The 57,671-nt window shown below is 67.4% G+C and carries 46 protein-coding genes, 2 tRNA genes and 1 pseudogene (2 of these 49 only partly in view); 16 read left to right on the top strand and 33 right to left on the bottom strand.

Annotation, left to right across the window (positions count from 1 at the left end; all coding sequences use genetic code 11):
• Positions 1 to 749, top strand: the 3' portion of a protein-coding gene (istB, locus tag AB0K12_RS15595) for an IS21-like element helper ATPase IstB (protein WP_364560591.1). 40 nt of this gene lie to the left of the window's left edge; the window shows 749 of its 789 coding nt (coding positions 41-789); the start codon falls outside the window, past its left edge; its stop codon occupies positions 747 to 749.
• 22 nt (positions 750 to 771) lie between these two features.
• Here istB and AB0K12_RS15590 read toward each other — a convergent pair whose 3' ends face one another.
• The 10 genes from AB0K12_RS15590 to topA all read right to left on the bottom strand — a co-directional run bounded on the left by AB0K12_RS15590 (position 772) and on the right by topA (position 12,344).
• Positions 772 to 1,197, bottom strand: coding sequence for a hypothetical protein (locus tag AB0K12_RS15590; protein WP_364560588.1), 426 nt, complete (start codon positions 1,195 to 1,197; stop codon positions 772 to 774).
• 118 nt (positions 1,198 to 1,315) lie between these two features.
• Positions 1,316 to 1,389 (bottom strand) — tRNA-Thr (locus tag AB0K12_RS15585).
• Between the two features lie 187 nt (positions 1,390 to 1,576).
• The gene (gene ricT / locus AB0K12_RS15580) at positions 1,577 to 2,413 is read right to left on the bottom strand and encodes a regulatory iron-sulfur-containing complex subunit RicT (protein WP_364561421.1); all 837 of its coding nucleotides are present in this window, start codon (positions 2,411 to 2,413) and stop codon (positions 1,577 to 1,579) included.
• 241 nt (positions 2,414 to 2,654) lie between these two features.
• Positions 2,655 to 3,677, bottom strand: coding sequence for a permease-like cell division protein FtsX (locus AB0K12_RS15575; protein WP_364560586.1), 1,023 nt, complete (start codon positions 3,675 to 3,677; stop codon positions 2,655 to 2,657).
• Entirely contained in the window at positions 3,674 to 4,201 is a 528-nt protein-coding gene (locus AB0K12_RS15570) for a SigE family RNA polymerase sigma factor (RefSeq protein WP_364560583.1), read from the bottom strand. Before AB0K12_RS15570 ends, AB0K12_RS15575 begins: the two co-directional genes overlap by 4 nt.
• Positions 4,202 to 4,254: 53 nt before the next feature.
• Entirely contained in the window at positions 4,255 to 5,427 is a 1,173-nt protein-coding gene (locus AB0K12_RS15565) for a DNA polymerase III subunit delta' (protein ID WP_355412760.1), read from the bottom strand.
• Positions 5,428 to 5,486: 59 nt separating this feature from the next.
• Positions 5,487 to 7,529 carry a dTMP kinase gene (gene tmk, locus AB0K12_RS15560; RefSeq protein ID WP_364560580.1) on the bottom strand — a complete coding sequence of 681 codons (2,043 nt, stop codon included), beginning with the start codon at positions 7,527 to 7,529 and terminating at the stop codon, positions 5,487 to 5,489.
• Positions 7,530 to 7,667: 138 nt separating this feature from the next.
• A complete protein-coding gene (locus AB0K12_RS15555) occupies positions 7,668 to 8,228 on the bottom strand; it encodes a helix-turn-helix transcriptional regulator (RefSeq protein WP_364560577.1) in 561 nt (186 codons plus the stop codon).
• Positions 8,229 to 8,302: 74 nt separating this feature from the next.
• A complete protein-coding gene (locus tag AB0K12_RS15550) occupies positions 8,303 to 9,598 on the bottom strand; it encodes a metallophosphoesterase (RefSeq protein ID WP_364560573.1) in 1,296 nt (431 codons plus the stop codon).
• Positions 9,599 to 9,653: 55 nt separating this feature from the next.
• Positions 9,654 to 12,344 carry a type I DNA topoisomerase gene (topA, locus tag AB0K12_RS15545; RefSeq protein WP_364560570.1) on the bottom strand — a complete coding sequence of 897 codons (2,691 nt, stop codon included), beginning with the start codon at positions 12,342 to 12,344 and terminating at the stop codon, positions 9,654 to 9,656.
• 189 nt (positions 12,345 to 12,533) lie between these two features.
• Between topA and AB0K12_RS15540 the strand changes: the two genes are divergently transcribed.
• Positions 12,534 to 12,719 (top strand): DUF5703 family protein, encoded by a 186-nt coding sequence (locus AB0K12_RS15540; RefSeq protein WP_103957247.1) that lies wholly within the window; start codon positions 12,534 to 12,536, stop codon positions 12,717 to 12,719.
• A 107-nt stretch (positions 12,720 to 12,826) separates the two neighbouring features.
• Here the strand turns inward: AB0K12_RS15540 and AB0K12_RS15535 are convergent, their stop codons facing one another.
• On the bottom strand, positions 12,827 to 14,905 hold the full coding sequence (locus tag AB0K12_RS15535; protein WP_364560566.1) for a chaplin family protein: 2,079 nt from the start codon (positions 14,903 to 14,905) through the stop codon (positions 12,827 to 12,829).
• A gap of 346 nt (positions 14,906 to 15,251) precedes the next feature.
• Positions 15,252 to 15,875 carry a hypothetical protein gene (locus AB0K12_RS15530; protein WP_364560563.1) on the bottom strand — a complete coding sequence of 208 codons (624 nt, stop codon included), beginning with the start codon at positions 15,873 to 15,875 and terminating at the stop codon, positions 15,252 to 15,254.
• Between the two features lie 330 nt (positions 15,876 to 16,205).
• On the opposite strand from AB0K12_RS15530, the gene AB0K12_RS15525 reads away from it, so the two are divergent.
• A tRNA-Leu gene (locus AB0K12_RS15525) sits at positions 16,206 to 16,291 on the top strand.
• Here AB0K12_RS15525 and AB0K12_RS15520 read toward each other — a convergent pair.
• The 5 genes and pseudogenes from AB0K12_RS15520 to AB0K12_RS15500 form a co-directional block, all read right to left on the bottom strand.
• Positions 16,273 to 17,931 (bottom strand): recombinase family protein, encoded by a 1,659-nt coding sequence (locus AB0K12_RS15520; RefSeq protein WP_364560561.1) that lies wholly within the window; start codon positions 17,929 to 17,931, stop codon positions 16,273 to 16,275. The two genes, AB0K12_RS15525 and AB0K12_RS15520, sit on opposite strands and share 19 nt — an antisense overlap.
• Positions 17,928 to 18,080 (bottom strand): hypothetical protein, encoded by a 153-nt coding sequence (locus AB0K12_RS15515; RefSeq protein WP_364560559.1) that lies wholly within the window; start codon positions 18,078 to 18,080, stop codon positions 17,928 to 17,930. Before AB0K12_RS15515 ends, AB0K12_RS15520 begins: the two co-directional genes overlap by 4 nt.
• 205 nt (positions 18,081 to 18,285) lie before the next feature.
• Complete coding sequence (locus AB0K12_RS15510; protein WP_364561443.1) at positions 18,286 to 18,681, bottom strand: hypothetical protein; 396 nt, start codon at positions 18,679 to 18,681, stop codon at positions 18,286 to 18,288.
• A 45-nt stretch (positions 18,682 to 18,726) separates the two neighbouring features.
• Positions 18,727 to 19,053 (bottom strand): annotated as a pseudogene (locus tag AB0K12_RS15505) (DNA methyltransferase); the annotation flags it as partial.
• Between the two features lie 83 nt (positions 19,054 to 19,136).
• A complete protein-coding gene (locus AB0K12_RS15500) occupies positions 19,137 to 20,006 on the bottom strand; it encodes a DNA methyltransferase (RefSeq protein WP_364560557.1) in 870 nt (289 codons plus the stop codon).
• 692 nt (positions 20,007 to 20,698) lie between these two features.
• Between AB0K12_RS15500 and AB0K12_RS15495 the strand changes: the two genes are divergently transcribed.
• The 9 genes from AB0K12_RS15495 to AB0K12_RS15455 all read left to right on the top strand — a co-directional run bounded on the left by AB0K12_RS15495 (position 20,699) and on the right by AB0K12_RS15455 (position 31,218).
• Positions 20,699 to 21,244 (top strand): hypothetical protein, encoded by a 546-nt coding sequence (locus AB0K12_RS15495; protein ID WP_364560554.1) that lies wholly within the window; start codon positions 20,699 to 20,701, stop codon positions 21,242 to 21,244.
• 238 nt (positions 21,245 to 21,482) lie between these two features.
• Positions 21,483 to 22,256, top strand: coding sequence for a hypothetical protein (locus AB0K12_RS15490; RefSeq protein ID WP_364560551.1), 774 nt, complete (start codon positions 21,483 to 21,485; stop codon positions 22,254 to 22,256).
• A 291-nt stretch (positions 22,257 to 22,547) separates the two neighbouring features.
• Positions 22,548 to 22,832: a pilin gene (locus AB0K12_RS15485; protein WP_364560548.1), complete on the top strand. Its 285-nt coding sequence runs from the start codon at positions 22,548 to 22,550 to the stop codon at positions 22,830 to 22,832.
• Position 22,833: 1 nt separating this feature from the next.
• The gene (locus tag AB0K12_RS15480; protein ID WP_364560545.1) at positions 22,834 to 24,357 is read left to right on the top strand and encodes a hypothetical protein; all 1,524 of its coding nucleotides are present in this window, start codon (positions 22,834 to 22,836) and stop codon (positions 24,355 to 24,357) included.
• Positions 24,341 to 25,318: a PrgI family mobile element protein gene (locus AB0K12_RS15475; RefSeq protein ID WP_364560542.1), complete on the top strand. Its 978-nt coding sequence runs from the start codon at positions 24,341 to 24,343 to the stop codon at positions 25,316 to 25,318. The genes AB0K12_RS15480 and AB0K12_RS15475 overlap by 17 nt, the downstream gene beginning before the upstream one ends.
• On the top strand, positions 25,315 to 27,036 hold the full coding sequence (locus tag AB0K12_RS15470) for an ATP-binding protein (RefSeq protein WP_364560540.1): 1,722 nt from the start codon (positions 25,315 to 25,317) through the stop codon (positions 27,034 to 27,036). The genes AB0K12_RS15475 and AB0K12_RS15470 overlap by 4 nt, the downstream gene beginning before the upstream one ends.
• Complete coding sequence (locus AB0K12_RS15465; protein ID WP_364560537.1) at positions 27,033 to 29,378, top strand: DUF87 domain-containing protein; 2,346 nt, start codon at positions 27,033 to 27,035, stop codon at positions 29,376 to 29,378. Before AB0K12_RS15470 ends, AB0K12_RS15465 begins: the two co-directional genes overlap by 4 nt.
• The gene (locus AB0K12_RS15460) at positions 29,375 to 30,274 is read left to right on the top strand and encodes a replication-relaxation family protein (RefSeq protein WP_364383569.1); all 900 of its coding nucleotides are present in this window, start codon (positions 29,375 to 29,377) and stop codon (positions 30,272 to 30,274) included. Before AB0K12_RS15465 ends, AB0K12_RS15460 begins: the two co-directional genes overlap by 4 nt.
• The gene (locus AB0K12_RS15455) at positions 30,274 to 31,218 is read left to right on the top strand and encodes a bifunctional lytic transglycosylase/C40 family peptidase (protein ID WP_364560533.1); all 945 of its coding nucleotides are present in this window, start codon (positions 30,274 to 30,276) and stop codon (positions 31,216 to 31,218) included. The genes AB0K12_RS15460 and AB0K12_RS15455 overlap by 1 nt, the downstream gene beginning before the upstream one ends.
• A gap of 152 nt (positions 31,219 to 31,370) precedes the next feature.
• Here the strand turns inward: AB0K12_RS15455 and AB0K12_RS15450 are convergent, their stop codons facing one another.
• From AB0K12_RS15450 to AB0K12_RS15440, 3 genes are all read right to left on the bottom strand, one after another.
• On the bottom strand, positions 31,371 to 31,709 hold the full coding sequence (locus AB0K12_RS15450; protein WP_364560530.1) for a hypothetical protein: 339 nt from the start codon (positions 31,707 to 31,709) through the stop codon (positions 31,371 to 31,373).
• Positions 31,710 to 31,738: 29 nt separating this feature from the next.
• Positions 31,739 to 32,701, bottom strand: a complete 963-nt coding sequence (locus tag AB0K12_RS15445; RefSeq protein WP_364560527.1) for a hypothetical protein — start codon at positions 32,699 to 32,701, stop codon at positions 31,739 to 31,741.
• 791 nt (positions 32,702 to 33,492) lie between these two features.
• On the bottom strand, positions 33,493 to 34,467 hold the full coding sequence (locus AB0K12_RS15440; RefSeq protein WP_364560524.1) for a bacterial transcriptional activator domain-containing protein: 975 nt from the start codon (positions 34,465 to 34,467) through the stop codon (positions 33,493 to 33,495).
• Positions 34,468 to 34,733: 266 nt separating this feature from the next.
• Between AB0K12_RS15440 and AB0K12_RS15435 the strand changes: the two genes are divergently transcribed.
• Positions 34,734 to 35,735, top strand: coding sequence for a helix-turn-helix transcriptional regulator (locus AB0K12_RS15435; RefSeq protein ID WP_364560522.1), 1,002 nt, complete (start codon positions 34,734 to 34,736; stop codon positions 35,733 to 35,735).
• Between the two features lie 16 nt (positions 35,736 to 35,751).
• Positions 35,752 to 37,584 (top strand): S9 family peptidase, encoded by a 1,833-nt coding sequence (locus AB0K12_RS15430; protein ID WP_364560519.1) that lies wholly within the window; start codon positions 35,752 to 35,754, stop codon positions 37,582 to 37,584.
• 84 nt (positions 37,585 to 37,668) lie between these two features.
• Here AB0K12_RS15430 and AB0K12_RS15425 read toward each other — a convergent pair whose 3' ends face one another.
• From AB0K12_RS15425 to AB0K12_RS15390, 8 genes are all read right to left on the bottom strand, one after another.
• Positions 37,669 to 38,142: an ATP-binding protein gene (locus AB0K12_RS15425; RefSeq protein WP_364560516.1), complete on the bottom strand. Its 474-nt coding sequence runs from the start codon at positions 38,140 to 38,142 to the stop codon at positions 37,669 to 37,671.
• A 113-nt stretch (positions 38,143 to 38,255) separates the two neighbouring features.
• Positions 38,256 to 39,290: a hypothetical protein gene (locus AB0K12_RS15420; protein ID WP_364560513.1), complete on the bottom strand. Its 1,035-nt coding sequence runs from the start codon at positions 39,288 to 39,290 to the stop codon at positions 38,256 to 38,258.
• 90 nt (positions 39,291 to 39,380) lie between these two features.
• On the bottom strand, positions 39,381 to 40,337 hold the full coding sequence (locus AB0K12_RS15415; RefSeq protein WP_364560511.1) for a thiopeptide-type bacteriocin biosynthesis protein: 957 nt from the start codon (positions 40,335 to 40,337) through the stop codon (positions 39,381 to 39,383).
• The gene (locus AB0K12_RS15410) at positions 40,319 to 41,461 is read right to left on the bottom strand and encodes a lanthionine synthetase C family protein (protein ID WP_364560508.1); all 1,143 of its coding nucleotides are present in this window, start codon (positions 41,459 to 41,461) and stop codon (positions 40,319 to 40,321) included. Before AB0K12_RS15410 ends, AB0K12_RS15415 begins: the two co-directional genes overlap by 19 nt.
• An 11-nt stretch (positions 41,462 to 41,472) precedes the next feature.
• Complete coding sequence (locus AB0K12_RS15405) at positions 41,473 to 44,511, bottom strand: lantibiotic dehydratase (protein WP_364560505.1); 3,039 nt, start codon at positions 44,509 to 44,511, stop codon at positions 41,473 to 41,475.
• 79 nt (positions 44,512 to 44,590) lie between these two features.
• Positions 44,591 to 44,782 (bottom strand): FxLD family lanthipeptide, encoded by a 192-nt coding sequence (locus AB0K12_RS15400; protein WP_364383615.1) that lies wholly within the window; start codon positions 44,780 to 44,782, stop codon positions 44,591 to 44,593.
• A gap of 53 nt (positions 44,783 to 44,835) precedes the next feature.
• Positions 44,836 to 46,071: a methyltransferase, FxLD system gene (fxlM, locus tag AB0K12_RS15395; RefSeq protein WP_364560501.1), complete on the bottom strand. Its 1,236-nt coding sequence runs from the start codon at positions 46,069 to 46,071 to the stop codon at positions 44,836 to 44,838.
• A gap of 133 nt (positions 46,072 to 46,204) precedes the next feature.
• The gene (locus tag AB0K12_RS15390) at positions 46,205 to 46,345 is read right to left on the bottom strand and encodes a hypothetical protein (RefSeq protein WP_364560498.1); all 141 of its coding nucleotides are present in this window, start codon (positions 46,343 to 46,345) and stop codon (positions 46,205 to 46,207) included.
• Between the two features lie 505 nt (positions 46,346 to 46,850).
• Here AB0K12_RS15390 and AB0K12_RS15385 point away from each other — a divergent pair.
• Together AB0K12_RS15385 and AB0K12_RS15380 are read left to right on the top strand one after the other, a co-directional pair.
• Complete coding sequence (locus AB0K12_RS15385; protein ID WP_364560496.1) at positions 46,851 to 48,146, top strand: XRE family transcriptional regulator; 1,296 nt, start codon at positions 46,851 to 46,853, stop codon at positions 48,144 to 48,146.
• Positions 48,147 to 48,157: 11 nt separating this feature from the next.
• Positions 48,158 to 49,063, top strand: coding sequence for a phosphotransferase (locus AB0K12_RS15380; protein WP_364560493.1), 906 nt, complete (start codon positions 48,158 to 48,160; stop codon positions 49,061 to 49,063).
• A 92-nt stretch (positions 49,064 to 49,155) separates the two neighbouring features.
• Here AB0K12_RS15380 and AB0K12_RS15375 read toward each other — a convergent pair whose 3' ends face one another.
• The 5 genes from AB0K12_RS15375 to AB0K12_RS15355 all read right to left on the bottom strand — a co-directional run.
• The gene (locus AB0K12_RS15375) at positions 49,156 to 50,724 is read right to left on the bottom strand and encodes a serine/threonine-protein kinase (protein WP_364560490.1); all 1,569 of its coding nucleotides are present in this window, start codon (positions 50,722 to 50,724) and stop codon (positions 49,156 to 49,158) included.
• An 81-nt stretch (positions 50,725 to 50,805) separates the two neighbouring features.
• The gene (locus AB0K12_RS15370; protein ID WP_364560487.1) at positions 50,806 to 53,949 is read right to left on the bottom strand and encodes a type I restriction endonuclease; all 3,144 of its coding nucleotides are present in this window, start codon (positions 53,947 to 53,949) and stop codon (positions 50,806 to 50,808) included.
• A complete protein-coding gene (locus tag AB0K12_RS15365) occupies positions 53,949 to 55,211 on the bottom strand; it encodes a restriction endonuclease subunit S (RefSeq protein WP_364560485.1) in 1,263 nt (420 codons plus the stop codon). Before AB0K12_RS15365 ends, AB0K12_RS15370 begins: the two co-directional genes overlap by 1 nt.
• The gene (locus AB0K12_RS15360) at positions 55,208 to 57,181 is read right to left on the bottom strand and encodes a class I SAM-dependent DNA methyltransferase (RefSeq protein ID WP_364560483.1); all 1,974 of its coding nucleotides are present in this window, start codon (positions 57,179 to 57,181) and stop codon (positions 55,208 to 55,210) included. Before AB0K12_RS15360 ends, AB0K12_RS15365 begins: the two co-directional genes overlap by 4 nt.
• Positions 57,182 to 57,255: 74 nt before the next feature.
• On the bottom strand, positions 57,256 to 57,671 hold the end of the coding sequence (locus tag AB0K12_RS15355; protein WP_364560481.1) for an N-6 DNA methylase. The gene runs 1,513 nt beyond the window's last position; only the last 416 of its 1,929 coding nucleotides appear in the window; its start codon lies off the right edge, out of view; it ends in the stop codon at positions 57,256 to 57,258.

The following is a 57,671-nucleotide window of genomic DNA, read 5'->3' as shown; positions in this document are numbered from 1 at the left end:
TGGCCTACCTGACCCGGGCACTGAAGGCACCCTCGCTGGCCGCCGCGATCGAGCGGCTGGCCGAACGGGCCCGCGCCGAGGAATGGACACATGAGGAGTTCCTCGCCGCCTGCCTGCAACGCGAGGTCGCCGCCCGCGAGGCGCACGGCGGGGAAGGCCGCATCCGCCAGGCCCGCTTTCCCGCCCGCAAGTCCCTGGAGGAGTTCGACTACGACCACCAGCGCTCCTTGAAGCGTGACACCATCACCCATCTGGGCACGCTCGACTTCGTCACCGCCAAGGACAACGTCGTCTTCCTCGGCCCGCCCGGCACTGGCAAGACCCACCTGTCCATCGGGCTGGGCATCCGCGCCTGCCAAGCCGGCCACCGCGTCCTGTTCGCCACCGCCGCCGAATGGGTCGGACGTCTCGCCGACGCCCACCACGCGGGCCGGCTGCAGGAAGAACTCATCCGCCTGGGCCGCATCCCGCTGCTGATCATCGACGAGGTCGGCTACATCCCGTTCGAGGCCGAGGCCGCCAACCTGTTCTTCCAGCTCGTCTCCAGCCGCTACGAACGAGCCAGCCTGATCGTCACCAGCAACAAACCCTTCGGCCGCTGGGGCGAGGTCTTCGGCGACGACGTCGTCGCCGCCGCGATGATCGACCGGCTCGTCCACCACGCCGAAGTCATCTCGATGAAGGGAGACAGCTACCGCCTCAAAGACCGCGACCTCGGCCGCATCCCACCGGCCAAGACCAACGAGTGAAGACCATCAGACGGGTCCGTTTTCACGCGTCGCTGCTGGGTCCGTTTTCAGACGCCGTTGACACGTGGGTCATCTGCAAGTCGCCTCCCCAACTTCGGGCGATGACAGCTCCATCCTCGAACTCGAAGGCCATGCGCATGCGTTGGCCGGACAAGTCATCGAACTCCTCGACCAAGCGCCGCAACCGCTGACCGATGTACCTCACGAAGGGAACTTCATCGGGAGCGGCGATCACATCCACGCGACTGCCCAACTCCTCCATCACGTAGCCCTCCCTCGGCTCCTCGGAGTCGATCCTGAGTTCCCAGTCAGCGGCAACACCTAGGTTGACAGTCAACGTCTCGAATCTGAGCCAGACCTCGCCTATGACCGGGGCTTCAGATCGATGTGTGAACTGACTTGCTACCACGCCCGCCAAGCGCAGATTCTCCAGGGCAGTCACATCCACCGGATCAGCCTAGTCCTAGCCCATCGATGAGCATCGGCTGCAGGGGTTGCTGTATGGCGCTGCTGTACGGAGATCAAAAAGGCCCTCCCGGATCATCCGGGAGGGCCTTTGAGCTGGGAGCCGCCTTGGGGATTCGAACCCCAGACCCCTTCATTACGAGTGAAGTGCTCTGGCCGACTGAGCTAAGGCGGCATCTGCCGTGCAGCGTGAAAGAGTCTACAGGAGCCCGAGGGGTTCTCGCTCCCATCGGTCCGCCGATGTCAGGAAAGCCCCCTGCGACGGACCGGCCACGCCCGTGGCCTCACGGCTCCGCCCATAGCCTCACCGCCCTACGACGTGCCGCCGGCTTCCCCGCCGCCCCTATGGCTTCCCGCCGCCCCTATGACGTGCCGTCCCCGCCGCCCCCGTACGTGGAGTCGTACGCCTTCCGAGGCCCGCACACGCTGGCCCGGGAGCACGAGCACCGTCGGCCCCCGTCATTGAGGCGAACGACGACGGAGTCGGACGGCACGTTGTGCCCCACCACCGTGCCCGGGCCCTCGGGCGTCTCCACGCTGGTGCCCGTGCGCGGGGCTGAGGCGCGGAACTCCTGATACAGCGGGTGTTCGTACTTGAGGCAGCACATCAGCCGGCCGCATGCCCCCGCGATGCGCAGCGGGTTGACCGGGAGGTCCTGGTCCTTGGCCATGCGTACGGAGACCGGCTCGAAGTCCTTGAGGAAGGTCGCGCAGCACAGGTCGCGGCCGCAGGGGCCGATGCCGCCCTGGAGGCGGGCCTCGTCGCGCGGGCCGATCTGGCGTAGCTCGACCCGGGCTCTGAGGTTGCGGGCCAGGTCGCGGACGAGGGCGCGGAAGTCGACCCGGTGCGGGGCGGAGAAGTAGACGGTGTAGACGTTGTCCTGGTCGAGGTAGTCGATGCCGACGACCTTCATCGGCAGCGAATGCCGTTTGATCAGCCGCTTCGAGACGCTGCGGGCCTCGGCGCGGCGGCGCTTGTTCGACTCGTCACGTGACAGGTGTTCGTCACCGGCCGGGCCGGCGCATACGGGCAGCCCTTCGACGTCTTCGCTCGTGTACTGCGGCGCCCAGACGCACTCCGCCACCTCAGGTCCCGAATCCGTTGGTACGAGCACTTTGTCGCCCACCTTGTAGGTGTGCTCGCCGGGATCGAGGTAGTAGAGCCTCCCGTAACGGGTGAAGCTCACGGCCATGATCATTCCCATGGGCTCGAGCTCGCCTCCTGACGGCCTAGGGGTCATTTACCGTCTTCCCTGCCACATTACGTGGGCATGGCCACAGTGGTGAGGGCTGGCGGCTGCCGATCTTCGGCCGGGGCCACCGACGACGGTGACCCCATGTCGCACAATCAGCCAGCCGCCGTAGCCCCGTCCGTACGATGAGCGGCCGTAGCGCCTCCCACCTACGATCAGCGGACGCAGTGGCCGTCCGGTCGCAACGTCAGCCGGTGCCAGGGCACATCGGCGAGGCGGGCAGATCCAGGCCGAAGTCGATGAACAGCGCTTGCCGCGCGGGCACGCACGTCTGATAGACCACCACCGCGACCCCCGGCTGCCGCTTCAACCGCTCGACCACCTCGCCCCCCTCCATCTCGTTCTTCAGCGCGATCTTGAAGCCCTCCGGCAGGTCCCCCGCCCTGGTCGCATCGACGAGCGCCGGATTGCTCTCCTGGAACGACTCCTTGAAGTGCTCGTAAGACACCTCCTGGCTCTCGAAGACGTGCTCCGCCACCTGCGGCGACGTGTCGATCAGCTTGTCGATCGCGCGCTTCTGCGCGGCCGTCGCGGCCTTCCCCTCCTTGCGGCCGGCACCGCACGTGGGCATGCGTGTGCCTTCCTTGCACAGGAAGACGCTGATGTGCCACTTGAGATCAGCAGCGGTCGGCATCTCGGTGATGTCGGGAGAAGCCCGGTCGACGATCGTCTGGAGCCCCTCCAGCCCGAAGAGGGCTTGGTTCACCTGCTCGCGATCCCCACCCCTTTTGATCTTCAAGTGGAACGAGGACGGCAGATCAGCCGGCTTGACCGCGTCGAGCATGGCGGTGTTGCCCGCGTAGCTCCTCCTGAACCGCTCGTAGGCCGCTGCCTGGTCCTCGAAGGACACCTCGTTGACCTGAGGAAGCCCGCGCAACACCGCTTCGATGGCCTCGGCCTGCCGAGGGGTGGCGTCTCGGCCGTTGCAGGGCGCCTTCGTCGCCGACTTCGCGCACAGGAAGACGGCCATCTCGGCTGCCTCGCTCTGCGCCGGCTCGACCGCCGCCACGTGATCCTGACCGCCGGTGCCCAGGGCCACGGCGGTCGCCGCCCCCGCGAGCACCACCACCGCCGCCGCCACGCTCAGCAGCCGGTAGTCCACCCGCCACCGCCGCTCGGGTGCGCGCAGGGGACGCAAAGTGGCGGGATCCAGCGAGGCTCCGGCCTCGGCCAGAGCTTCGCGCAGCCGGTCTTCCACGGGACTGCTCATGAATCCTCCCCAAGGGCCCGGCCGAGCGCCGCCAGCCCACGCGTGACCGTGGAGCGTACGGTGCTCGCATTGATCTTCATCGTCTCGGCGATCTCCTGGTCGGTGAGATCGAAGTAGTAGCGCAGCGTCAGCGCCTCGCGCTGCCTGCCGGGCAGCTCGCGCAGCGCGAGCAGGACCTCCCTGCGCTCCTCTCCCAGCAGCGCGGCGCTCTCGGCCGACCAGACGGGCGGCTCGTACGGCGGCGCCTTCCGGAACACCGTCGCCCGCCGCCGCAGGACCGACCGGCACCCGTTGAGCACCGCGGAACGCACGTAGGACAGCAGCTTGTCGGCGTCGCGCAACCGGACCCGGCCCGCGCACGTGCGCTCGAACGCCTCCTGCACGACGTCTTCGGCGCTCGCCTGGTCACCGACCATGATGAGGGCCAGCCGGACGAGCCCGACGTGGTGCTCGGCGAAGATCGACGCCACGTCGACCCGGCGCCGCGCCAGATCCTCTTGCTGGGTGAGTAGTTCGGTTTCCACGCAACAGAGACGCCTCGCGGGCTCATCTGCTGCTTCGGTTCGCCAACTGTTCTTCAGCGCAGGGCCAGCATCATCGCCTCGACGGCCATCTGCGGGTTGACGCTGGCCGCGAGGCGTTCGCGGCACTGCATGATCGCGTCGATGCGCCGCAACGTCTCCTCCGGCGTCGTCGACTTGGCGAGCTGGTCGAGGTCGAAGCGCAGGTCGTCGTTCGCCAGCTCGACCCCCTCCGCCCCGAACTGCATGGTCAGCACGTCGCGGTAGAACGACACCAGCTCCAGCAGGGCGCTGTCGAGCGAGTCGCGCTTGATGCGGGTGGCGCGCGACTTCTGCCGGTCCTCCAGCTCCTTGAGCGCCCCCGCACCGCCCCTGACCAGGCCCCGGTTGAGCCCCTTGCCGGTGGACCCCTCGCCGTACAGCTTGCGCAGCTCCGCCGTCTCGTTCTCGTTGAGCGCGGCCGTGGCGGCGGCGGCCTCCTCCTCGGCGGTCTTCACCAGGCGTTCGGCCGCGGCGATGCACTCGCCGACGCCGGTCAGCGCGCGCGGGATGCCCAGCACGGCCTCTCGCCGCCGCCTGACGCCCTCGTCGAGTGCCAGTGCACGCGCGCGGCTGATGTGCCCCTGCGCGGCCCTGGCGGCGAATCTGGCGGTCTCCCAGGGCACGCTGTCGCGGGTGGCCAGCACGTGGGCGACGGCCTCGGTGGCGGGCGTGGTGAGGGTGACCTGGCGGCAGCGGGACCTGATGGTGATCATCAGGTCGTCGGGTGCGGGGGCGCAGAGCAGCCACACCGTACGCGGCGGCGGCTCCTCGATGGCCTTGAGCAGGGCGTTGGCGGCCGACTCCGTGGCCCGGTCGGCGTCCTCGAACAGGATGACCCGCCACCGCCCCTGCGTCGGCGCCCCGGCCGCGCGCAGGATCAGCTCGCGGGTCTGCTTGACGCTGTAGGACAGCCCCTCGGGACGTACGGACTCCAGGTCGGGGTGCGAGCCGATGAGCACCTGGTGGCACTGGTCGCAGTGGCCGCAGCCGCCGTCGGGGCAGAGCAGTGCGGCGGCGAAGGCGCGTGCGGCGTCTTCGCGCCCGGCGCCCGGCGGGCCGGTGAACAGCCAGGCGTGCGTCATGCCGGCGCCGCGCCCGCCCGAGACGACCTCCCCGGCCGCCGCCGCGGCCCGCGACAGCACGGCGATCGCCTGGTCCTGCCCCACGAGGTCATCGAAAACCGTCACGGGGACAAGGCTAACCGCGCCCGCCACCCCGGAGTACGCCTAACGTCAGGGATCAGGCGTCAGTCTCGGATGGCGGGCATGGTGCCCGTGGCGTCTTCGGACTCGCGCGGCACCGGGTCGGGCAGGATCTCGCGGACCCGGTCATGGATCTGCCGGGTGATCGTCTCCTGCGGCAGCGTGCCGTCGACCACGAGGTAACGCTCGGGCGCCGCAGCCGCCAGCGCGCGGAACTCCTTGCGCACGCGATGGTGGAACTCGAGCGGCTCGGACTCGATGCGGTCGGCGGCCCCGCCTAGCCGGGTCAGGCCCACCTCTGGCGGCGTGTCGATGAGCACGGTCAGGTGAGGCACCAGCCCGCCGGTCGCCCACGCGTTGACCTTGGAGACGTCTTCCGGGTCGAGGACGCGCCCGGCCCCCTGGTAGGCCAGCGAGGAGTCGACGTAGCGGTCGGTCACCACGATCGAGCCCCGGTAGAGGGCCGGCCTGATCACCTTCTCGACGTGCTCGGCCCGGTCGGCGGCGTAGAGCAGCGCCTCGGACCGCGCCGACAGGCCCCGCTCGGCGGCGTCGAGCAGGATGGCCCGCAGCCGCATGCCGACCTTGGTGGCGCCGGGCTCGCGCGTCTGCACGACGTCGTAGCCCTGGTCGCGCAGCCAGATGGCGAGCAGCCGCGACTGGGTGGTCTTGCCCGACCCCTCGCCGCCCTCGAACGCCACGAACAGCCCTGGCACGTGCTCGGCGGCCCCCGTGGGGAACCGCTCGCCGCGCACCGCCGCGATCAGGTCGGCGGCCAGCGGCACGCCCTTCCTGTCGTCCATGTGGCGCAGCGCCAGCAGGCCGACGACGATGGCCAGCGCCCCGCCGATCACCAGCACGAGGTTGGTGCCGTCGAAGCGGTAGCTGATCTGCCCCATGCCGAGGACGTGGACCCCGAACAACGCCGCGAGCGGGTTGGCCACGGCCACCACGAGCAGCAGCGTCACCCGGGCCGTGGACTGCAGGAACGCGAACGTACGGCCGCGCAGCGCGTCTTCGACCTCGAGCCCGATCAGCGTGTAGCCGATGATCCAGGCGATGCCCGCGCACGCCCCCAGCAGCACGGTCAGCATGACCACGATGACGAGGTTGTGCACCAGCGCGATCGCGATCAGCACGAGCCCGGCGACGGTGATGGCCAGCCCGAACAGCCGCCGCCGCGACAGCTCGCGCAGCAGCCTGAGCCCGAAGAACATGCCGAGCGCCATGCCGACGAAGACCGCCCCGAACACCACGCCGTAGGCCGCGTCGCCGCCGCCCAGCGCCTCGACGTAGATCTTGGCCACGCCCACCACGGCGCCGCCGGCCGCGAAGGCGCCGAGCATGCCGATGATCAGGCCGCGCACCAGGCGGTTGCCGCCCACGAACCGCCAGCCTTCGATGACCTGCTTGAGCACGGACGGCGTGGAGATCGCCCCGTCGCGCTTGGGGATGTCGCGCAGGGTGAAGATGAGGACGGCCGAGACGAGGTAGGCGCAGGCGTTGACGATCAGCGCCAGGCCGGTCGCGCCGTGGCCGGTGAGGAACGGCACCGCCCCGCCGATCAGGTCGCCCGCCACCGACAGCGCCGCGAAGAGCATGGCGGCGACCGGCGCGGTGCCGTAGGTGACCAGCAGGTTGAGCCGGTTGGCCGACTCGAGCTGCGCCTTGGGCACCAGGTTGGGCACCGTGGCGTCCTTGGCCGGGACCCAGAACAGGTTGACGCACTCGACCAGGATGGTCGCGACGATGACCCACTGGTAGCTGTTGACGAACGGGATGGACAGCACGACCGCGAACCTGGCCAGGTCGGCCGCGAACATGGTCAGCCGCCGGTCGAACCGGTCGGCGAAGACCCCGGCGAGCGGCCCGAGCAGCACCGCGGGCAGCATCTTGGCGACGAACACGCCGCCGACGGCCAGCGACTGCACGCGGTAGTCGCCCTCGGTGAGGTTGCCCGCGAGGGCGGTCAGTGCCAGCAGGTTGAGCCAGTCGCCCAGGCTGCACACCGACATGGCCGTCCAGAGCCGTCGAAACGGCGCATTGGCCAGCACGTGGGCCGGGCGACTCCGGCCAGGGGCAGTCATGATTTCAGCGTATCCAGGTGTCGACCGGAAGGGGGTGGTCAAGAGACGGCCCGGATATTCCCGGTCGTCCGTGGCTGAGGGTATTACGACAACAGAGTCGGGCGCAGGTTACACACCTCGAATAGGCCCGCGAAAACCTCATTGATGTGTCACTCCGGCCTCTTGCCGCGCCGTTTCCACCAGGGGCCGCCACGCCGCCGCGATCTCGTCGGGCAGGGCGAGCTCACTCCACAGGTCGATGAGCAGCACCGCGTCGATGTGGGCGAGCAGCTCGTCGGGCCCGCCGCCGCACAGCAGCGCGGTGTAGGCGGCCCGCCGCTCGTCGCGGTCGGCCAGCTCGTACGTGCGCCCGCCCACCCGCGCGACCCCCAGCGCCGCCGAGACCGGCAGCCGCCGCAACCGGCTGGGCACGTGGAACGTGTGCCCGTCACCCGTCGTGCGGGCGACGCATTCGACCTTGGCCTCCAGCACCAGCTCGAACCCGGCCGCGTCGAGGATGCGCCCGGCGGTCTCCAGCGTCGGCGACTTCCTGCCGTGCTCGTAGGCCGACAACGTGGTGCGCGACGTGCCGCTCACGCTGGCCAGCGCCTTCTGGTTGAGATCTGCCGCCCGTCTGGCCTGACGGAACAGCAACCCGCCGCGCCGGGCCCAGGACGCGACCTCCTGTCCGAACGCCCGCTCCACCGGGGAAGAAGCCATGACCGCCCTCCGAGAGTATCCGCGCGGATACTCTACGCCATCAGAGCGTCACGTGACCACTTCATTACCCCAAGTCAGCTCCGCAACTCCACCAGACTGATCTCGGGCGGCGCCCCCACGCGTACGGGCGGCCCCCAGAACCCGGCGCCCCTGGTGACGTAGACCTGCACGCCGTCCACCGTGGCGAGCCCCGACACGACCGGCTGCTGCAACCCCACGACCAGGTTGAACGGCGCGATCTGCCCGCCGTGCGTGTGACCGGACAGCTGCAGGTCGACGCCGTGCCGGGCGGCCTCGCTCACCTGGATCGGCTGGTGGGCGAGCAGCACCGTGGACCGGCCTTCCGCGCGTCCGCCGAGCGCCTTGGCGAAGTCGGGGCCGTCGCCGCTCGACGCGCCGCCGACGTCGTTGACGCCGGCCAGGTCGAGCACGGCTCCCTGGTGCGCGATCTCGACCCGCTCGTTTCGCAGCGAGCGTACGCCCAGCTCGCCCAGCTCCTCGACCCACTCCTCAGGGCCTTCCGGCGAGAAGTATTCGTGGTTGCCGGTCACGAAATAGGCCCCGTAACGGGACTCCAGGCCCTTGAGCGGCCGCGCCAGCGAGCCGAGCTGTGCCACCGAGCCGTCGACCAGGTCGCCCACGATGGCCACCACGTCGGCCTCGAGCCCGTTGATCATGCGGACGATGCGCTGGGTGTGACCGATGCCGGTGAGCGGGCCGAGGTGGATGTCGCTGACCACCGCGAACCGCAGGCCGTTGAGACGCGGGTCGAGCTTGGGCAGCCTGACCGTGACCGGCTCGATCACGGGGTCACCCAGGGCGCTCGACATGCCGTACGCGACCGTGCCGACCGCGCTGACCCCGGCGATCGCCGCGGTGGCCCGCCCGAGAAAGAGCCGCCTGCTCATGTCACCGCCGGCCGGTCCCGTGCCGGCCGGCACGGGACCGGCCGGCACAGAACCAGCGGGCACGGAACCAGGGGCTGGGGATCCGGCCGGGTCCCCGGTCAAGGTCGCCGTGCCACCGCCCGCCTCACTGGCGAAAACCGGCTCAGGCGCCGCAACCGGCTGAGGAGCCGAAGCCCGCCTGCGCAGCACCGCCCCCACGACCGCCCGCGGAATCTCCAGCACCGCCAGGATGATCACCAGGTAGAACATCACCGCCAGCCAGACATAGCCCGCCCAGGCGATCCAGCTCTCCAGCCCCAGCCGCGACCCGATGAACGTCCCCATGAGGACCGCGAGCAGCAGCACCAGCGCCAGGGTCAGCGACACGCGCACCCGGCCGGGCCCGGTGGTGCCGCGCACCAGCCGGCGCCACAGGTAGTAATGCGCGAGCAGCACGCCGCCGGCGAAGATCAGGACGAACACAGTGACGATGCTACGTCCGGCGGCCACCAGGTGATGACCGCCGAATCCGACGAAGCTATGACTTGGTCGCGGGCTTCTTCGCCGCGGGCTTCTTGGCCGCCGTCTTGCGCGTGGTCTTCTTCGGCGCGGGCGCCCGCTCCCGCCGCTCTGCCAGCAGCTCGGCGGCCCGCTCGATGGTGATGTCCTCGACGGTGTCGCCCTTGCGCAGGGACGCGTTGGTCTCGCCGTCGGTCACGTAAGGGCCGAACCGCCCCTCCTTGACCACCACCGGCTTCTTCGAGTTGGGGTCGTCGCCCAGCTCGCGCAGCGGCGCCGCCGCCGCTGCCCGCCCCCTGCCGCGCTGCTTGGGCTGCGCGAACAGCTCCTTGGCCTGCTCGATCGTGACCGTCAGCAGGGCCTCTTCCGAGGAGAGCGAGCGGGAGTCGCCGCCCTTCTTCAGGTAGGGGCCGAACTTCCCGTTGTGCGCCACGACCTCCTCGCCCTCCAGCTCGCCGACGACCCGCGGGATCGACAGCAGCTTGAGCGCGTCTTCGAGGGTGATCGTGTCGAGGGACATCGTCTTGAACAGCGAGCTCGTACGCGGCTTCGGCGCGTCGGCCTTCTTCGTCCGCTTCTTCGGCGCGTCCTCGTCGGCGGCCGGCTCCGGCAGGACCTCCGTCACATAAGGCCCGTAACGCCCGTCCTTGGCCACGATCATGTGCCCGGTCACCGGATCGTGACCAAGCTCACGGTCACCGGTCGGCCGCGAGAACAGCTCCTCGGCCTTCTCCGCCGTCAGCTCGTCGGGCGTCATGTCCTCGGGGACGTTGACGCGAGCGCCGTCGCGGTCGAGGTAGGGGCCGTAGCGCCCGACCCGCAGCACGATGTCGGTGCCCTTGACCGGGAACGAGCTGATCTCCTTGGCGTCGATGTCGCCGAGGTCGGTGACCATCTCCTTCAGGCCCTCGTCGCCGTCGGCGCCGTAGTAGAACCGCCGCAGCTCCGGCTCCCGCTCGGCCCGGTCGTTGGCGATGTCGTCGAGCACCTTCTCCATATCGGCGGTGAAGTCGTAGTCGACGAGGTTGCCGAAGTGCTGCTCCAGCAGGTTGACCACGGCGAACGCCAGGAACGAAGGCACCAGCGCCGTGCCCTTCTTGAACACGTAGCCCCGGTCGAGGATGGTGCCGATGATCGAGGCGTAGGTGGACGGCCGCCCGATCTCGCGATCCTCCAGCTCCTTGACCAGCGACGCCTCGGTGTAACGCGCGGGCGGCTTGGTGGAGTGGCCGGCCACGTCGAGGCGCGACACGCTGAGCGCGTCGCCCTCCACGAGGTTGGGCAGCCGCTTCTCGGAGTCGTCGCGGTCGGTGGACGGGTCGTCGGCCCCCTCGACGTACGCCTTGAGGAAGCCGTAGAACGTGATCGTCCGGCCGGACGCGCTGAACTCGACGTCCTCGCCGGCCGACGACCTGCCGCCGACCTTCACGGTGATCGACTCGCCGACCGCGTCCTTCATCTGGGACGAGACCGTACGCTGCCAGATCAGCTCGTACAGCCGGAACATGTCGCCGGAAAGGCCGGTCTCGCCCGGCGTGCGGAACTCCTCGCCCGACGGCCTGATCGCCTCGTGCGCCTCCTGGGCGCTCTTGACCTTGCTGGAGTAGACGCGCGGCTTGTCGGGCACGTACGCGGAGCCGTACAGCTTGATCGCCTGCGAGCGCGCCGCGGCCACCGCCGTCTCCGACAGCGTGATGCTGTCGGTACGCATGTAGGTGATGAACCCGTTCTCGTACAGCCGCTGCGCCACCTGCATCGTGTACTTCGCGGAGAACCCCAGCTTGCGGCTGGCCTCCTGCTGCAACGTGGTCGTCCGGAAAGGCGCGTACGGCTTGCGCGTGTACGGCTTGCGCTCCACCGACTTGACCGCGAACGAGACGCCCGCCAGCCGCCCGGCCAGCTCGCCCGCCGCCGCCTCCGACAGGTGCAGCACGTCGGCGCCGCTCTTGAGCTGCCCGGTGCTGGCGAAGTCGCGTCCCTGGGCCACCCGCTTGCCGTCGACCGAGGTCAGCGTGCCGGTGAAGTCGCGCGGCCGCTCCTCGGCCTTGCCGGTGTCGAACAGCGCCTGCAAGTCCCAGTAGTGGGCCGGCGTGAACGCGATGCGGTCGCGCTCGCGCTCCACCACCAGCCGCGTCGCCACCGACTGCACCCGGCCCGCCGACAGCTTCGGCTTGACCTTCTTCCACAGCACGGGGCTGACCTCGTAACCGTAGAGGCGGTCGAGGATGCGGCGCGTCTCCTGGGCGTCGACCAGGCGGAGGTTGAGGTCGCGCGGGTTGGCCACGGCGTCGCGGATCGCCTGCGGGGTGATCTCGTGGAAGACCATGCGGTGCACGGGGACCTTCGGCTTGAGCACCTCGCGCAGGTGCCAGGCGATGGCCTCGCCCTCGCGGTCCTCGTCAGTGGCGAGATAGAGCTCGTCGGCGTCTTTGAGCAGCTGCCGCAGCTTGGCCACCTGGGAACGCTTGTCGGGGTTGACGACGTACAGCGGCTCGAACCCGTGCTCGACGTTCACACCGAGACGTGCCCAAGGCGCCCCCTTGAACTTCTCGGGGATGTCGTCGGCCTTCTCCGGCAGGTCGCGGATGTGACCGATGCTCGATTCGACGATGTAGCCGCGCCCCAGGTACCCGGCGATCGTCTTCGCCTTGGCGGGCGACTCGACGATCACCAGGCGTGTTCCGCCGGCGCTGCCGTTCTTGGCTGGCACGCTGCTTCCTACCTCGCTGTTCGCTTGCAAATCCCCCTGCCGGGAGTCGGCACAGACTGAAAGGTAACCCGACTCGCGGAATTTTCCTTCCCCCGGGCTACCCACTAGCTTCCGGGTCCACCCACAAGCACGCAGAATAAGGCTCATCGAGCGGCAAGGCGCCCTGACCCACCCTGGAGACTAATCGTTGTGCTCGACTACTCCTACATGGATATCTTCATTCCGCGCGACCTCACTCGCGAAGCAGCACGTCAGCTGCTGACCGAACACGCAGAGTACGGACAGTGGGAGCTGGCGCGCGTGCGGGTGCACCCCGACGGCAGCCGTCACGTACGCCTGCGCAGAAAGATCATGCGAGTTCGCCGCACCCTGTGACCACCGGGCATGACTTTGCCCGTCCCGGGCCGCGCCCCCGGAACGGGCAAAGTTCAACCAGGTAGTGGATGAACGTAGAGGTACCTCAGATAAGTACCTCCTTGCTGCTACTTACGGCCGAGCCGGAACCGGCGAGCAGAGGCGAACAGCGTCGCGGAAGCGGCCAGCATGCCGCCGAACACGAGGGCGATCAGAGATCCGCCGTTCATCCCGGTGACGCCCGCCGGCTGCTCGGCGCTCATGAGACCGATGCCACCGATCGGCAGGCTGCGGGTGGCCGAGGCGATGGTGCTGCCGGCCGGGGTGGAGGCGACCAGGTCGGTCGCCGGGGAGAGCGCCGAAATGGGGCTGGACGGAGCGGTGCGGCGCTTGTGGTCGGCGGGGGCGGCGGCGTGCTTGCGCTTCGGCGTGGCCGGAGCCTGGGTCAGGCCGGGCAGCTCGGGGAGCGGGGGCAGGCCGAGGGTCTTGGAGACGTCCTCGACGACGGGGATCTGCGGGGTCGCGGCGGGCTTGGTGGCCTCCTTGACGTTGCCGACGCCTTCGAGCCCGCGGGTGACGCCGCTCAGGTCGCCGGCGCCGGGCAGGTGCTTGGTGACCTCGGTGGCGGGCAGCCCCTGGGCGAGGCCGGCCGCCGCGGCGCCGACCTCCTGACCGCCGCCGCCCAGCACCGGCAGGGCGGGCGCGATGGGCAGCAGGCCGCCCTTGGCCGCCGCGAACTTGGTCGTGGTACGGGCGAAGCGGTCGAACCTGCTCGGCCCTTGGTGGCCCGGCTTGCCGACCCGGGCGCCGCCGAGGCAGCCGGCCGCCGCGTCACCGAGGACCGCCGCCGCGTTGCCGCAGACGTTGACCGGCGCGGTGATCGGCGCCACCACCTGGTTACCGCTCAGCACGCCGCCCGCGCCCGAGGTGCGGTTGTTGCCGCCGCCGACCCCGTGCTGCGGGTGGACGCCCGCACCGCCGTGGCACTGGGCCCGCGAGAGGCCGAGCACGGCGGCCGCGTTGCCGCAGGCGTTGACGGGGGCCGTGATCGGCGCGACCGCCTGGTTGCCGGCCAGCACGCCGCCGGCGCCCGACGTGCGGTTGCCGCCCGCGCCCCGCGCCGGGTTCTTCACCGTGGCGCCGCCCTTGCACCCGGCGAACGCGTGCCCGACCAACGCCACCGCGTTGCCGCAGACGTTGACCGGCGCGGTGATCGGCGCCACGACCTGGTTACCGCTCAGGACACCGCCCGCACCCGAGGTGCGGTTGCCACCGGCGCCCGACTGCCCCGACTGCTCCACCTTCGACCCGCCGCGGCACCCGGCCGAGGCGTTGCCCACGGCGTTGCCGCAGACGTCGATCGGCACGCTGATCGGCGCGATGACCTGGTTGCCGCTCCCGACGCCGAAGCGCCCGTCGGTGTCGTTGCCCCTGGACCCCGGCGCCTGGTGGCGGGTGTGGTAGCGGTTGCCCGGCCCGCCGTTGTTGGTGACCGACGAGCCGCCCTGGCAGCCGGAGAACGCCCGGCCCACCACGGCGACCGAGTTGCCGCAGATGTTGATCGGCACACTGACCGGCGCCACCACCTGGTTGCCGCCGAGGACGCTGCCGTTGCCGGACGTACGGTTGCCGCCCGCGCCCTTGCCGGTGTTGTGCACCGTCGCGCCGCCCTTGCAGCCCGCGGTCGCGTCGCCGAAGATGGCCACCGCGTTGCCGCAGGCGTTGATCGGGGCCGAGATGGGCGCGGTGATCTGGTTGCCGCCGAGCACGCTGCCGTCACCCGACGTGCGGTTGCCGCCGGCCCCGCCCTTGCCGTGGGTGCGGACGGTCGAGCCGCCCTTGCAGCCCGCGTCGGACTTGCCGATCAGGGAGACGGCGTTGCCGCACGCGTTGACCGGGACGCTGATGGGCGCGTTGACCTGGTTGCCGCCTAGCACGCTGCCGTTGCCCGACGTCTTGTTGGGGATGCCGTTACGGCCGGTGCTGACGACTTCCGCGCCGCCCTGCGAGGTCGCCTCCGACTTGCCGACGGCGGCGATCGCGTTGCCGCTGATGTCGATCGGCAGCGAGATCGGCAGGTCGACCTGGTTGCCGCCGCCGACGGACCCGTTGCCGGAGGTGTCGGCGAGCGCGGTGCCGCCGCCGAACGACATGACGGCCACGGCCAGCAGAGCAGCAGGGCTCGATGCCTTCGCCCACGTACGCATGATGGATGCTCCTAGTGGTTCTGGGGGGATGATGTGAATCGGTCTCGCGCGCCTTGCCCGGGGCACGGCTGTTGGGACGCCGTACGTTCCACGCGTTGTCACCGCGTGCAGCGGGAGACCCAGGGGATGCGCGAACCGCGTGAACTGACGTTGGTTTCACCCGCGGGCGGCGAGCTGCGGTGGCGCCTTGATGCGCCTGCGCTGCCGGTGAACCGGCACGCTTCGCCGCCGCGTTCGTACTGGGAAGCAGCGCTCGCTCCGGAGAGCTCGATCCGGGAAGCCGCGCTCTTCGCGGTCCGGTGGGCGGCCGGGCTGTGGCCGGCCCGCGCCCCGGACCTTCGCGGGATCAGTCAGGTGAGAAAGAGGGGTCGTCCGCCGCTGTGCGGACGACGGGGGGAAGCAGGCGCGCCAGAGGGGCGCGACCGGCCTCGAGCCGCGGGTCGAAAGCGGACCTCGCGACGTCCCCCGCAACGGGCCCGAACGGCCCGCTGCCACCGCCGTTGGGCACCAAACCGTTGGTGTCCAGGATCTTTCCGGCGCTGGACGGTGACGGCAGGCCAGGATCCTGCTGGCTGTTGAGGCCGTCGACCGTGCGCCCCGCCATGGCTTCGGCGTTGACTGACGCCGTCACGGGGCTGGTGAGTGAACGATGAGCCTGGGACGCGGTCTCATCAAGAGAGCCGGCCTCCGAAGCCTGGGATCCGGTCTCTGCCGCCGCCCCTGTCGCCGCGGTGGAGTCCGCGGCCGCCGGAGCGGCGGTGAGCATGCCGAACAGAACAGCGAGCAGCCACCCTGCGGCCACGAGGACCCCGGTGGCGGCTGCACGAAGGATGACTCGCCGGGCGCCGGCCGCGAACCGCGCCATCCGGTCCGCCCGGTCGATGGTCACGCCCTGCGCTGAGATGGCGACACGCGGGCGGCGAGCAGCCGGGGCCGAAGCCCGCACCTGCCTGTCCGCCTCGCGCGTCATGTGCCCTCCAAAGCTCCAGAACCGGCCTCACGATGTGAGGCCGGTCCGTGGACTCACCCCTCAACGATCCGTAACCGTAGCAGCACCCAAAGTTGCCGCAAGCCCTTTTCAGCCGACGGCCAGAAATTCCCCAACTCCCCAGTACGCAGACCCACCCCAACCCACCCATCCCCCTCCCCCGAGCCCCACGGAACCCCCATCCCGAGCCCCCGTTCCCCCCATCCCGCCCCCTCGGCGAACCGGCCCCGGTTTCTCGGTATGACTCAGTGCTCAGAGTTTGCTAACCTTACGGAGCCGACGCGGGATGACGGTCCCACGTGCAGGCACCAAGTCCGGGTGGCGGAATAGGCAGACGCGCTAGCTTGAGGTGCTAGTGCCCAGTGATGGGCATGGGGGTTCAAGTCCCCCCTCGGACACACACTGAACGCACATGTGGGGGTTCCGGATTGATCCGGGCCTCCACATACTGCTTTTCCGGGTAGTACGTGAGCTTCAGGCCCAGCTGGCTGTAGAGCTTGGCCTTGTCATTCGGATCAGTTTCCCCGATGAGCCGCACCAGATCCCCGACCTCTCCGATCATCGACCTGATCTCGGCGACGGTGATGCGCTGCGCGGCCGGGACCGCCTTCAGCTCCCCCTCCAGCCGAGCACGCTCGTTCTTGGTCTCGTTGATCCAGGAGGAGATTCCGATCGGGTCACCTCCCGCGTCGAGCGCGGAGCGGTACTGATTGAGCTTCCGATCACACTTCGCCAGCCGTTTGCGCAGATCGATCAGCGCGGCCTCGTTCGGATCGATCGCCTGCTCGGCCATCGCCGCGATCACGTGTTCCAGCCTGTCGGAACCGAACTCGGTCCCCAGCCAGCCATCCACCTCATCCAGGATCTCCGCCTCCCGCAGGTACACGACCTTCGGATGGTCCAGCTCGTTGGTGATGGCGTACTGGGCAGGAAAGCGGCACCGGTAGTACGCCTGCCGGTTGTTCCAACTGCCCTGCATCCGACGCTCGCAGTACCCACAGAACAGCACGCCCCGGAAGGCGTACGGGCGACGAGTCGGATGGGGACGGTGGCTGAACCGGCCACGCGCCCGCTCGGCGAGAATCTCCTGGACGCGCTGATACACCTCGACGCTCACGATCGCGTCGTGCACGGGATGCTCTGACCAGATCCACTGATCCTTGGCATTCCACCTCTGCTTGGTCGTCGTCCCCAACGCGACGTTCTCCACGTCCAGCAGGACCTCGTCCTTGCGCTGCTTGTTCCATACCTGGTGGCCGGTGTAGCGCGGGTTGGTGAGGATCACGCGGACGGCGTACTTCGACCAGGCCCTTTGGTCCCGGTGCTTGTTTCTGCCCGGGTCGCTGGCCGACGGCGACAAGACGCCCTGCAATGTCAGGTCCTCGGCGATGTCCAGGTAGCCCCGTCCCTTGAGAAACTCGCTGTAGATCCACCGCACCACTCGCGACGTGACCGGATCAGCCACCAGCCGTCGCAGCCTCCGGCCGTCAGCCGCCTTACCCGGATTCGGATGCGGACCGGCGTCCTGAAGGGTGTAGCCGTAGGGCGGCCGCCCACCCAGGAACCTGCCTTCCGTGGCCGTGATAGCCGCCATCGCAGCCCGTACCCGAATCTTGATCCGGTTCCGCTCGCCCTTCGACAACCCGCCGAAGACACCCATGATCATGTCGTGGGCCTCGTTCGCCGGATCGATCGGCCCGCCGACCTCGGGCACCCACAGCGGCACTCCGAAGTGCTCGAACAACGGGAAGGTCAGGCTGTACTGGTTGCCGTAGAACGCCCTCTGCGGCTCCCCGATCACCACCGCATCGAAGCCCCGCCGCGGATCCTTCAACTCCTCGATCAGCGCCGCCGCGTGCGGCCGAAGCTGCCAGGGAATCGAACGGGACTTGTCGACGTCGAAGAACTCGGCGACGATCTCCCCGCCCCGGCTGTCAATCAGCGCCCGCGCCCGATGCAACTGCCAAGCCCGTGACGCCTCCGGATCCTGGTTGTCCTCCGTTGACACCCGACCGTAGAAGCCAAACCTGATCGTCACTTCTCCTGCCCTTTCCTCTCGGCCTGCGACTGCTTCGCACGGGCGGCGGCTTTGAGCAGGATCCGCAGCAGCACCCCGGCAGCGCCGGGGGTGAGCTTCAGCTCCTCCCCCGGCACCACCACACGCAGCCGGCCACCTGCGCCGCTCACAGCCCGCCCCGGCTCGGAACGAGTCCCCGAGCCCACCGCCGACCGGATCGGGCCCTACGGGCCCGCCCGCCCCCGACAGCGATACATGACCGCTCGCCTCGACGACGGATGTCAATCACCGCCTGGACACGACTCTCCACTCGTCCGGCGACTGGCGGTTGCACACAGCCTGTGGACATCGCCGTGCTGCCGGAGAAGGCGGCCCTCACCGCTGGTTCCCCTCCTTGCGCAGAATGAGAAGATCCTCATGAGCGGCAGCGCACACCGGCTGCCCTTTCTCCCGGCCCCTCCAGGTCTCCAGCATCTGGAAGAACGACGCCCGGTTCACCAGCTCGCCGTCACGCAGCCCACACAGCAGCGCCGCCAGGCGATGCACGAGAACCAGGCCGGCGGCTTCTGCCGTCTCGATCACGCGACCGGGGATGTCAACGAGCCCTCCGTTGACTCGTATCGGCCGGACAGTGATCGCGACCACACCACCAGGCCGCAACAGTTCCCCGCAGCCAGCCAGGATCTGCCCGAACCCCTCCATCAGCCGGGGCAGTCTCTGATGAGCGAGATTGCCCTTGTCGGTGGAGTACCGGTGATTCGACTTCTCCACCGGTCCGCCACCTTCGCGACTTCCGCACCGGACATGACCGTGGGTCCGTTCCCCATAGGGCGGAGACGTCAGCACCAACGCGGCCAAGCCCCGTAGGTTTGCGAACACCGTCGAGATGTTCCGTGCGTCCCCACAAGCCACCCTGGCGAAGCCTGTAGCGCCCTGCGAGCGAGCATGCTGAACGTTCGCAGCCGTAAGACCGGCGAAGTCCGCCTCGTACTCCATCCCCGCCGCGTGCCGCCCCAGGTGCACCGCCTCCACCAGAGTGGTCCCGATCCCGCACATCGGGTCCACGACCAGATCCCCCGGCTCGGTGAACGTGGATACGACCCGGGAGGCGATCGACGGCAGCATCTTGCCTGGGTGCCTCATCGACTCTGGGACATACCGGCCCTGGCGTTGAACACGCGACTGCAACTGCCCCGTGGCCAGCACCGACGGCACCATACTCGCGCTCACCGAGCCCCCCCGCCGCTACGAGCGAACAGACACACGTCGGCATGCACCGACACCACCGGCGGCAACTCCGCCGACTGCACCCGGCGAAGCTGCGCCAGCTCCGCCGGGCCAGGCTGAACGACGAGCGCATCGCCTTCGATCGGGACCCGCAACGCGATGACGTGCTGAAGGTAGGTGAGCCCGGCCCGTGCCGCCCGCTGGATGATCCCCGGCGCCTGGTCCACCAGCCTGCCGTGCTCATACCGAGCAGTCGTGATCACCGCCAAGTGGCCATCCGGCGCTAGAACATGCCGCGCATCCTCCAGGAAACGATCCAGGTGCGTCACCTCGAGCCCCGGTTGCTCGGCCCGGCACGTAGGGCAGGAGCCCTCTGCCGGACCGATCGACCGTCCGAGCTCCGGATACGGAGGAAGAGCCGCGATCAGCAGCTCAACCCGGCTCTCGAGACCGAGCAGCGCCTCTCGGAGCGCCTGCGGCCCATGCGGACGCAGCCTTACAGCGGCCCGCTGATCTGCCGCGAGATCCTGCCGCAGCCGACTGACAAGGTGCTGTGCGACCGGCAGCCGCGGAGCGAGCCCGATGCCCAGCCGTCCCATCTCCGCCGCCGCGACGAGGACCGTCTCACTCGTCGTGAAAACGTCCGCGACGACTGAGCCCGGACGAGTGCAGGCACCGATCAGATGCCGCGCCAGCTCCCGCCCGACTGCCTGACGATGCCGCTCACATACCGCCTCGGCAACGGGCGGCTGGTCCTTCGCCTTGGGCGCCCCGTATCCAGCGTCGGAACACAACCACACCGAGAGCGGCACCAGCCGCCTCTCGGTCGCCCGCGACCGCTTCGATCGCGATCTTTCGTTGTTGCTCATCTGAGATGACCCGCGACGGTCCCCCGTTCCCATGCACTGAAACACCCCGTGATCAGCTGTGGTTGGAACGGCCCCGGCCTTCAGCGCAACCCTGAGGTCCGCCTACACGTGCTTCGGCGGCCAAGACCGCAACGCTTCCCCCACGCACGACGCACTCGCCATAACACTTTGTCGCGAGACCGCTACCGACCGCGAATCGACCAGCAATGCAAATGCTTTGCGGTGTTCACTTCTCTGAGCAAAACCTCACCAGATTCGGACCCCATTCTTGCCTACACGGAACAGCAACTCGGTGGCTTCATGGGGAGATGGCGGACTTCCTGGAGCTCATGGGACAGCTCCTTTCCATCTTCGCTAGATGGCTTGATACGGTCAGCCCAATACCCTGGCCTCTGATCCTGGCACTTTTATTCTTACCTTTCATGGTGATATTACGGTTGGCACTATGGATATTTAGAGGCCGGGTATGGCCGGTGACCTGCAAGTACTATCACACACAGCAAGCACGCTCGGACAAGCCGTGCAGGACCCCGGTTCCTGGCGAGTGGAAATACTGTAGGCACCACAAGAAGCCAGGCCGGGTCATGTCAGACGGTCACGTGATACAGGACATCCCGCGCTGGCAGCGGAAAACCAGAAACGGCCAGTACGAAGATCGTACGGACATCAGAGGAGTGGGTTTCGTATCCCTCATGTCCAACCGCGAAACCTTCCTCTTCTACAAGGGGATCGCCAAGCCTCTGAAGCTGGTATGGAGAAGAAAACGCGAGCTCATCACCAGCTGGCGTGCCGGAGCTCGCCGGTTCCGCGCATTGCGCTTGAAAGATCTCATCCCCAAGCGCGCACCAGTGGAGATACCCCTCGGCATCGCGGACCGCATGCCACGGGTCGTTCGCGCCACTCGGCTCACCCTCGTCGCCTTCGCGATGGGGCTCGTCTCGGTAGGTCTGTCGGTCATCACGACACGTGGCTGGCAAGTGGGGTACCAATACGCCGCAGCGGCCGCCTTCGTTCTGGCCTGGCAGGCGATCCGCTTCGGCGTATGGAAAGACCCATCCGAAGAAAAGCACTGGGTGCGTGGCACGCTCATCGGGACCGCGAAGGCGATGGGGCTGTTGCTGAGCGTTGCGCTTGCGGGTGCCCTGCTTTCGCAGCTGAGCGATGCCGTTGACAAGGCGTCCGAGACCGCTCAGGCCCTCCAAGCCGCCTCCCCGCTGACCATAGCCGACCGGCTTTGACGATCCTTTGACGGGACATCTCGCGCGACTCCGGACAGCAGGCCAAGAACAGCTCGGGCGGCTTGGCGAAATTCTTGGGCGTGAGCGTGGGCTCTGACCGTCTCCGCAGGTCAGAGGAGAGATGGGAGGGTCGGCGGCGCATTGTGGTGTCCGCGCTTCTGCCGCTGACGCTCGGAGCTTCTCCCAACCCGTGGTCGAGACCTGGATTCACCGATCCAGCTCGACCCGGGGAGACCCCATGGCTCTGAAAGACAACACGTCCTCGACGCACTTCAACGAGAACGCGCTGCGTGCGGCGGACAAGGCGTTCCATCTGCTGGTCACCGGTCCGAGGCCACTCTCCGTGGACGGCCGCGCCATCGGGTACGGACTACCTGAACGTCCGATCGACCTGCTTGAGCTGAAGGAGCTGCTGCTCAAGCCACAGGCCGGCGACGAACTCAAGGACGCGGTCTGGGCGCATCTCGTACGACGCTCGCGTGCCGACGACCCCGCCTGGGTGATCGGGTGCGTCGGGGTGGCGATGCCGGGGTTGAAGAATCTGGCCGCGCGGACCACGCAGGGGTGCCCTGCGCACGTGGCTGAGGACATCGTCTCGGAGATGGTGACGTACTTCGTCGCGCAGCTTCGCCGGATCGATCTCGATCGGCCGAACATCCTGCCTCGGCTGCTGCTGTGGGCGAAGAAGGGGGCGCTTCGAGTACGGGCGCGGGAGTGCTCGTCCGTCGAGATCTGCGCCGATGTGCCGGAGCCTGTGGCTCTCGACGGGGAGCCGTTCATGGTGCTTGCCGAGGCTGTTCGGTGCCGGGTCATCAGCTCGGATGAGGCGAAGCTGATCAACGCGACGCGTCTGGAGGGGCAGGCGTTGCGGGCGTACGCGGGGCGGCTCGGGGTGCCGGCGGATCGGCTGTACAAGCGGCGGAGGGCGGCCGAGGCGCGGCTGGCGCGGGCGATCGAGGAGGGTCAAGTCTCGGTCAGCTGTGACGGGCCGGCCTCCAATCTCGCCTGTTGAATCGGTGGTTCATCCATGTCAGCCGTGATCGCGGCTCGGGGCGGAGCACTGGGGGGCGGTTGCCCGTTCCCATCGAGTTCATCGTCCCTAGTCCTTTGAAGGAGGACACCCATCCCGGCCCGCCTCGGGCCTGTGATCGCGGCTGGCGGCCCAGCTCAAGACCCTTACGTCTCGGGGAGCCATGTCATGAAGCCGTTTCGGCCTTGTCCGTTGTTCGTTGTCCGGGTTCCAGCAGGTACGAGCTGGGCCCGGCGTGCCGCCGCTTCAGCGCTCTGGACCGCCGGTTGCCTGGTGGCCGCGCTGACCGTGCCCGGCGTCGCCGAGGCGATGACTAGGCTGGCCTCGGCCTCGCTTGACCAGGTCATCACCAACCTGCGCAACGTGGTGATCGGGCTGCTGGTCGGCCTGGCCACGCTGTTCTTCACCATCGGCGGCGTCCGGTACATCCTGGCCGGCGGTGACCCTGGGGAGGTCGAGGCCGCCAAGAAGACGCTACGGTACGGGGCGCTCGGGTTCGGAGTGGCGATGCTCGCTCCGGTCCTGGTGGGGATTCTGCAGCGGATCGTGGGGGCCTGACGTGGCGGCCTTGGCCCGCCTCAGAGCGTTCGGGTTGTTCGCTCTGCTGGCGGTCGGTACGGCGGCGCTCGTCTCGGTGCTGCTCAGCGGGGTCGCCGGTGCCGCACCTGCGACGCCCGTACCGACTCCTACACCTTCTGCCACGCCCAGCTCGTCGCCGGCAGAGCCGGAGTTGGACTGCGGGTTCATCGATGTGGCGTGCAAGACGCGGCTGGCGATGGACGAGTGGTTCACGCATCTTGTGGAGTCGGCGACCAAGCCGGTGTTCGAGTCGCTCGGCTCGACCGTACTGGCGACGCCGGAGCTGGATTCTCCCGAGATGGCGCGGGCCAAGCAGTTGTGGGAGCTGTCGCGGACGATCGCGAACACCTGCTTCGTGCTGCTGGTGACGGTCGCGGGCGTGATGCTCGTGGTCGGGCAGGCGCTGCCCGGCGGGACCTCGGCGCGGGAACTGCTGCCGCGGCTCGTGTGGGCGTTCCTGGCCGCGAACCTCAGCCTGATCGCCATCAAGTACGCGATCACTCTGGCGAACGGGCTGAGCCAGGCGTTCCTGATCGATGGGGCCGAACGGATCGATCCGACGCTGGTGTTCGACGCGATCAAGAAGGCGGTTCTCGCGGGCATCGTGCTCAAGGGCGTGTTCTTCGCCTTCGTAGCGCTCGTGGTGATCGTCCTGGCGGTTGGTGTGCTGTTCACCTACATCGTTCGGATCGCGCTCACCATGGTCGTGATCGTGGCGGCCCCGCTCGCGTTGGTCCTTCATGCGCTGCCCGTCACCGAGGGGATCGCGCGGTTGTGGTGGCGGGCGTTCGCCGGGCTGCTCGCGATCCAGATGTGCCAGTCGCTCGTGCTCGTCACGGCGCTGCAACTGCTGTTCTCCGCCAATCCAGCCGACGACGACTCGTTCTGGCTTCCGAGTACGGCGGACATGACCGACCTGCTCATGGCCATCTGCCTGCTGTTCGTCCTGCTCAAGATCCCTGGCTGGGTCGCTCGGACCATCTGGCAGGCGAGCAAGCCTCGGGCCCTTTCACGGCTGGTGAAGTCGCTGATCGTCTATCGCGGGCTGAACATGCTCCTCGGCAAGGGGCTCAATGCCGCCCGCGCCGCGCGCCGGCCCAAGCCTCCGAAGCCGCCCACCTCACCGAGCGGCAAAGGCGGGCCCAGCGGCCCTCCTGGCGGAGGTCCGAGCGGTGGATCGGGGCCGAACGCGGGCGGGCCACGTCCGGGCATGCCACGCCATCCGCGTCGTCCACCGGGGACGACCGCCGACAACCGCCGTCCGGGCGGTGAGGATGCGCAGGTTCACCGTGCATCCCCACCAGCGCCCACCGATAGAGGGCAGCCCGTTGGCCGTCCGCAGCCGACGCCGCGTCCCCGACCCGTTGTCCGGCGCGACCGGCCTCCCAATGGGGCCGTGCCTTCTGAGCCCCGTCGTTCACTGCCGCGCCCGTCTCAGGTCTCGTTGCGGCTTCAGATGCCTCGTCTTCCCAGAAGGGCGGCACGTCGTGCGCCACGCAAGTAAAGAACGGCTGGTCGCGAAAATTCCAGCCGATGTCGAGATGCCGGACAAGCTCTTCGCGAACCTGACGGTCCGGCAGGTCGCGATCCTGGGCGGGACCGGGGTGCTGGCTGCCTGGGTGTACCTCATAGCCGGCGACCGGCTGCCTCTCCCGGTGCTCGTCGCGATCATCCTGCCGCTGATCGCCTGCGGATGCGCGCTGGCGCTCGGCAGGCGGGACGGGCTCAGCCTCGACCGGCTCGTCCTGCACGCCATCGGCCACCTGCGGCGGGACCGCAAGCTGGTCACCACCGAGGAAAGAGTTCTCCCGCCGCCGGCCTGGTGCCGGGTCCGGGGCCGTCTACCAGGTGCGTTGCGGCTCCCGGTCCGGGCGATCCGTGAAGACGGCGTCATGGAGCTCGCGGAAGGCGGGACTGTTGCTGTCGTCCGTGCCGGGACCGTGGCGTTCGGGTTGCGGACGGGCGAGGAGCAGGCGGCGCTGGTCGGGGTGTTCGCCGGGTGGTTGAACTCGCTGGACGCGCCCGTGCAGATCCTTCTACAGGCGCGGCCGGTTGATCTGTCTGACCTCGCCGACGTGATCGAGGGTGCAGCTTGGCGGCTGGCCGATCCCGCGCTTGAGCAGGCGGCGAGGCAGCATGCCGAGTTCCTCGGCGAGCTGGGCGCCACTCGGGATCTGCTGACGCGGGATGTTCTGGTCGTCCTTCGTCACCAGGACACCGAGCAGCCGCCCGGGTTCACGCGGAGGTCCCGGCGTGCGGCTCGGCGGGACAGCTCGGCGGCCATCGTGATGCGTCGCGCCGAGGAGACCGTACGTTCCCTGCTCGGCCTCGGTGTTCAGGCCGTCGTCGTGGGCGCTGAGGAGGCTCGCGATCTGCTCGTACGGTCGCTGTCGCCGCGTCGTCCCGAACCGGTCGGGGTCGCCCGTCCAGATGAGCCGATCACGCTTGGAGAGGGGGCTCAATGAGATTCACCCGGCCTGCCGGCGGCGACGAGGAGCTGGCCCGTACCGCCGTTGCCTTGCCCGGCCCGTCGTCCTTGAAGGTCAACGCCCGGTCAGTCGAGTTCCCGGACGGCCTGTGCGCGTCGTTCGCGATCGCCGGGTATCCACGGGAGGTCGGCGCGGGCTGGCTCGAACCGCTGACCGGCTATCCAGGGCACCTCGACGTGTCCCTGCACATCGAGCCGATTCCGCCGTTGATTGCCGCCCAGCGCCTGCGCCGCCAGCTCGCCCGCCTGGAGTCCGCCTCCGCAAGCGCCCGGATGCCGGACTTCGCCGCTGAGGCCGCTGCCGATGACGCTGCTGAGTTGGCCGCGTCCCTCGCCAGAGGGCATGGCCGGCTGTTCCGGGTCGGCCTCTATCTCACGGTGCACGCCGCGGATGCCGAGGAGCTGGAGGCGGAGGTGCAGCACGTCAAGGCGCTGGCGGCGTCGCTGCTGCTCGACGCGCAGCCGACGACGTTCCGGGCGATGCAGGGATGGACGGCCACACTTCCACTCGGCACGGACACGCTGAAGACCCGCCGGACCTTCGACACCTCGGCGCTCGCGGCGGCGTTCCCGTTCGCCTCGCCTGATCTGCGGCCCCGGCTCGGCGAGACGCCGGTGTTGATCGGGCTGAACGCGTACTCCTCCGGCGTCGTGCTGTGGGATCGGTTCGCTCACGACAACTACAACTCCGTGACGATCGCCAGGTCAGGGGCGGGCAAGTCGTACTTCACCAAGCTGGAGGTGCTGCGGCTGCTGTTCCACCAGGTCGAGGTGTGCGTGGTCGATCCCGAGGACGAGTACCGCCGCCTCTCGGACGCGGTCGGAGGGACCGTCCTCGGGCTCGGCACGCCAGGGGTGTGCTTCAACCCGTTCGACCTGCCCGCCTCCGCCGACGAAGATGCGCTCGACCGCCGCGCGATGTTCTTCCAGACGCTGGTCGCGACCATGCTCGGTGAACCGCTCACTGCCGCGACGAAGGCCGTTCTGGACAAGGCGGTGATCGCCACTTACGCGGCTCAGGGCATCACCTCGGATCGGCGCACGTGGAAGCGTCCCGCGCCGCTGCTCGCCGACCTGGTGACGATGCTGGACGCCACCGACGCGCCGGAGGCGTCCGAGCTGGCCGCGCGGCTCGCGCCGTACGTGTCCGGGTCCTACCGGAGCCTGTTCGCCGGCCCGACCACCACGCGGCCGGACGGTCACCTGATCGTGTTCTCGCTGCGGGACCTGCCCGAGGAGACCCGGCCGGTCGGGATGCTCCTGGCGCTCGACGCGATCTGGCGGCGCGTGTCCAACCCCGCCGATCGGCGACGCCGCCTGGTCGTGGTCGACGAGGCGTGGACGCTGATGCGCGAGAACGAGGGCGCGAGGTTCCTCTACCGGCTGGCCAAGTCCGCCCGCAAGCACTGGGCCGGGCTCGCCGTCGTCACCCAGGACGCCGCTGATCTGCTCGGCTCTGACCTCGGGAAGGCTGTCGTATCCAACGCCAGTACGCAGGTCCTGCTGCGGCAGGCACCGCAGGCCATCGACGAGATCGCCGAAGCCTTCGACCTCACCGAAGGAGAACGGCTCTTCCTGTTGTCGGCCGGACAGGGCGAGGGACTGGTGTGCGGGGGCGTCGGAGATCGCGCCGCTTTCGTCGCCGTCGCCAGTACGTCCGAGCACGCGCTCGCCACCACGGACCCGGCGGAATGATCGCCGATCCAGGGCTCTGGGGAGCCGTCATCGGTGGTGCCGCCGGTCTCAGCGCGGCTGAGGCCGTCCTCTGGCGGTGGCGCAACGCGCGCTTCGGCCGTAACGCTCGGCTGGTCGAGATCGCGGTTCCGCCGCAGGTCGAGGCCGGGAGCGCGGCTGCCTGGTGGTCGCAGGTGATGGGGCTGACCGCGCCGCGCTGGAAGCGGGTCTTGTTCGGTCAGCCTCATCTGGCCTGGGAGTACGTGGCTGATGCGGCCGGGGTCCGGGTGCAGGTGTGGGTGCCGGGGGGCGTGCCGCCTGGGCTGGTGGAGAAGGCGATCCGGTCGGCCTGGCCGGGTGCGGCCGTGACCACTCGTCCGGCTGAAGCTCTCCCGTCGCGCGGTGCTGTCGTTTCCCGAGGGCGGATGGTTCTGGCTCGGCCCGACCACTACCCGCTCATGACCGCGCACCGCAACGATCCGCTGCGCGCGCTCCTCGGTGCGCTCTCGGGGTTGCGCCAGGGCGAGCACGCCGCCGTCCAGGTTCTGGTCCGCCCGGTGACCGGGCGGCGGCTGTCAGCCGCGCACCGCGCCGCTTCAGCGCTGCGGAACGGCAGGTCCAGCAGCCTTCGGGCTGACTTGTTCGACGTCATCACTCCGGGCGGGCTGCATCACAGCCGGCCCGGTGAGCTGTCGCGGTTGTTCCCCGAGCGTGCTGAGGAGATCCGGGCCATCCTCGCCAAGGCGAATCAGCCGCGCTTCTCTGTCCAGATCTCGTACGCCGTGACGAGTGACCGGCCTGACGCCTCGGACCGGCTCCGTGGTCGTGCCCACGAGATCGCCGCCACCTTCGCGCTCTTCGCCTCCGGTCATCAGTACTTGCGCCGCCTGCGCGGCCTTGATCTACCCGGGCGCATGTCGAAGCGCCGCATGAACTGCGGCTACCTCTTGGCCGTCGATGAGCTGGCCGCGCTGGCCCACCTGCCTTACGACCAGGCTGCTCCCGGCGTCACACGAGCCGGAGCCCGACCCATCCCGCCCGCGCCTGATGTCCCCATGTACGGACAGGACATCCGTGTCCTGGGTGACGCGGAGACCGGCCACCCGCGCCCGGTGGGGGTCACGGTGGCTTCGGCCCGCCAGCACCTTCACGTCCTCGGACAGACCGGTGTCGGCAAGTCCACCTTCCTGGCCAACCTCATCCTCTCTGACGCCCATGCCGGCCGAGGCGCCCTGGTCATCGACCCCAAGGGCGACCTGATCGACGACGTACTCGACCGCCTGCCCGAACGCGCCATCAACCGGACGGTCCTCTTCGACCCGGCCGAACCCGGCAATCCGCCCTGCTTCAACGTCCTCGCCGGACCGGACCCGGCGTTCGCGGTCGACTCGATCGTCAGCATCTTCCACCGCTGCTTCGCCTCTTCCTGGGGCCCGCGGCTGGACGACCTCATGCGCTCGGCCTGCCTCACCCTCGTACGAACTCAGCGCAACCGCGCAACCCTCGCCGACGTGCCGAAGCTCCTCACCGACACCCCGTTCCGTGCCCGGATCGTCGGCAAACTCGATGATGAGCTGCTGCGCGGCTTCTGGTCCGCGTACGACGAGCTGTCACCCGCCGCCCGCGCCTCAGTAATCAGCCCCGTCATGAACAAGCTCCGCGCCGTCCTCCTGCGCCCGTTCGTCCGGGACGCCCTGTCCGGCGGGGCCTCCACGTTCGACCTGGCCTGCACCCTGGACACCGGTGGCCTCATCCTCGCCCGACTGCCCAAGGGCGTCCTCGGCGAGGACGCCGCGCGCCTCTTCGGCTCGCTCCTCCTCGCCCACACCTGGCAGGCCATCACTCCCCGCGTACGCCTGCCCGAACACGAACGCCAGGATGCCGCCGCCTACATCGACGAGGCCCAGAACTTCCTCAACATGCCCATCTCCGTCAGCGACCTCCTCGCCGAGGCACGCGCCTACCGCTTCTCGCTGACGCTCGCCCACCAGCACCTGTCCCAGCTCCCTAAGGACCTCCGCGAAGCCGTCTCCGCCGACGCGCGCAACAAGGTCTACTTCACCGCCTCACCGGAAGACGCTCACGACCTTGCTCGCCACGTCGGTCCCGTACTCACCGCGCATGACCTGTCCCACCTGGGCGCGTACCAGGCAGCCGGACGAATCATGACCGGCGCAGGAGGCCCGTCACCGGCGTTCACCTTCCGCACCCGGCCTCTCCCCGATCCGATCCCCGGCCGCCAAGAAGCCGTCCGGACCGCCTCCCGTGCGACGTTCGCACGCCCCGAGACCACCACAGCGAGCAAGCCGAAACTCCGCCTCCCGACCGATCCACGCCGAGCCCACGAGGAGGGCGCTATATGACCCGGCCGAATTCACCCCGTCGCCTGCTCCCCTCCCGGCACCCACGCGCCCGTGCCAGCCAAGCCCTCCTCACCGGTCTGGCCGCGCGCCTCACCCCACGAGACGCCGAGATCCTCGACGCCGTCTGGGAACACCGCGTCCTCACCACCGACCAGCTGACCGCCATCTTCTTCCCGAGCATCCACCGCGCCCGCCACCGCCTCCTGGACCTGTACGAACCACGCGCCCTGGACCGCTTCCGCCCCTGGGCCCCTACCGGCAGCCGCCCCTGGCACTGGATCCTCGGCCCCACTGGTGCCCACCACCTGGCCGCCCAGCGCGGCATCACCCCCGCCGAACTCCGCTACCGCCCTGACACGGCCGGCGCGATCGCCTTCTCCTCCCGGCTGACCCACCAGGTGGGAGTGAACGAGTTCTTCGCTCAGCTCCACGCCACGGCCCGCCGCCGAGCCGACGGGTGTGAAGTCGCCGAATGGTGGCCCGAACGCCGATGCACCGCGCTCTGGGGCGACCTCGCTCGGCCGGACGCCTTCGGACGCTGGACCGAGCTCTCCCCCACCGGCCAGCCGGACACCATCGACTTCTTCCTGGAACACGACACCGGCACCGAGCCGCTGTCCCGTGTCCTGGCCAAGCTCGACGGGTACGCCGCCCTGGCCGAAGCGACCGGCATCAGCACGCACGTACTCTTCTGGCTCCCGAACCCCACGCGCGAGGCCAACTTCCGCAAGTTCCTGATGGCCCCTGACGTCCCCGTGGCCACCGCCGTCCACACGCCCGCCACGGCCCCCGACGGGCCCGCCGGGCCGGTATGGCTACCAGCCGGATCAACCGGCCCCCGCCGCCGCCTGATCGCCCTACGGGACGCGTGGGGGCGCATGGACGTTCCCTCGTAATGCCGGTCATCATCGGCACGGCGATCGGGGCGCTCGCCCTGATCGCCGTCCTCGTCAGCGTCATCGCCGCTGTGCTGCCAGGTAGCGACGTTCCGAGCGCCTCCTGCGGTACGTCCGCACCTGCCGACATCCCGCTCCAGTACCTCGACCTCTACCAGCAGGCCGCCGCCCGCAACGGCATCCCTTGGACCGTCCTAGCAGCGGTCGGCAAGGTTGAGTCCGACCACGGCCGAGGCACCGGGCCCGGCGTCACCACCGGCACCAACCCAGCCGGAGCAGCAGGCCCCATGCAATTCATCCCGGGCACTTGGCAAGCCTTCGGCGTAGACGGCAACGCGGACGGCACGGCAGATATCTACGACCCCGCTGATGCCATCCCCGCCGCAGCCGCCTACCTCCGGCACAGCGGCGCACCGACCCACCTCGAACAGGCGCTCCTGCGCTACAACCACGACCCCGCGTACGTTGCCAAGGTCCTACGCATCGCCGACTCCTACGCCGTAGCCTGCCCGCCCCTCCTGATCAGCGGATCTGAACGCGGCACGGCTGCGGTGGCGGCGGCGTCCCGCTGGCTGGGCACCCCTTACTCGTATGGAGGCGGCGACCTCGAAGGCCCGACGACGGGGATAGGGCTGGGCACGAGGGTGATGGGCTTCGACTGCTCTGCCCTCGTCCGTTACGCGTGGCACCAAGCCGGAGTCGCCCTGCCGCGTACCGCTGAGGATCAGTGGCTGGCCATCCCCCATGTCCCGCCCGACCACCGCGCTCCCGGCGATCTCGTGTTCTTCCAGGGCTCGGGCGGAGCCCCGGGCCGCCCCGGGCATGTTGGCCTCATTATCGACGGAGATCGCATGATTGAAGCCCCGCGTACCGGCCTACGTGTTCGTATCAGCCACTACACATCCCGACGAGACCTTGTCGGTTACGCCCGTCCGGGTGGCTGAGGCAAGCGCTCACGCTGGTAGCTCTCGGCACCGCTGACGAGCACGTTCGTCCTTGTCTCGTTCCTGGATCCATCGCTGAGAGCCGACGAGAGATGCCACATAGCGCGTAGGCGGGGATCGGTCACAGCCGATCCCCGCCTATGCGCACCGTGTCAGATGTCGCCGCCCCGTAGGCGGCAGGTGCGTTCGTCGGCCGGGTCCAGGAGAATCGCGGGCAGCTTCTCCATTCCCAGGTCGAGGGCGCGGTGTATGCGGTGCCAGCCGTCGATCACCAGGCGGTTGCCGGGCGGCAGGGCGCACGGGAGCGGGACGACCAGGATGGGCTTGGTCACGTCGACTGTCGCGGCGTGCTTGGGGTCGATGCGGATGAGGTCCTTGACGCCGGTCAACGTCCGGATAGCAGCCGGGCGTACTGGGTGGCGTCGGGCCAGGCGGGTGGCCAGGTCTACATCCCATGCCCACCCCAGGAGGGTGAACATCTCGTCGGCCATGTTTTCTCCTCTCTTGTCAGGGCCGATGACTATGCGTCCTGCGGCTTGGCGGCGCGGAAGCGGTTGGGGTGTTCGCTGACGAGTTCGGCTTCGCCGTTACGAGCGAGGGTGTCCAGGGCGTTGGCGACCGCTCCGGAGGAACGGCCGAGCACCTTGGCGATCTCGTTGGCGGTGAACGCCAGGTCCGGGTACTTCGTCAGATGGGCGACCACGTCCGGGCGCAGGGGCCTGGGTGTGCTGCGATCACCGCGCCGCGCGGAGCCCCACCCGGTGGTGGTCTTGGGCTGGGTGGCGCGGGTCGCCTTACGTACTTCTGTGGTGCCGCTGTAGATGGCTTCCAGGCCCGTGGTGAACGCCGTGTCATCGTCGGACAGGAGGGCCGCGTAAGTGGTGGTGACGGCGTTGAGCAGGTCGGTCAGGGCGCGGCGCGTGTCCTCGATCCTGCGGGCCTTCGCCAGGGCCTCGGCGGCCTGCTGGCGGCGGGCCTCCTCCTCTGCCTGAGCTCTGGCCAGCTCGGCCTCGGCCTCCGTGCGGCGGGCCTCCTCCTGTTCCAGGAGGCGCATGGCGTCGGCGAGGGATATGGCGGTGCTCTGCTGCTCCGTCTCGGGCGTGGTCGGGTCCTCGATGCTGGCGTCAGCGGCTGTGTCCGGCGGGACGTCGTCGCCCTCCTCCGATGTGGTGTCGAGGAGGATCGCAGACCACTGGTCAGGTAGGGGGCGGCCTTCCTCAGAACGTCCGCCGGGGGTGCGGCTGGCGTGGCCCGCCTCGGCGAACGCCGTCAGTGCCTTCGTCGCGGTCGGACGCGATACCCCGGCCGCCTCGGCGATCATCGTGACGGATGCGGCCGGGGTGGCGATCAATGCCTCCCATACCTTGGCCGCAGCGCCTTCAGGGCGAAACTCGGCCGAGGTTTCAGCCTTCTCGGCCACCGTGTTCGCTGTCATTTGTTTCTCCTTGAACTGGTGTCGTGCGCCGGAATTTTCCGGGCCCATTTCGTTCGTACAAGACGACTATTTCTCGACGTCGAATGCGAAGCAAGCCGATTCGGCGGCGCGTTGGTAAAAAAGATTGGCCTGCGAGCGCCTGACCAGGCAGGAAATCGTCGACCAATTCAGAGCCCCGGCCGATTAGCTTTCTTATCAAGAAAGGAGGCAGGGGCTTAGGAATTGCGAATGGAGACGCAGGAGCGACAGGCCGCTGGCATAAAGCACCAAGGGCCGCTTCATGGCGAGTATTCGACTCGTAGAGCGAGTCGGGCGGGCCATCGGTACCCCGCACGGCCCCGCCTACCTGCGCACGCGCGCCCACGCGGGGGTACTGGTCAAGGCGGTAGCCCGAACGGTAGGGCGATCGGCACACCGACCTGCGGGCCGGAGCAGCAGAGCGCAAAGATCGCGCAACGAGGGCTTCCCACCTCTGGAAGCCAGCCTTCCCACGGCGGGCATGGCCGTAGTCTGAGGGGTGGGACCAGCCGGATAGCAGCCGGCTGGTCCCTCTCTATGTGGCAGCCAGCGTGACCTGGCGACAGCTCAGGCAAGCTGTGCCGAGGGTCGGCCTCGCAGCCGGATACTGCGGCATGCACGCGGCTGCGAGGCCACCTGCTCAGGTCTTGAGGACGCTGGGCAGTGAGGGCATCAGAATCGCCGCTACTTAGCTCGGCGACCCTGCCGGATCAATGCGTAATAAACGCATGGGCCACACCCCCTTTCAGTTGTACGTGCGCGTATACGCACCGGTTATATAAGCGCTCACCTCCGCGACCACCGTCAAGTCGAGCAACCACTCAGCCGAAGTCGGTAAGCCTTCGATAGAGCTGCTCTGTTTGCGGGGACGGCCTCCTCGCCCGAGTGCGCAGCCGTTCCAGGACTTCGTCATAGCAGTAATGGATCGCCTGCAGCCTGCCGAGGCGGCCGTAAACCTCCATTCGCCTGCGGTACAGATGCTCGGCGACACCGTCGAGTTCGGTGGCGCGTTCGAGATAAGCGACCTCGGCTTCGGGCTGCTCCTCCAGGTCGGCGAGTTGAGCGAGGGCTTGGACGACGGCACGGTTCAGAGAGTCCGCCGCGCCGCAAGCCCAGCTGAGGTCTACGCCGGGGAGATAGGGGCCGATGTAGAGGTCCGTGGCGGCGATCAGCGCGGCGGCCTTCTCCGGTCCCTTGGCCCGGGCTGCGGCGGTGAGGAGGTCGCGGATCTGCCAGACATCGCAGGTGTAGAGGTCAGGGTTGATCCGGTAGCCGGTGCTGCCCATGAACTGAATGACGATCCGCCCGTAGTTGCCTGGCATCCCGAGCGCCTCGCACATCTTGGCGCGCGTCGCCTTGAGCAGGCCGGCGAACCGGTCATGCGGCATCTCTGCCTCCGGCCACAGCTTGTCGCGGGCCGCGCTCTTGGTGAGCAGGGAGGAGCGGTGCTCGGCGAGCAGGCCGAGGAGCGCCCAGGTGTCGGTCCCCCATCCGCCCGCCGTACGGTTGCGCCCCTCGATGCTGCACTGGCCGACGAGGCGAATCAGGCCGCGCCGGTCGGCCACCGGCGTGGGGGCCGGCTCTGGTTGTGGAGCGGGCACCACCGGGATTTCATGGGCCGTTCTTGCGGGCATGCTGACTGTCTCCGTCTCAGGGCGGACATCGGTGAGTCGCTGCACCCGTCGGCGCCGCGAGCCGTACGAACCGAACGTCATCAGGAGTCCGACCAGGCTCCGTATCGCCGACGATCGTCCGGCCAGTGCCCTCGCCGTCTCCCCAACGAACTGCCGCCGCATGTTGCCTCCCTCTCCGCTCTTGAGCGTTCGCACTGATCAGATCTCGCGCGGTGCGGAATCGGAGAGCCTGAAACTCCCCACGGCGCCTACTGACCAGGGGCAGTGCCATCCAAGGACGCGAAATCGCCTTGTACAGCGGGGATCTGGAGCCCCGTACGCGGTGGTGAAAACCCACCATCGCGCGGAATCACTCACCCTCGACACGGCCCACAAAGGAGCATCACAGCGAGCATCGAAGCCACTACCCTCTGTCTCTGGGGGTGTCAGTGGACGGGCAGAATCAGATCAACGCACAGCGCCTGCTGGCGGGTGTCGTACCGGACGAGATCTTCGCGTCATACTCCAAGTTGCTCGCTGAGGACGGCTGCCAGGAGGGCGAGGCGGCGTCCCTGCTGGGGAGCGCTGAGCAGGTCGCGGAGCTGACCGCTCGCGGGATGGCGCACCTTCGGCCGGACGGTCCGTTGCTACCGCCACGTCTCGTGCCCGCACCGCCCGAGCTCGCGCTTCAAGGCGTGCTGTCGGAGCTTTCGCGCCGCCTCGTCAGCGATCAGGAGCGGCTGCTGGCCGGGCACAAGCGGCTGAGCGAGTTCCACCAGACGTCGGCGGCGTCGTCTTCCAGCTCCGGCATGGACAGGCTCGTACAGATCGTCACCGACCGAGACGAGATCAGCCGCCTGTCGTACGCACTCATCAACGCGGCCCGGCACGACTGGCTCACCCTCGATAACTACGTCCTGGAAGCGCCCGTTGAGGACGCCACAGGGTACGCGCCGCTGCCCGTCTTCGAGGGGCAGGTGCAGTGCCGCGCCATCTACGAGACCCGCTGCGCGGAGCACCCGATCGGCGCGAAGACGATCGAGGCCGCGGTGGCCGCCGGTGAGCAGGCGCGGCTGCTCCCCCGCATCGGGATGAAGATGAAGCTCGCGGACGAGGCCGTCGCGCTCCTTCCGCTCACGCCCACGGGGATGGGCGGAGCGCTGCTCGTACGCTCGCCGGTCATCGTCGGCGCCCTGCGGGAGTACTTCGAGCTGCTGTGGGAGAAGGCGATCCCGTTCGGCAGCACGAAGGCCGCCGGCCCTCTCACGCCGGCGCAGGCGCAGGTGCTGCAGCTGCTCACCCAGGGACTGTCCGACGAGGCGATCGCCCGGCGGATGGACATCAGCGTCAACACCGTACGCAGGCACTGGACCGCCATTCGCGATGAGCTGGGTGTGGAGACCCGCTTCGCCGCAGGAGCCGCAGCGGTGCGCCGCGGCTGGATCGACTGACTTGAGAGGCTGCCACATGCTCGGATACCTGGACTTCGTCCCGCAGCAGCGGTTCCAGCGCACCCTTGCGCTCTCGCCCAACGGCAAGCTGGTCGCCTACTCCAGCCACGCCTCCGGCCACTATGACCTGTGGGTGGTGCCCGTAGCCGGTGGTGAGCCGCGCCGGCTGGCGGGGTTCGACAACCGGACCGTACGGCAGTTCGCCTGGACGCCCAGCGGCGATCAGCTGGTCTTCACCGCTGATGAGAACGGCGACGAGCAGTTCCGCATCTACATGGTGTCTCTGCAGGGCGGCGAACCGAGCGAGGTCAGCTCGGGGCCGGACTGCCAGCGCATCCTGGCCGAGTCGCCGTTCGACCCGACCGGTCGTTTCCTGGCCTACACCGCCAACGACCGCGCCCCGGCCGCCCAGGATCTCATCGTTCATGACCTGACGACCAGCGAGCTCCGTCGCTTCACGCCGCCCGAAGGTGTCGCGTTCGAAGCCGTCAGCCTCTCCCCCGACGGCCGCTGGCTGCTGGCGACCGGCTTCCGTTCCAACACCGACATCGCGGTCTACCTCACGGACCTGAACGACCCTGATGCCGAGCCCGCCTGCGTGACGTCCGCTCTCGGCGAGGGTGTCTTCGAGCCCGGCGCCTGGGCTCCAGACTCCAGTGGGTTCCACCTGCTCACCGATCACTGGAGCGACTTCACCGCCGCCGCCTTCTACGACCTCGAAGCCAAGTCCCTGCACGCCATCGCCGCCCCGAGCTGGGACGTCGAAACCCTGGACGTCGCGGCGGGCGTACGCATCTGGTCCGTCAACGAGGGCGGCCGCTCCCGCCTGCACGCCGAACGCAATGGCTCCCCGCTCCTTCTCCCCGACATCCCGCCTGGCGTCATCTCGGCACTGTCCCTGGCACCGGACGCCTCGTTCGCCGTCCTCCTGATCGACTCGGCGGCGCGGCCGGCGGAACTCGCGGTCCTGGACCTCGCCAACCACGACTTCCGGTACCTCACCGACACCCGTCCTGCCGCCCTGCGCGTCATCAACCCCATCGTCCCGGAGCTGATCACGTATCCGGCGAGCGGCGGCCGCGACGTCCACGCCCTCCTCTACCGTCCGGACGGCCCAGGCCCTCACCCGGTCCTGCTGTCCGTGCACGGCGGCCCGGAGGCCCAGGAACGTCCCATCTACGCCCGCTCGGGCCTCTACCAGCACCTTCTCCACCAGGGGATCGCCATCCTGGCCCCCAACGCCGCCGGCTCCACCGGCTACGGCACCGCCCACCAGAAGCTCATCTATCGCGACTGGGGCGGCATCGACCTCGACGACCTCGACCACGGCATCCGCTACCTGCAAACCCTCGACTGGGCCGACACCGACCGCCTCGCCGTCATGGGAGCGTCGTACGGCGGATTCGCCGCCCTGTCCTGCCTCGCGCGCCTGCCCTACTCGTGGGTCGCAGGCGTCTCCATCTGCGGCCCCAGCAACCTCGTCACCCTCGCCAAGGCCTCACCCCCCACCTGGAAGACCTTCGTCGCAACCGTCCTCGGCGACCCCGACACCTGCGCCGAACACCTCCTGGCACGCAGCCCCGTCACCCACGCAGACGGCATCACCGCGCCCCTGTTCGTCATCCAGGGCGCCCACGACCCACGCGTCCCCCAAGCCGAGTCCGACCAGATCGTCGCCCGGCTGCGGGAGCGTGGTGTCGAGGTCCGCTACGACATCTATCCCGACGAGGGCCACGGCTTCACAAACCGCGCCAATGAGCTCAAGGCGTACGAGGCGATCAGCGCCTTCCTCTACGCGCATCTGATCACCGTCGACGTCGACAGTCCTGACGCACTCAGCGTGGGGTAACAGCCGAAGTCAGCGGTGCCCATCCGTGAATCCGGATGGGCACCGTCGGCCAAGGGTCGGCCTGATAGCAGCAGGCCGACCCCTTCATTTCGCTACGGCCGCCGTTCGAGCGTCGATGTCGAGGTGGACCCACACCGTGTGTCCGGTCGCCGGGCTGCCGATCTGGGAGAGCTTCAGGACGAGGTCCTTGACGATCGCGAGTCCGAACCCGCCCACCGTCAGCGTCCCGTTTGCTAGGCGGCGGTCGAGCAGCGGCCTGCCCGCTCCCCCGAGGTCACAGACCCCGAGGTAGGCCGGGCCCTTCTCCGGGAGGTGCATTTCCACCCCGAACCAGCCTCCGGCGCGGCCGGATCGGGTGTGCAGCAGGGCGTTCGTGGTGAGTTCGGAGACGATGAGTCCGGCGTCGCCCTCGCGGCCTGTCCCCTCGAACAGTGCCTCGACCATGCGGCGTACGCGGCTTACCTGATCGCGTTCGCCGGGGAACACGCCTCGCCAGTCCATCCGGTCGGACGAGCGCATCCATTCCCATCGTTCGGGCGTATGCATGGTTTCGATCATTCGCGGTGTTCCTCCTGTTGTCGGTGGCGGTCCGCAACCGCGCGGACGCGACGGCCCAATGGGCGCTCGACTCCATGGCAGGGGTCAAGTTGTCCCGGCGCTTGCGGGACTGCTCAAGAAGCTGTGCGCCGCTTCGTCGATACCGCGGCGGCCAGCGCTTCTTGGGCGAGCTTGACCGAGGCGGTGATCGAGTCGAGCAGCGGAGCGCCAAGGCTGCCGCTGCCGAGGCCGGCCGAGGTAACCAACTTGGTGAGTCCACGACGGTGGGCACTGGCCAGCTGCGTCATGGGGTGGTGGCGCAGAACGTCGCGAGCGGCGTACCCGTCTCCCGATGTGAGTGCCTCGGTCGCCACCTGGGCCAGGACGTGGTCTGCGGTATGCGGGTCGAAGGCGCTGGCCAGGGTGGCCACGGTCAGCCCGTAGCGGGCGCGGTAGACCGCGTAACCCGGCATCGGCTCGCTGCCGAGGAAACGCTCCACCATCGCCTGGCCGTCCCGGTTGAGCGTGCTGCCTGCGGACATCACGTTCAGGCAGGTTGCGACCTGTCGTTCCCAGGGCTCGGTCAGGTTGCACTCCTCCAGGACATGCCGGGCAGCTCTGGGTGCACTGTGCAGGCAGTGCGCGATGATCTCGGCTTGCCGTCCCTCCATCAGATGGACCCCGATGCCGTTGTGGGCCTTGGCATGTGTGACCGCCTCGTCCCAACGCCCGGCCATGGCCATCACACGGATTCCTTCCGCCAGGTATTGGAGCCACGCCCACTCGCGGAGCTTGTGACGCTCGTGTCGCGTCCCTTCCAGGGCGGCTGTGGGGAGGGGCTGCCCCTCAACGACGAGGCCGGTGCATGTGGTCGCCGCCTGGTAGACGGCAGCGAGGAGCCGCAGGGCCTTGTCGCCGTTCTCCGCGCGGATTTGCAGCCGTGCGAGGTTGAGTACTGGTTCGAGCATGTACCGGGCTTGCAGCACGGTGAGGGGTTCGCCTGCCTGCCGGTAGACGTTGATGTGCTGCCAGCAGAGCTCATGGGCAAGGTCGCTCAGGCCGCAATCGCTGGCGACCAGGGCGGCCTTGTTCAGGGCGTGGGCCGCCTCGTGCAGACCGTTGTCGCCCTGGTGCCACGCGGTCTCGGCGATTCCCGCTACCTCCCGCACCCTCTCCTGGAGTGAGGGACAGGCCGGGCGCGGGCGGCCGACGAGGGGGAAGCGGCGCATGGCGTTGTGCAGTGTCGTGAGGTCCAATGCTCAGCTCCGAGGCAGGAAGGCGGCCTTCGCCGCGTGGGCGAGGACGCCCTGGGTGGTGGCCGACAGGCCGAAGCGGTTCCAGTGGAAGATCAGTACGTGGGTGAGTACGGCCCGGAGCCCGCGATCAAGGCGTCCCCGGGCGGCAGCGTCACCGAGCCGCTGGCCGGCTACCTCGTATGCGGCGAGCCAGGGTTCGGCGAACGTCAGGGTGTCCGCGAGCAACCTGCGGTCGGCTTGCCTGGGCACCAGCAGAAGAGTGCGTACGTTGGGCGCCAGCTTCTCCACTGCTGGGGTCTGGCCAGCGGGTGGCGCCGGACGGATCGCGGCCACCCGGCCGAAGACGTCGCCGCGCTCGAACCAGTCCAGTCCCGCTTCCCGGAGCAGGGCATTGATCAGCAGGAGCGAGAGTTCTCGTCGTCCTTGGTCGGCGGCCTTGTGGCGGGCATAGGCCAGCACGCCGTGGCTGTCGGCGCAGAACAGTTCGTGAGCGATATCGGTCCCGTCTGGACCGCCGAAGGCGAAGGTCTCTGGCTCGTAGATGGTGGACCACCAACGAGCGATGACGCGCTCCTCAACAAGCTCGCGGAGTGCTCTATCGACAGCAGTGCGGTCCGTTGTGTGCACCCGGAGCCGCCAGCCCGGCGGCTTGCGCAAGAACCACCAACCCTGCACGACGCCCTGGTCTTGTAGACGGTCCAACCGGAGTCCGAGGTACATCGCTCCAGCCGATTCGGCCGTACGTCCCTCTGCGAACTCGATCGCGAGCTGGTACCACTCGCTCCGCTGCTCCAAGGCGGTGAGACCGGCCGCTTGGAACAGCTGCACGGCATCGGCCAGCTCGACAGGGGACATCCTCGTCTCCGTCGCGGTGCTCTCCAGGTCCGCCCCGGAGAGTACGGCGAGGACGGAGGCGGCGATCTTCGCCGGCGAAGCAGTGGTCAGGTGATCAGCAGGCATGAGTCCCATCCCGATCGCGGCGGCGTGTGTGTGGGCTCCATGGCCAGCCGAACGCCGGCCTCGCCCGTCAGCAGACCGGCGCCCTCGACATGGAGGGCCGCGGCCTGCTCACTAAGGAGCGATGCCAGCTCGGGGAGGCACGCTGTGACGGCTTCACTGTCAGCGTCCTGGGCGGCTCTGGAGGCCGTCTGATACACGCCGGCCAGGCCGTGGCACAGCCCCGCCTCACTCAGCCGAGCGAGCTGTCCAGCGTTCAGGCACGCTGCCATGTCTTCCTCAGCTGTGCGCTGTCGCTCTTGGTCGCCGAGGGCTATGGCGCCGAGCTGAAGGGCTCGGGTGATGCCGGGCGTGCCGTAGCACCACGACGGGCGGCCTGGACCGGACTGGGCGGGCCGTCCGCTCCGCAGATCCTCTTGGGTTAGCCACTGCGGCCACCAGGGGCCGTCCTCCGAAAACTGCCGCCAGCGGTCGAACCACAGCATCAGGAAGGTGATCGCCTCACGTTGGCCGAGCACGACGCATCCACGGCGGGCGGCCAGGGCGAGTACGGCGAGCAGTCCTGCGGCACCGTGCGCCATCCCCAGGTTGGCGTGCCCGCCGGGAGTAGGCAGGAGCGGATCCGGGTCGTGCGGCACCCACCAGCCGGGAATCTCCAGCCCGTCCTCGACGCGGGGACGGGTCAACCGGACCAAGTACCGAAGGATCTGGGCCAGGACGTCACTCTGCGGCATGCGTCTTAGCAGCAGCGCCCCAATTCCGACCAGTCCGGAGAAGGTGTCGTACTCCTGGAACGTCGCCGGCGCTCCCCCAGCCATTCGCGCTGTGGCGGTGGTTAGGCGACGGCGGGCGATGCCGAGCACGAGTTCGTCCAGCTTGGCCGCTGTCGAAGGGTAACGATGTTCCCCGTCAGCGCTTGCGGCGTGCAGGACGAACGCGATGGCGGGTACGCCGTAGTAGAGGCTGGCGTGCTCAGCGGCGATGACCCTTCCGGCAGCGGCTTGGCGCAGGTGTGCGTGGACGTTCCTCCACTCCTCCGTCCCGGACAGGGCTCGCTCGATGTGCAACAGTGCGATCCCGGCTGCTCCTCGCGATAGCGACTGCGCGGTCATCTCGTCAGCGGTCAACGTCTCCGATCTCACAGGGCACCTGCCAGGGCCAGACGGCGCAGCGCGACCGCGCGAGCCAGGCGCCCGGTCACCTTCTCGAAGGCTGGATCGACGCCCAGTGCTCGTACGTGGTGCTCGTGCAGGAGGGCGCGCAGCACTGTCTCCGGGTCGCGTTGCTCGACGAGCATGCGGTGGTACGCGCGGAGAGCGTCATCGCGTGCGCGCCAAGCGGAGACGACGGCATCCCCCGCTGGCAGCGCACCGACCTGGGCGAGATCGCCGCAGCGGAGTGCGTGATCCCGTAGAACGCGGTCGAGCTGGCCCGTTGTCCGTTCCAGGCACCTGACCAGCCATCGGCATCCGGTGAGGGGGTCTGGTGCGAACGCCGCCGCGAGGTGAGTCATCGATGCTGCGGCCAGCGCTTGACCGGGCAGGTGCGAACGCTCGACTGCCGTTATCTGCGCGATCGCGGCCAAGGTGTCCGCGGCCGAGACCTGCTCGGCGACCTGTAGCGCCGCGCCTTCCCCGTACCTGCCAGGCTGCTCGTAGTGAGTGGTCAAGGTGAGGTGCGCCAGCAGGCCCCGTACTTGAAGCCTCTCGGCGAACGCCGCCAGGCACTCGGCGACCTTCCCGAACTGGCGGCGGTCGGTCAGGCGTATGAAGAGTGCGAGGTGCTGGTCGGTGTCGAGACGGATCATGTCGCGGTGCCGGCTCACCCACCAGCGGAGAACGACGTCACCGAGTTCGTCGATGAAGGCCGGTAGGTGCCGGGTCAGAATGGCGTCGAACCGTGCGGGGTTGCCGATCAGATGCGCACGTACGACCTCGGAGGCGCCCGGCCGATGCACAGCTCCTGATGACGCGGTAGCGGGAAGCTTCGATGGTGGCAACTGGATGGCCGTCATGGGGATCAACAGTTCGGCCGGACGCCCTATCCAGCTGTGGCCGTTCGGCGGGCCGTCCTCGTACAGCTCGATCCGTTCCGCGCGGTGCAGGTGAACGTGGAGCACAGCGCGATCCAGCTGCTCATCGAGGTCAAGAGGCAGGCGCAGCTCTCCGTGACACAGCACTACTCGCGCCGGGACTCGCCACCGTGCTCGCCATGCGCGAAGTCCCTCCTCCCATTGACCAGGTAGGTCTGCGGCAGTGAGAAGCCAGCGCGCCGGGGACAGGACGGTGCGCCGGTAACGGATGCGCGGGACGTACGGCAAGGTCCGAGCGGCGCCCAGGGTGAATGGCGCGAAGACCGCGCTGCGGGCTTCGGCGACCTCGGCGAGGAACCGGGCCAGCGGCGGACTTTGAACGACGGTGTCCAGCGCGTGCGGCACCTGGGTGAACACGCGCCGGCGGGTGGAGCGCTGCACCAGGTACATCTGCGCGGCATCGGCGGTGACTGCCAGGTCGTCGAGATCGATCGTTCCGCTCTCAGTGTGCTCACCCAGGTGGAGGGTGTCTTGGAGAAGCTGTGGGACGCGTACGACGTTCTCGTTGTGCGGGCGGCGAGGTGGGAAGGACAGCTGGACCACCACCGCGTCGTCCCCAGCGTGCTGGTAACCGGCGGCGAGGCGGGTTCGGTCGTCGTCATCGAGCAGGTAGGCGAAGCGGCCCGCCATGCTCGTGTGAGCGCGGGGTGCGGCCGTGATCCAGAGCTCGAAGTCGCCGCGATCGATCATCTCGGGGGACTCGGCGTGCAGGGTCACGCCCAGCTCCACCCGCCGCGGCGGTACGACGGTGGTGTGGTCACCCACGGTCAACGCCTCAAGCTGCGCCTCCGTCAGCGTGATCTCCTCACATCGGGAAAGCGTCGTTTCCTGAATGAGCGAGAGGAGGGCAGCGTCTCGTTCGGTCAGGGTGCGCCATGTGGGCCTTGCGCGGGGCGCGCCGAGGTAGCCAGTGGGATAGCCGAGACCGGAGTCGTCCACCAGCTCTCGTACGGGTACGAGGGCGCCGCGGCCGTACCTTACGAGGAACCGGGCGTGGTAATCCATCCATGCCGTCCGGCCGAAGGGCTCGGTGCACAGGCGTAGCAGTGCGGTGGCGGCGAGCTCTGCCTCCTTGAGCACGATTTCGGGGATGGCGATCGTCGCGTCGAGCCGTACGTCAGTGGCCAGGCTGACACTCGGGCTGAGGGAGCTCATCCGCTTGCAGGCTTCGCCGCGGACGATGGCAGCTTCGGTCGGGTCTGTGAGAGCGTCATGGCGGGTCAACAGTTGCCCGATGCTTCCGAGTCGGCGTAGCAGCTCCGCGATGTCCGGCAGGTCTGAACAGCTCGCAGCGCGCAGGGCCTCGATCAGGTGCTGCAAGGGATCGGCTGCGGTCGTCGGCGGGTGCAAGCTGGTGATGAGAACCTGCTGATCGACCAGAGCGTTCAGCAAGGCTTGGATCTTGTCTGGCGATGTCGCGGGAAAGAGCCGGATCAGGTCACTGGTCAGTTCGTCGAAGCGCTTTGGGTGAGCGGCTGCCATCAGCGCCCGTCGTACAGGCCGAGTCAAGCGTACGGACGCCTCACGAAGAGGCCCGGGAGTCCTCGCTCCGACCTCCGCCCGAGCAGCCACGATGAAGCGGCCGTCGCGGACGATGCCGCAGTTGTCGGTGACCACCATCAGTCGGGGTCGCAGGCCGGGATGCTGTTCGAGCTGGTCGATCAGCGTTATGAGCCACTCGGCGTCCACTCGGGCTCGCGTTAGATGGCACGTTCCAAGGGTTGCCTTGGCAGGACCGATCGTGGCCGTAGCAACCCCGGCGAACAGCCCGAACGGGGTTGCGCGTCGCTGCCAGCGCAGCAGGTATGAGGCGGTGGCGAGGATGGCTCTACGCAGGTCCGTAGTGGCCGGGTGCTCGGAGCCGAGCAGCAGGTTGATGCGGCTCGCGAGAGCAGGACTCGCCACTCGAACGGCCTCGCGTACGTCGCCACGCGCCCAGATCTTCGCCAGCCAAGGTCGGCCCTCGTGCTGAATCGCTGACTTACTCGACAGGTCGAGGTCTGTCGGCAGGTCAAGGTCGCCTGGATCGGTGCTCGCGCGCACCATCATCAGGCCGGTGTGTTCGTACCGCGGGAGGACGGTCACCGTACTTCTCTCTTCGTCGGCTACGAGCCGCGCCGCCGGCACCCACAAGCGTCTTGAGCGCCGGCGACCGCGAGCGGAGTCAGGATGGGTCGTTGGAGCTGGTGCTGCACGCGCTGGTGCTGCAGGTGTTGCCGCACCCGTCGCTGGTGTCGCACATCATGATGACCAGCGACGTCGTCGCCTCGACGACGCGCATGTCCAGCTCGAACTCCTCGTCAGCCACGACATCTGTGGGAGCGTCGGCGGCGTCAAGGGCCAGCAGTGGTGACATGGGATACGTACTCCTTCGGTTGGGTTCGGTGTGGACGGCCTGGCCGTACGCGGTCACTCAGCCGCAGGCCAGGAGATCGTGAGGAGGCCGTGGGTCTTGCGCAGGACGGCCACGTTCTCCGGGATATGGGCGGGTGAGGTGCCGGTCGGCCAGTAGGCGAACGTGGGCTCAGACCGGTCCCTGGCTCGCGCGTCCCACGCCCGAATCAGGTCGACCAGCGCGTTCGCCGGCTGGGCACCGTGCGGACCGTAGGCACGAGCTCCGAACTCGACCCCCTTCCCCTGCGGCAGCGGCCTCACCGACAGGTAGGCGAAGGAGTCACCGCGCACCACAGCGAATGGGAACCAGGTTTTCCGCTCGTGAGAGAGCTCCGTCCCCCCATCGGCGGCCATCCTGCAGAAGCCGGGCAGGAAGCCCGCGAGCCAAAGGTGCAGGTCGGCGAAGGACACCCCGTTTGCGATCGTCACGCCGGACCACACCTCAGTGCGTTCGCCGGCGAGGACACCGTCCAACCCGCTCGGGTCGTCAGGCGCTCCGGCGTCGAACCGAAGCGTGATCACGTGCCCTTGCGCGTCCGGCAGCCGAAACTCCCGGTCGGCATGCTCCCCGGCCCCCTGCATCGGCACGAACCCGCACACCACAGCAGAGGTGCTGACCAGATGGTCGCCCTCGCGCCGGAAGGCGATGGAGCGGCTGACGCCGTTCATGCGCAACGGCACCACGAGCGTGCCGTCCGCCTTCAACTGGCGTAGCCAGGTCGGAGCAATGTCCCACGCGCCGACGGTCACGATGATCGCGTCGAACGGCCCATACCCCCGTAGCTCGTTGTGCGCGTCAGCCGTGATCACGGTGACCCGATCCGCGTACCCTGCCGCTACGAGAAGTTCGGTCGCGCGATCGGTGACCTCCGGGTCGATGTCCACGCTGACGACCTGGCCGCTGGCTCCGACGACTTCGGCCAGCAAGGCCGCGTTGTAGCCGCCGGAGCCGATCTCCAGCACGCTCATCCCCGGGCTCACCTCGGCCTGCTCGATCATCGCCACCTGGACGTAGGTCGCGCTCACCGAGGAGATGGCGACGCCGCGCTCGTCTCTCTTGGTCACCACGGCGCTGTCGACGGCATAGGTGACCTCCAGCGGCGTATCGGCCGGAACGAACGCGTGTCGCGGCACGGTACGGAACGCCGCCTCCACCGACGCGGACCTGATGTATCCCGCCGCAATCAGCTCATCTGCGAGCTTGTCCCTGACCTCGGCGGCCCGAGCCTGGTCAGTGATTCCGTTGGTCACGAATCGTTCCTCTTTTCGGATCCTGCAGGACGGATGTAGCAGGTGAGAGGCGTAGCCAGCACGCCTCAACAGGTGCGTTCACGCTGGACAAGCTGGCGGCAGGTATCCACCGGCCACGCCGCGAAGGCGCTGATCAGGCAGCCCAGGCGGTCATGCATTCCTGCGGCTCATCAGCCGCCACCTGGTGATCGTCAGTGGCGGCGGCCGCCCCCACGGGCTCCGTGTCCAGGCGCGCGTACATCAGGCGCAGACCGGCGAGTATGACGAAGTTCATGGAGCTGACCTCCGGGTCGAAAGGGGAACGGAATCCACCGTGGGTTTCAGTCACATCAGGGGTAAAAGCAGGCCAGAGGCAACAACCTGGCTTCGGCCCAGCCGACTGCCACGCCACAATCGGCTCTCAGGTCAGAGCCTGCGCGGGTGGCGAGCGGGGAATCGAGATGGTCATGAGAGCCCTTTGATCGGTGACGTGGGCAGTGCGCCCGTGGGCCTCTGAGGATCGCTCCCGGTGTGGGACGCGGCAATGGTGACGCTCGCTTAACGTTGCCGCTGTTGCTCCCACCGTCACTAATGCAGTCACTAGAACTGGATTCACGTCGCCAATGGCCTAGCGAAGCGTGATGGACTGCTTACGCTGGATCAGCCCGGCATGCAGACGGAGGCTCGACATGGCGCACAAACGGTCGTGTGCTGCACGGTGGCGGCAGAGAGCCCAGCGCTTCGGATGGGATCTCTCCCGAACCGTGAACGAGATAGTCGCATGCTGCCAGGTGAGCCGCTTGCGCGCACATCGCCTGGCTCGCGGCTGGACCCTCGGAGAGGCGGTTCTCCACCTACAGGCCCTCTGCGAGGAGCTGGACGTCGACCCGCCGAAGACAGACATCCAGCAATGGGGACAATGGGAGACGCGGGAAGGCCGCATACCCCTGCCGAGAACCGTCGACCTCCTCTGCCGGCTCTACGCCACGGACGTCGCCGATCTCGGTTATGCCGTCGGCGGTAACGTCCCTGCCCACCCTGAGCGAACGAGGTCGGCTCCGTCCTCGACGTCAGAATTGGACATGCCTCCCGGTTTGCTGGCAACGAGCAACACTCATGGCGAGATACCGGGAGAACTGCTCGTCTCCACCCGGCGACTGATCGACCGGACTCTCGCCTCGGGCAGCGTGACCAAGGCCCAGCTCGATCTCCTCAACGAGCGGTTGATGTGGCTCCGGGAGCAGTACATCACCACACCGCCACAGACGATGATCCCTCGCTTGCTGACCGAGCTACGCGAAGTACAGGCCATAGCGCGCGACAGGCAGCCTGCCACCACGCAAGCCCGGCTGTCGGAGATGACGGCGATGCTGGCCACGCTCATCGCGGACTCCCTGATGAAACTCGGCGATATCCCGGAGGCACACGCGTGGTACGGCACCGCCCGCGCCGCCGCCGACGACAGCGGTAACCGCCTGCTGCGTTCCCGCGTACGAACGCAAGCAGCGATGCTGCCCTACTACTACGGCCCCATCGAAGCCGCCGTCGATCTGGCGAAGGAGGCAAGCGAGCTCAGCGCCGGCCGAGCACCGACCATCACGGCGGCCTTCGCCGCGATGGCCGAGGCCAGGGCACAGGCCCGCATCGGCAACACGGCCGCGGCCCTGCATGCTCTTCACAAAGCGCAGGACGTCTACAGCCGGACGGGACCAGGAAATCAGGACGACTACGACGCCTTCGGTTTCCCCGAGCGTCGCCTGCTCCTTTACATGAGCGGCGTGTTCACAAACCTGGGGCAGCGCGCCAAGGCTCGGGCCGCCCAGCAACGCGCGCTCGAGCTTTACGGCGACGACGCGTGCATCGACCCCGCTCTGCTCCGCATCGAAGAAGCAATCTGCTTCGCCCAAGGGCATTCACTCGATGAAGCCTGCCAGCTGGCCATGACCGCCTATCTCAGCGTCCCTGCCGGACACCGAACCCGCATCCTGGACGTCCGCGCCCGTGACGTCATCGTCGCCATCCCCGCACGCCTTCGCACCGCTCGACCGGCACGCGAGTTGAATGAAGTACTGGCGCTGCCCCCGGCCGAGGTGTGAGCCTGACAAGCATGAATGGTGCCCCCATCCACGGCGGCTTCACCGAAGCCGAGCTGTCCCACCTGCTCCACCGCGCTTGCGAGACAGCCGGGTTTCGCGCCGACGGCGCTGTGATCGTTCGAGGGCAGACCAACGCCGTCATCCGGCTGCAAGCTCCACCGGTCATTATGAAGATCGCCCGCGCGGGAACCGACCCAGGGGAGGTCGAGCGGACTGTCCGCTTCGTCAGCTGGCTCATGGACCTGGGCTTCCCCACCGTCCCTCTCTACAAGCGCGACATCCAACCCCTGATCATCGACGGCCACGCCATCACCCTTTGGGACTACCTCCCCCAGCCACCCGAGCCTGTCCCCACTGAGGCCCTGGCAAAGCCCCTCAGCCGTCTCCACAGCCTCAACCAGCCCCCGGTGGCGCTGCCACGATCCGACGCCATCGAAGCCATCCGCCGATCTCTCCGCGCAACCACCCTCCTACCCGAAGCGGACCTCCGCTTCCTGCAAGAGCGCGCCGATCTGCTGGAGTCGAAACTGGCTAACGTCCAGTACGCCCTCAACCCCGACGCCATCACCCAGGGCGACCCTCACCATCGAAACGCCCTGCACAGCTCGGAAGGGGTTGTCCTGTGCGACTGGGACAGCCTCTCCATCAGCCAGCCCGAATGGGACCTGATCACGATCGAGGTTCATTGCCGGCGCTTCGGCTACGGCCAGGCCGCGTACGACAACTTCGCTCAGGCGTACGGCTTCGATGTCACCGCATGGAGCGGCTACCACGCCCTACGCGACCTGCGCGAACTACGCATGATCTCCACGAACGCCCGAAAGTCGACCTACGCCCCTGAAAAGGCCGCCGAAGTCATCAGACGGGTCGACGACCTCCGCCACGGAGATCACACAATGGCCTGGAACATCCTTTGAGAGGCAACCGCGCGGTGATGCCGCTTCACCGTACCGTCCATCATGATCGATGGCGGCCTCTGTGCGGGCGGGCAAGCGGGCTTCTTTTTCGATCAGTCAGGTGACTCCGATTCGTCGAGGTGCTTGAGCATCTCCTCGACTTCCTGCGTCTCTGGGTGCTCTGGGCCAAGCAGGAGCTGCAGGTCATCTCGCAGGGCAGTGAGTACGCCTCTGGCTGCGTGGATTTCCCCTTCGGTGGCGAGGAGTGCTCCGATGCTTCGCCGGACCTCTATCGCCGTCTCCGATGTGTCGCTCTCCTTCTCACGAACAAGATCGAGCACTTCACGGTACTCCTTGAGAGCGGTGGTTGCTTGGCCGAGCTGAGCACGGCAGTCGGCCGCCTGACGGCGACAGTCGAGCACGATGTCGCTCATCGGGCCCTCGGTGCTTTCATAGGCAGCCGCGAGAGCATCGAACTCTGGGAGCGCCCGTCGGTAGTCGCCCCCGAGGAAGAGCGCCGCAGCACGCTTTATCCGAAGAGCCAGGACCCGGGGATGACGTGCACCAACCGCTTCGGCTCCGGAGGCGATGGCCCCCTCAAGCGCGTCGGCTGCTTGGATGTAGCGGTCTTCGTCGAGGAGGGCGTTGGCCTGACGGTCCACACTGGCGATCGCGTTTCTCAGTGACGTATCCAGCGAGGTGCCAGGCACCGGCTCGGAGATGACGTCAGAGGCCGCCGACGGGGCGTCCGGCAGGCGAGGCGCATTGGGGCGCCGATACATATGAGTTGGGTCGGGGTATCCCGACAGGTTTGCCTGGCCTTGCAGGGTCGGCGTGCCTGGTGGTGGAAGGAACGGCAGGAGAGCGGTGTATACCGCGTAGGCATCCTGCGGGCGGTGCTCGGGCTTCTTGGCCAGCAGTTCGAACACCAGCTTTTCAAGCTCCTCGGGAACATCCGGGCGTAGCGTTCGAAGCGGTATAGGAGTTGCGTGCCGGTGCTGCTCGCAAAAGAGCTCCTCGGTGGGGCCGGGGAACACCGGTTCGCCGCAGAGCAACTCGTGGAGAAGGCAACCTAGCGCGTACAAGTCGCTTTGAGGCGTGACCTGGCTGGCTCGGGTCTGCTCGGGCGACATGTACTGAAACGTTCCCATTGGGATGCCGAGCCGGGTCAGCCGAGGTGTGCCCGGGCGCAGGATCGCGGCGATGCCGAAGTCGAGCACCTTCACGGTGCCGTCGGATGTGACCAGCACATTGTCAGGCTTGAGGTCGCGGTGAACCACCGGCACAGCGTGTGCATGCGACAGGACAGTGGCGATCTGAGCAGCGACGGCTGCAGCCCAGGGCACTGGTAGGGACACGTCCGGGCGGATGTAAGAGCGGAGAGTAGCGCCGTGGATGTACTCCATCACCAAGTACAACTGGTCGTAAGACTCGGTGAGCACCGCGTCGTAGACCTGCGGCACTCCATGATGCCTGACACGGGCAGTGATGCGGGCTTCGCGTCTGAAGCGCTCTGCCAGCTCTTGAGCTTCCTGTACCGAGTTGACAACATCCGCCCTGATCACCTTGATGGCGACCTCACGGTCGAGGACGGCATCGTAGCCTCGCCACACGGCGCCCATGCCACCGGAATTGATCAGCTCAGCCAGTTCGTATCGCCCGGCGACAGGTCCACTCGGCACTGTGTCTCCGCGAGTCGCATTACGCATCTTTTGCACCAAGTGTGCGTTCGGCAGCTTCCGAGTGTCTAGCGCTTTGGCCGGTTAGGCAACGTCATTCAGCCCTTCCTGCTCACGAATCAGCCGCCACGCCGCGCGCCTCGCGGTCTTGGTTAGCGCATTACGGAAACTGGTGTCCTTGGCATCAAAGAAACGGTCGCCCAGAGTCCGCAGCGTGTCCACGTGATCGGCGACCTTGTTGATGAAGACGTCGTTGAAGACGTGACCGAAATTCTCCGGGTCGACGTTGGCGACCGCGGCCTGCCGTACCTTGGGGTCGTTGACAGCCTCGTTGAACGGGACGATGACATCTTGCTCGGTGAAGTCGGTGCCGAACCTCTCGTTGAACTTCTCGATCAGCTCCGACAGCAGCGACTTCTCCTCGTCCTTGCTCCGGCCGGAGCCGTCGCCGAAGCCCTTCAGCTCGGCTGTGCCTTCAGGTGTGAGGCTGAGGTCGTACGAGCCTGTCTGTTCTGTCCGTACGTGAGTGAGCTCGATCTCTCCCAGGTCCACGTCGCCCCGATGGCCGTGCGGCAGCCTCGTCAGCAGGGCGCGTCCGTAGACATAGAGCAGTTCCAGGTCGATGTCCTTGTACGGGATGATCTGGGAGAGGAAACCATATTTGCTGACAAAGCTGTCCAAGTCCGTACGAAAGTCCTCGGCCCGCTTGCGGTCCAGTTCGTCATCACCGTCGAGCAGCGCCTTGAATCGGTCGACTGCAGGAACCAGGTGCCGATAGAGCTCCGCATGCGCCTTCTCGGGCGAGAGCCCCGCTTCATCGGCGCCCAGCAGCGCGACGGCGAAGTCCAGCATCTCCTTCCGGTAGAGCAGCTCGGCCGTCATCACCTTGCTCTGCGCGGTGTAGAGCAGGTTCGGATCCGATGGAAGCGTCGTAGCCTGCTCGAAGTACGGCCGGAAGGAGCTCCGGATCTGCTCGCCATCGTTGACGAAATCCATGACGGCTAGATCCGTCTGCGACTTTCTGTCGGCGGTCCTGTTGAGCCGCGAGAGTGTCTGGACGGCCGCGATGCCAGACAGCTTCTTGTTAACGTACATCGTCGTCAGCAGCGGTTCGTCGAAGCCGGTCTGATACTTTTCGGCGACCACGAGGATCCGGTATTCCGGCCGGCCTTTCCCACCCGCCTTGACCGCCTTGTCATCGGCGCGCGTGTAGGCGAACGCCTTGGGAAGCTGGTCCTCGGCGAGGCCGCCGTTCTCCTTGACCTCGGTGATGTCCTTCTCCGCCCCATGATTGAGGTTGCCGGAGAAGGCAACTAACACGCCGATATCCTGATTTCGAATCTCCAGCTCCTCTTTGATAGCCCGGGACATCAGGACGGCGCTCAGCCGCGATGAGGTGACGACCATGGCTTTGGCCCGTCCGCCCATCTTGTTACGGGTATGGGCCAGGAAGTGCTCGACGATGACCGTCGCCTGCTGAGCAACGGTCGCGTCGTGGGTCAGGGCGTACTTGGCCAGCAGCGGGCTCGCCTTAGACTTGTCAACCTCCCGGTCATCGGGGTTCTTGTTGACGAGCTTCCAGTACGTGTCATAGGTAACGTAGCTACGCAGCGGATCGAGGATGAAACCTTCCTCAATCGCCTGCCGCATCGCGTAGGTGTGAAACGGCTCATACTTCAGCTCGCCAGCAACCTTCGTAGGCGTGCCGAACAGCTCCAGAGTCTTGGCCTTTGGGGTGGCGGTGAAGGCGAAATAGGAGATGTTGGCGGCCCTGGCGCGTTCAGCTGCGCTGCGCTCCAGCTTCGCCTCGACGCTCGTGGCCCCCTGGTCGTCATCTTCGGCATCGAGGCCCAGATCCCGAAGGACGGCCCGGACTGCCTTGGCTGCCTCGCCGGACTGAGATGAGTGCGCCTCGTCCATGATGATGGCGAAGGTCCGCCCCTTGATCTCGGTCGGGTTCTCCTTCAGGTACTCCACCAGCACTGGAAACGTGGCCAGCGTCACCGTGATGATCTTCCCGCTCTCACTGGAGAGCGCCCTGGCCAACTGAGCCGACTTCGCTCCATGCTTCTCATCGATCTTCACGACGAGGCCGGCGGTCTGCTCGAAGTTACCGACGGTCTTGCGGAGCTGAGCGTCGAGGTTGCGCCGGTCGGTAATGATGATGGTCTTGTCGTAGACCGGAACGCCCGGCTTGAGCCCGCGCTTGACTGCCTCCGGGTCGAGTTCATTGGCGTCGGTCGCCGTGTGCAGAGTGCTGAGCCGATGCGCCAGCCAGGCGATCGTGTTCGACTTGCCTGATCCCGCCGAGTGCATGATCAGGTAGTTCTGGCCGACGCCGTGCCGTACGGCGTGTGCTGTCAGCTTCTTTACAGCGTCCCATTGGTGGAACCGCGGGAAGATGATCGAGCTGCTCGCGCCGTCCCTGTTCCTGTGGATGAAACGTTCCAGCAGATCGAGCCAGTTGTCCCGCGCCCAGACCTCTTCCCACAGGTAGGAGGTCGCGTACTTACCTGGTACGGCAGGGGCCATATTGCCTGCGCCCCCGGATTCCCCAGCACCCTCCGAACCAGTGTTGAACGGAAGGAACAACGTGGACTTCCCGCGCAGTTTCGGCGCGACGAAGACTTGATCGGGGTCCACAGCGAAGTTGGCCACCACCCGCTGCGCGAAAATCAGCTCGGTGGGGTCACGGTCGTCCCGGTACTGCTTCTTCGCCTCCTCCACGCCTTGACCAGTGAGCGGGTTCTTCAGTTCGACCGTGGCGGTGGGGATACCGTTGACGAAGAGCACCAGGTCGAGCCGGTTCCCCTGATCGGCCTTCTTGGTCGCGTACGAGACCTCGCGGATGACCGTCAGCCGGTTGGCCCGGTAGTTGGTCAGCATGTCATCGGACTCAACGAGGTTCGGCTTGAAGTACGCCAAGCGGATCCGGACACCACGATCCTTGACCCCGTTCCGCAACACTTCCAGAACGCCGTCCGTGGCGATCGCCTGGTGCACGCGGCGCACGAACCCTTGCTGAGCCTCGTCGGGATCGTTCCCGTAGAGAGAGAGCAATTGGTCCCACTCATCGATCTGGGTCGCACCGATGAATGTAAAAAGCTCGCCAGCAGCAAGACCGAGATCGGGCCGGTAGTCCGAGGACTTACCTACCAGCCAACCATGCTCCTGCATCTCGGCCAGGATCGCGCTCCGGAACGCCTCCTCTTTATGGTTCGCGGCCATCACTCCTCCACCCCGCGCCCGTTCGCCGTGGAAACATCGAACTGCCCGCCCACCGCCGCCGTGATCAGTGCCTGCCGATGCTCCACCAGCAGTTCCCTTGAGCGCTCAATGAGCGACCGTGCGTAACTGGCCTCCTTAGTGACGCGCTCGAGCCCACGTGATATCTGTTCCTGGCAAGCGAGTGGAATGTTCGGGAGGACACAGTCCTTGACCACTCCGGTTGGCAGATTATTCGCCATACCGTCCGCACCCGAAATGCCATTTTTGATGTGCTCCCGGACACGATGGCTTCGCAGCATGTGAGCCACAAACCCGGCGGCCATACGGGTTTTATCCAGGCTGATGCGATAGAGCTTATCGCAGAGCAGAAGATTGCCTTCATATTCGCCGACGACACCTACGCTTCCAATCAAGCTAGGCGATCCACTAGCCCTTGACATCAACAGGTCTCCTGCATTCAGTCGATATTCGGTTCGTGGGGTGACGTCGACAGGTAGGGCCTTGTGTTGCCTGGGGTCAAATACACCACTATTTACACAGCCAGCTTTTACCACTCCCCACTCGCCCTGTTCTGCTGGCCTATCTTCACACTGGGGGGACCAACCTTGCTCGATACCCATCAGCACATGGCGCAGTCGAATTGCTCCATATTGGCCCAAGAGTTCCTCGTAAGTCTCTGATACTCGGGCGGATAGATACGATGAGATAAGACTCGCCTGATGAGAGCGCAGAGCGATGAGGCGGGCGATACGACTTGTTTCAGCATCAAGGAAGTCCGCGATTCGCCTCTGCTCCTCCAGCGGCGGCAATCGGATAGGAAGTGTCCGTACCCGTTCCGCACTGAGATGGTGAATATTTGCACCAGTTGCTATCGACGCGAACACACCAGTACCGAAGGCGGAACGAGCCCACCATCCGAGAAAGCGCCCATCCGTAATTTCTCGCGGGCGGAGACGAAGCAATGTGTTTTGGTAGCACACCATGCCAGGCAGCTCTCCGCGCCATACGGCTGAAGCACCAACGGTGCCCAAGCTGCCGCTCCCCTCGGTGACAAGGACATCTCCGGGCGACAGTGAGAAGATTTCCTGCTCGGCGGGCGAAAAGTTCATCTCCTGGACATCCGTAAGGTCCAGAACGCCGTCCTTGACGTTGGCAGCCCGTAGATAGGGCATCATGTACGGCCCTTCTGCGTGTTGCGGAGAACGCTGGCGTCCAAGAGAAACTTCTGCTACAGCCCTAAGTGTCGTCGCCACTATCGTCATTTTGTCACCTCGCCCAGAATGCGCTGTATCTCCGCCTCAAGGGTCTTGAGTTCGGCACTTATTTCCACCAACGGGCGCATAGGCCTATAGACGTAGAAGTGGCGAGCAAGGGGAATCTCGTAGCCTATCTTGGTCTTATCGCGATCGATCCAGGCGTCGGGGACGTGTGGATGGACTTCGCGCTTGAGATAGCTCTCCACATCCTCCTCCAAGGGAACGTTCTCGTAGTCTCGCAGCTCGGGGTCGGGCTCGATCTCGTCCTTCTTCTTGTACTGCACTTCGCCTTGCGGATCTCGAACACTGAGAAGGTCACGGAGGGCCTTGTAGAAGGGGGCCTTCGTGGGCCAGGTCAGTCCAGCCTCGACTACGGCCTTCTGCAGCGCGCCGAACGCCTCCGCCTTCGTTGCCCAGGTGGAGCCGACCAGGGGGCGGATCGCCTCCATCATGCCGCTGACGGATCCGAGCATTCCGTGTGCTTCAGCGGTGTAGGAGAACCTCTCCCAAGATTCCTCAGTCAACTCGAAGCGGAGCTTCAGCGGGCGCTCCACTGTAATCCGGTGGTAGCCGAACTCCTCGTTACGGAAGACCTTCACCTTGCCGTGCAGAGGATGATCAGAGTCGGCCGCCACGCTCAGCGCTTCTCCGTACAACCGAGTGATCTCTCGGATCTGCTCCTTGCCGATCTCCTTGCGCTTGTCGCCCAGCGACTTGCGCATCTTCTGCCAGTAGTCACGGGCATCCAGCAGGATGACCTTGCCCTCGTGCTCCGGCGACTTGCGGTTGGTCAGGATCCAGAAATACGTGGAGATGCCCGTGTTATAGAAGAGCTGGTCGGGAAGGGCCACGATGGCCTCCAGCCAGTCGTTCTCCAGGATCCAGCGGCGGATCTCCGACTCCCCCGAACCGGCGGCGCCGGTGAACAACGGGGAGCCGTTAAAGACGACCGCGACACGGCTGCCTCCCCGTGCCGGCTCCTTCATCTTGGAGATCATGTGCTGCAGGAATAGGAAGGAGCCGTCGTTGATCCGCGGCAGGCCGGCCCGGAACTTGCCCTCCGGCTCGCTCTTGTGCTCGGCTTCGATCGCGTTCTTTATCTTTTTCCACTCGACGCCGAACGGCGGGTTGGCGAGCAGGTAGTCGAACTTCTCGCCTTCGTGGCCGTCCTGCGTGAAAGAGTTGCCGAAGGCGATGTTGTCCAGATTCTGACCCTTGATGATGAGGTCAGAGCCGCAGATCGCCCAGGATTCGGGGTTGAGTTCCTGGCCGAACACCTTGACGGTGGCACCGGGGTTCAGAGCCGTGATGTGCTCCTCTGCTGCAGACAGCATGCCACCCGTACCGCAGGCGGGGTCGAACACGGTACGGACGACGCCGCTCTCACGGAGCAGATCGGCGTCGGGGGCGATGAGGAGGTTCACCATCAGTTCGATGACCTCGCGTGGGGTGAAGTGCTCACCGGCGGTCTCATTGGACGCTTCCGCAAATCGCCGGATGAGGTCTTCGAACACGTACCCCATCAGCTGGTTTGAGATCATGGACGGCCGCAGGTCGAGGTCGGCGAAGCGGCCGACCACCATATAGAGAAGGTTGGCCTCGTCCAATCTCTTGATCTGCTGGGCGAAGTCGTACTTCTCCAGAACCTCTCGCGCGTTACTGGAGAAAGACGCGATGTACGCGCTCAGGTTGGCTGCCGCATGCCCGGCATCGCCTGCGATCTTCTTCAGGGTGTAGCGGCTGGTGTTGTAGAAGCTCTGCCCGGAAGCCCTGCGTAGGAAGAACTCGCGCTTCTCACCGCCGTCGTAAGCATCCGCCACCTTGTCGCGGGTGGGTTCGAGAACACACTCCAGGCGGCGCAAGACCGTAAAAGGCAGGATGACCTTGCCGTACTCATGTCGTTTGAAGTCGCCACGCAGCAAGTCGGCGACGGCCCAGGCGTTGTTGGAGAGTTGTGCGTGCTTGCCGAGATCCAACGAGGTTCTTCTTCCTAGGAGGGTTGCTGATGCCAGTGCATCAAAATCTCACGTTGCCTGCGAGGGAAACTGGATCAAAGGTCCGGCGGGATGAGTCCGCCGCCAGCGAGAGCCGTATTCACCGCGCGAGTTGTCTCATTCGCCAGGTTCCACACCTCCTGCGCCGCTTGTTCCAACCGGCGTAGTTCCTGGAACGCTTGGCCATACCGGCGCTGCTCATGCAGCGGTAGCAGCGGGACCTTGAAACGACGGGGCTCAAAAGGAACGTCCAGTCGGAGGTTGGATGCTGCGGCCAGGTTCTCCTCAGTGGCCAGGAATCCGGCCAGGAACCAGGGGTCCAAGCGCGCAGGGTCCGGGCGAAGGAGAACAACGTCCGAGTCAGGACGCTGACCAGCGCCCTCTTCTCCTGCGACTGTGACCATGGTCTGTTGGCGAGAAAGCACTCGTGGAACCAGTACATCGCCAGGTTGGACGCGGCTCGACTTAGCTC

It is taken from the genome of Nonomuraea sp. NPDC049419, from assembly GCF_040676995.1.
In the GTDB taxonomy this organism is placed as follows: domain Bacteria; phylum Actinomycetota; class Actinomycetes; order Streptosporangiales; family Streptosporangiaceae; genus Nonomuraea; species Nonomuraea salmonea.
Note: the sequence above shows the minus strand (reverse complement) of the source record. Positions and strands in the feature narration are given on the sequence as shown.

What these genes read in the sequence shown, in the direction of transcription:
- AB0K12_RS15495 (WP_364560554.1), top strand. Translation starts at nt 20,699, where the DNA reads ATGTCCAACCGCGAAACCTTCCTCTTCTACAAGGGGATCGCCAAGCCT.
- AB0K12_RS15380 (WP_364560493.1), top strand. Translation starts at nt 48,158, where the DNA reads ATGAATGGTGCCCCCATCCACGGCGGCTTCACCGAAGCCGAGCTGTCC.
- ricT (WP_364561421.1), bottom strand. Translation starts at nt 2,413, where the DNA reads ATGATCATGGCCGTGAGCTTCACCCGTTACGGGAGGCTCTACTACCTC.
- AB0K12_RS15415 (WP_364560511.1), bottom strand. Translation starts at nt 40,337, where the DNA reads ATGCCTGCTGATCACCTGACCACTGCTTCGCCGGCGAAGATCGCCGCC.
- AB0K12_RS15500 (WP_364560557.1), bottom strand. Translation starts at nt 20,006, where the DNA reads ATGAGCAACAACGAAAGATCGCGATCGAAGCGGTCGCGGGCGACCGAG.
- AB0K12_RS15425 (WP_364560516.1), bottom strand. Translation starts at nt 38,142, where the DNA reads ATGATCGAAACCATGCATACGCCCGAACGATGGGAATGGATGCGCTCG.
- AB0K12_RS15440 (WP_364560524.1), bottom strand. Translation starts at nt 34,467, where the DNA reads ATGCGGCGGCAGTTCGTTGGGGAGACGGCGAGGGCACTGGCCGGACGA.
- AB0K12_RS15450 (WP_364560530.1), bottom strand. Translation starts at nt 31,709, where the DNA reads ATGGCCGACGAGATGTTCACCCTCCTGGGGTGGGCATGGGATGTAGAC.
- AB0K12_RS15400 (WP_364383615.1), bottom strand. Translation starts at nt 44,782, where the DNA reads ATGTCACCACTGCTGGCCCTTGACGCCGCCGACGCTCCCACAGATGTC.
- AB0K12_RS15490 (WP_364560551.1), top strand. Translation starts at nt 21,483, where the DNA reads ATGGCTCTGAAAGACAACACGTCCTCGACGCACTTCAACGAGAACGCG.
- AB0K12_RS15470 (WP_364560540.1), top strand. Translation starts at nt 25,315, where the DNA reads ATGAGATTCACCCGGCCTGCCGGCGGCGACGAGGAGCTGGCCCGTACC.
- AB0K12_RS15465 (WP_364560537.1), top strand. Translation starts at nt 27,033, where the DNA reads ATGATCGCCGATCCAGGGCTCTGGGGAGCCGTCATCGGTGGTGCCGCC.
- AB0K12_RS15455 (WP_364560533.1), top strand. Translation starts at nt 30,274, where the DNA reads ATGCCGGTCATCATCGGCACGGCGATCGGGGCGCTCGCCCTGATCGCC.
- tmk (WP_364560580.1), bottom strand. Translation starts at nt 7,529, where the DNA reads ATGACTGCCCCTGGCCGGAGTCGCCCGGCCCACGTGCTGGCCAATGCG.
- AB0K12_RS15445 (WP_364560527.1), bottom strand. Translation starts at nt 32,701, where the DNA reads ATGGGCCCGGAAAATTCCGGCGCACGACACCAGTTCAAGGAGAAACAA.
- AB0K12_RS15575 (WP_364560586.1), bottom strand. Translation starts at nt 3,677, where the DNA reads ATGAGCAGTCCCGTGGAAGACCGGCTGCGCGAAGCTCTGGCCGAGGCC.
- AB0K12_RS15390 (WP_364560498.1), bottom strand. Translation starts at nt 46,345, where the DNA reads ATGAACTTCGTCATACTCGCCGGTCTGCGCCTGATGTACGCGCGCCTG.
- AB0K12_RS15365 (WP_364560485.1), bottom strand. Translation starts at nt 55,211, where the DNA reads ATGACGATAGTGGCGACGACACTTAGGGCTGTAGCAGAAGTTTCTCTT.
- AB0K12_RS15530 (WP_364560563.1), bottom strand. Translation starts at nt 15,875, where the DNA reads ATGACGCGCGAGGCGGACAGGCAGGTGCGGGCTTCGGCCCCGGCTGCT.
- AB0K12_RS15460 (WP_364383569.1), top strand. Translation starts at nt 29,375, where the DNA reads ATGACCCGGCCGAATTCACCCCGTCGCCTGCTCCCCTCCCGGCACCCA.
- AB0K12_RS15370 (WP_364560487.1), bottom strand. Translation starts at nt 53,949, where the DNA reads ATGGCCGCGAACCATAAAGAGGAGGCGTTCCGGAGCGCGATCCTGGCC.
- AB0K12_RS15555 (WP_364560577.1), bottom strand. Translation starts at nt 8,228, where the DNA reads ATGGCTTCTTCCCCGGTGGAGCGGGCGTTCGGACAGGAGGTCGCGTCC.
- AB0K12_RS15535 (WP_364560566.1), bottom strand. Translation starts at nt 14,905, where the DNA reads ATGCGTACGTGGGCGAAGGCATCGAGCCCTGCTGCTCTGCTGGCCGTG.
- AB0K12_RS15430 (WP_364560519.1), top strand. Translation starts at nt 35,752, where the DNA reads ATGCTCGGATACCTGGACTTCGTCCCGCAGCAGCGGTTCCAGCGCACC.